The following is a 47148-nucleotide window of genomic DNA, read 5'->3' as shown; positions in this document are numbered from 1 at the left end:
GCAGGGCCGACACTTCCACGCCATTGCCGGCCGAGCGCACGCCCACGCCGGCGCCAAGCGAGGACAACAGCACGCCCTGGCGGGTATAGCCCGCCGTTTGCAGGTTGGCGATGTTCTGGCTGGCCGCATTCAGTGCGGCCTGGGCGGCGATGCTGCCTGACAATGCATTGCTGATGATGCTCATTGGGCAATTTTCTTTCGTGAAGAGTGTGGCGCGTGCGGGTGGGCAGGCAGTGAATCGTTGTTACCTGGTACAGGCGACGTTTCAGACGGATTTATTAAGCGGCGCCGCAATATTGTCGGTCTTGACAGCGCTTTTGCCAGTGACATTGGCCGAAACGGGCGCGCTGGCCGCCGGCAGCAGCTGGCGCAGGATGGCGTCGGCGATGCCGAAGGCGCGCTGGCCGGCCATCTTGTCGGCCACCAGGTTGTCGGCCATTTCCAGCATGTCGCTGTTGATGGGGTCCTTGAAGACGCTGTCCTCGCCCGCCATCTCGCGCGTGCCCGAACGCATCTGGCGCAGCATGTGCGAGATGAAGAAGGCTTCGAACTTGACGGCCGCCTCGGTGGCCTTGGCCGCGTAGCGGGGATCGGCCGGCGTGGCCGCGGCGGGAGTCTTGTCATCGAGCGCCGAGGGCAGGGCGCTGCTGCTGTCGTTTACATTAAGCATCAAATCACCACCAGTTCGCCTTCGATGGCGCCAGCCTGGTCGAGCGCCTGTAAAATTGCCATGATGTCATCGGGCGAGGCGCCCAGGCTGTTGACCACGTCGATGATGGACTGCAGCTTGGCGCCGGCCGGCCATTTGAACATATTGCCGTTGCCCTGGTCGACGGAGACCTTCGACTGCGGCGTGACGGTGGTCTGGCCGCGGCCGAACGGCGCCGGCTGGCTGACGTTGGAACTTTCGGAAATGACCACTTTCAGCGAGCCGTGCGTGACGGCGGCGGCCTTGACGCGCAAGCCTTCGGCGATGACCACCGTGCCGGTGCGCGAATTGAAGACCACTTTCGGCGTGTCGACGCCCACGTCGACGCTCAGCGCTTCCAGCTTGGCCATGAACGCCACGCGCTGGGTCGGGTTTTCCGGCGCCAGCACGTCCACGCTGGTGGCGTCGCGCGTGGTGGCGACGGCGCCGAAGCGGCGGTTCACGGCTTCGACGATATTGATGGCCGTCTCGAAATGCGGGTGGCGCAAGTTCAAGGTGACGGAAGGCTTGGTGGAAAAGTCGCTGATAATCTCGCGCTCGATGTTGGCGCCGTTGGGAATGCGGCCCGAGGTGGGCGTGTTGACGGTGACGGACGAGCCGCTCTTGCCGGTGGCGTTCAAGCCGCCGACGACCACGTTGCCTTGCGCCAGCGCATACGTTTCATTGTCGGCCGCGCGCAGTTGCGTCAGCAGCAAGGTGCCGCCGCGCAAGCTTTTCGCATCGCCCAGGGACGAGACGGTGACGTCGATGGCCTGGCCACGGCGGTATCCTGGTGGAAATACGGCGCTGACCATGACGGTGGCGACGTTCTTGCTTTTCGCTTCGGCGCCGTCCGGCATCTTCACGCCGAACTGCTTGAGCATGTTGACCACGGACTGGCTGGAAAACTTCACCTGGGTGGTGTCGCCGCTGCCGTTCAGGCCGACGACGAGGCCGTAGCCGATCAGCGGGTTGTCGCGCACGCCCTCGATGCTGACCAGGTTGCGCAGTACTTGCGCGGCGCTGGCGGGCAGGGCAAGGCCGGAGAGCACGGCGAGCATGGCTGCCAGGGGCAGGGCGGAACAAAATTTCATGAGGTCACCTTAAAACGGCATCCATGGGCCGACGAAGAAGCGCGTCAGCCAGCCCGGTGTATTGGCTTCGGCCAGGGTGCCCTGGCCGGAATAGGCGATCTGTGCATTGGCGATGCGCAAGGACGAGACCTGGTTGTTCGAATCGATGTCGGCCGCGCGCAGGTAGCCGCGCAGGCGCACGAATTCCTCGCCCTGGTTCAGGGTCAGCGTTTTCTCGCCCTGCACGCGCAGCAAGCCGTTCGGCAGCACTTCCTGCACGATCACGGTGATGGCGCCGGACAAGGCATTTTGCTGCGTGCTGGTCGAGTCGCCGGCGAAGTTGCGGTCGGCGGAGAGATCAAGGCCCGTCTTCGGCAGGGTCTTGCCGAGGATGCTGGCCGCCTTCACGCCGACGGACGAGCCCTTGTTGAACGAGGTGCCCGCCTTCTTGCTGGCCTGCGTGGTTTCCTGCAGGGCCACCGTGACGACGTCGCCCACGCGGAAGGCGCGGCTGTCCGAGATCAGGTCCAGTCCCGCATCGGGATTGAACACGCCGCCGCCCACGCCGCCGCGTACCGCGCTGCGCGGCGCCACGGGCAACGGCGTATCGGAAAAGCTGGGCGCCACCGGCGCCGCCGGCTGGCTGGCGCAACCGGCCATCAACACCAGCAGCAGGGCCGCCGTGGCTTTCATGGCGACTGTCATCAGCGTGCCGCTTGCGCCAGGTATTGCAGCATATTGTCGGCGGCCGACAGCACCTTGGTGTTCATTTCATAGGTGCGCTGGGCAGCGATCATGTCGACCATCTCTTCGACCACCTGCACGTTCGAGCCTTCCAGCGCAAACTGCTTCAGCTTGCCCAGGGCGCCTTCGCCGGGACGGCCTTCCGTCGGCGTGCCGCTCGATGCCGTTTCCTGGAACAGGTTTTCACCGAGTGCCAGCAGGCCCGTCGGGTTGATGAAGCTGGTCAGGTTCAGCTGGCCCAGCTGGGTACCGTTGACATTGCCCGGCACGGTGGCCGTGACCATGCCGTTTTCACCGATGGTGATCGCCGTAGCATTGTTCGGCACGGTGATCTGCGGCACCAGCGGCAAGCCCTGGGCGTTGACCATCACGCCGTTTTCATTGATGCCCAGCTGGCCGGCGCGCGTGTAGGCCGCTTCGCCGTTCGGGCGCAGTACTTGCAAAAAGCCGTTGCCGGTGATGGCGACGTCGAATTCGCGGCTCGTCGTTTGCAGGCTGCCGGTGGTAAACACCTTTTGCGTGCCCACCATGTGGGTACCGTTACCCAGCTGTACGCCCGATGGCGAGAGGGTATTGTCGGCGCGCTGCGTGCCCGGCTGCTGCTCGACCTGATAAAACAGGTCTTCGAAGACGACGCGGTCGCGCTTGAAACCGACCGTATTGACGTTGGCCAGGTTGTTCGCGATAGCTTGCAGTTTGGCATCTTGTGCCTGCACGCCGGTCTTGCTGATCCACATTGCTGGATTCATATATTGCTCCTTGAATATTTCGTCGCGTTGGGCCGGGTACGCTTAGGTACTGAGCAGGCGGTTGCCCGATTCCGTCATGGAATCGCTGGCCTTGAATACTTTCATTTGCATCTCGAAGCTGCGGTTCAGGCTCATGGTGGCGACCATTTCCTCGACGGCCGAGACGTTGCTGCCTTCCAGGTGGCGGTCGCGCAGGCGCACCGTCGGATCGGCTTGCAAGTCTTCGCCGCTGCGCGCCACGATCAGGCCCGCCTCGTTCTTCGTCAGCTCGCCCGCTTCGGCATTGACCAGCTTGAGCTTGTCGACGGTCTGCATCTGCGCCGTACCCGGCACCTGGATGGAGATCGTGCCATCGGCGCCGATCGACAGGCTGGTGTGCTCGGGAATCGTGATGGGGCCGCCTTCGCCCAGCACGGGCCGGCCGTTCAGGGTCAGCGCGCCCGTTTCATCGAGATCCATGGCGCCGGCGCGCGTGTAGGCTTCGCCGTTTTGCCACTGTACCGCGAGAAAACCGTTGCCCGTGATGGCCACATCGAGATCGCGTCCCGTTTCCTTGATGGCGCCCGTACGAGTGCCGACGGCGCTCGACTGCGTCTGCGTCATGTGGCGGTCGTCGTAGCCATAGCCGTTTTGCAGCGGCTGGGCAGTGGACACTTCCAGGTTGGCGCGAAAGCCGCCCGTCTCGATATTGGCCAGGTTGTTGGCGTGTACCTGCTGTGCCCGCAGGGCACGATCGGCCCCGCTCATGGCGGTATAAATCAGCGCATCCATTGCTTTTTACCTTTGCGTATCGTGGATTACAGCGCTTGCATCAGCGATTGCAGCATGGCGTTCTCGGTCGAGATGACCTTCGAGTTCGCCTGGTAATTGCGCTGCGACGTCATCAGACCCACCAGTTCGGAGGTGATGTCGACGTTCGACTGTTCCAGCGAGCTCGTCACCAGTTTGCCGACCATGCCGACGCCCGGACGGTCATACATGGCGGTGCCGGACGTGGTCGAGGCAACCCAGCTGGTATCGTTGACGGCCGTCAATGCGCCTTCGTCGGGGAAGGTGGCCAGGGCGATCACGCCGATGCTTTGCTTCTGGCCGTTCGTGTATTTCGCCACGACGGAGCCGTCAGTGGCCAGTTCCACGCCCGTGTAGGTGCCCGAGGCATAGCCGTCGGCGCGGTCGGTCGAGGTCGTCGATTCGCCGGCAAACTGGGTCGTGCCCGTGTAGTCGATGGCGACCGACATCGGCGCCGCGCCAGGCGGCGTCGGCAGGACCGGCGTGGCAGACGTGCCCGTCACCAGCTTGCCGGAAGTGTCGAAGGTCATGTTCGTCACCGGCAACACATCGGCGTTATCGAATGTGTAATGTACATCCACGCCCGCCGCCGTCTTGACGAAGTACTGGCCCAGCGAGTGCTTGGCGCCCAGCGAATCGTAGATGATCGAGGACTTGCCGCTGTTGTAGCTCAGCTCGCTAGTCTTGCTGAAGGGCACGGTCTTGATGGTCCATTCGGACGACATGTTGGCGGCATACGCCAGCTTGGTCGATGCCACGGCGGGAATCTGGCCCGTTGGAATCAGCATGTCGCCCATGGTGCCCAGAGCGGTGCTGTCCTTGACGGCGGCATAGCCTTGTACCAGGCGGCCGTTCGCATCGATCAGCTTGCCTTCATTGCTGGCCGAAAAGATGCCGACGCGGCTGTAGCTCATGGTGTTTTGCGCATCGCGCGAAACGAAATAGCCGCGGCCATCGATGGCCGCGTCGAGCGCGCGGCCCGTGTTCAGCACGCCGCCATTGAGCGACATGCTTTGCGTGAGCGAACCGATTTCCGTGCCCGTGGCGCGCGAACCGGCATACATGGCCGAAAAGTTGGCGCGGCTGCTCTTGAAACCGTAGGTGCCGGCATTGGCGATATTGTTACTGGTGCTGTTCAACTGTTGGTTGATGGACTGGATACCGGACAGGGCGATGTCGAAACTCATGTTGACTTCCTTTAGTGAAGGAGGAGATTAGTGTTCAGGAAACGAAGGGGAGAGCGGATCAGGCCGTCTTACCGTTAAAGCCGGTGATCGCGCCAGGGTTGACTTCGCCCAGGTTCGACACGTTCAGAATCATGCTGCCGCCGGACGACAGGCGCACGCTGTTGAGCTTGCCTGCGATGTCGACCGATGGCTTTTCGGTGCCGTTGGTGGTGACTGCCATGGTATAGGTACCAGCAGGCAAGCCCAGCGCGACGGGGTCGATGGTGAAGGGAACCGTACCGGCACCCTTGGCACCCAGTTCGATCTTGTATTCCTTGTCGTCCGCGCCTTTCAGGGTCACGGTGGTCTTGGTGGTGCCGGCGGCCAGCGCGATGCTGCCGCTGACCTTGCTCGTGTCGAGCTGCACCGTTTCGCTGTTGACCATCACTTCGGAACCCACTTGCGCACCCAGGGCCAGCACTTGCATCGATTGCAGCACGCTGGCATTGGCGCTGGTCAGCGCCGACAGGTTCTGCATCGCTTCCGTTTGCGCCTGCTGCGTCAATTGATTGACGAACTGGCTCGGATCGGTGGGCGCGAGGGGATCCTGGTTCTTGATCTGCGCGACCAGCAATTTGGTGAACATATCCTGGGTGGCATTGCTCTGCGACTTGACGGCATTGCTGCCGTTGTTGCTGGCGCCACTGTTGTTGTTTGTAAAGAGATTGGTTTCCATGGATTATGCTTCACCTAATTTGAGGAGCGATTGCTGCATCGACTTGATGCGGCCCAGAACTTCGACATTGGTTTCAAACGCGCGCGAAGCCGACATCATGTCGGTCATCTCGGCGACCTGATTGACGTTGGGGTAGAACACCATGCCATCGGCATTGGCCATCGGGTGGCCCGGTTCATACACCTTGCGCAGCGGCTCATCGCTTTGCACCACGTCGAGCACTTGAACGCGTCCGCCCGCGCCGCTGGCACCGGGGCCATCCATCACGGCGGCAAACACGGGCTTGCGTGCGCGGTAGGTTTCACCTTCGGAGCCGGCAACGGAATCGGCATTGGCCAGGTTGCTGGCGATGGTATTGAGGCGCACGGTCTGCGCCGCCATCGCCGAACCGGCGATCTTGGAAATATCCTGGAAGCTCATGCTGATCCTTATTGTCCGGAAATGGCCTTGGCCAGACCCTTCAGTTTCATGTTGACGAAAGTGAGGCTGGTCTGGAAGTCGGTGGCATTCTGCGAGAACGCCGCCTGCTCGACGCCGATTTCGACGGTATTGCCGTCTCGGCTGGGGTGGTAGGGCACGCGGTACAGGGCGCTGGCATCGTCATCGGTCGACAGCAGGCCTGCTTCGTTGTCCTGCAATTGTTGCAGGGCGCTGCCGAAATCCATGTCCATGGCCTGGAAGCCGGGCGTATTTTCATTGGCAATATTGGCCGCCAGCACGCGGGTACGGTCGGCACGTAGCGCGAGTGCATCGGCGTGCACGCCCAGCGCATCCTTGAAATTAATCCCCATGGTCTTCCTTTGTATTGAATTCGATCGTGCTTTTTGCGGTTCGGGCTAGAAAATAGGTGGTGCAGAGGTAAAATCCCAGCCTGGTCATGTTGACGCATGGTAAGGTCATGCCGCTTCAGTATCTTTGATTAAGGTTAGCAATGATTCATTTCAACAGCATTACGATGATCCGAAACAAGGTGCCACATCCTTACATACTGCTTCCCGGCCTATTTTTACTGACCAGCCTATATAGTAGTGCAGGTCGCGCAGAATTGCCAGCCGACAATATATTTTCGCGTGTGGAACAGTTGGCGCGAGAGCAATTAGCGCAGCAGGCAGCCACGGCAGGATTGCTGGAACCGCAGTTTCAAGTGGCCGTGGTGAAAAGCACGCGCCCCATGCCCGCTTGCGCGGCGCCTGTCACGCTGGAAACGGCGGACAGCCGTTCGGCGCAGCGCATGCGCTTTGTGGCAGTGTGTCCTGGAAGCAACGGTTGGCGTTATGAAATGTTGGCGCGCGGTAGCATCACGGCCCAGGTCGCCGTCACCAGCGCACCCGTCACGGCCAATATGCCGTTGCAATCGGCCGACGTGACGCTGGCGCGGCGTGATGTGACGATGGTGCCGGACAGTATTTCCTCCTTGCCCGGCGCCGTCGGCCTGTCGAGCCGGCGCAGCTTGCGTGCCGGCGAAGTGCTGCGCCAGGGGCAACTGGCGGCACCCATGCTGATCAAGCGGGGCAGCGCGGTCAATATCGTGGCGCGCAAGGAGCAGGTGGAAGTGAGCATGGCCGGCGAAGCGCTGGACCCGGGCGCGCTGGGAGCGGTGATCAGAGTGCGCAACGCCACCAGCGGCACGGTGATACGTGCCAGGGTGGTCGATGCGGGCGTGGTGGAACCGGCCGATATTCCCGGCCGTTAAGGAGGTCAGTCCGCGACGGGCGTGCGCTGCAAGCGCGTCGCCAGCTGCGTCAGCTTGGTGGCGTAGTTGGGGTCGGTGGCATAGCCGCCGCGCGCCAGGCCTTGCGCAAATGCGCCCGCGTTGGCACCCGTGTTCAGGGCGGCGCGGTAGCGTGGATTGTCGAGCAACACTTGCGCATAGTCGCGGAAGGCGCTGGCCTGGTCAGGATAGCTGCGGAAGCGCTCGGTTTTCTTCAGCGCCGTGCCGCTGCCGGCCTCGTATTCGGTGGTGACATTGCTGGCCACGTCGCCCTGCCATTTGCCGCCGGCCTTGATGCCGAACAGATTATTTGTGTCCGTGCCCGTGCCCTGGCGCAACGGACGCTGGCCCCAGCCCGATTCCAGCGCGGCGTGGGCGGCGACGATTTCCGGCGCCACGCCCAGGCGCGCGCCCGTTTCTTCGGTCCACGGCTTGATCGAGGCGAGGAACTGCTGCTGCACTTCGCCGATCTCGCCGCCCTGGTTGATGTTGCCCAGCACATTCACGGGCTGGCTCTGCTCCAGATAGGCGCGTCCTTGCGGGCTCAGACTGGTGGCGTTGCCGCCGCCCTGTTCGATGAAGCGGGCCACTTCGCCCTGCACTTGCCGGAACACGCTGCTGAAGTTGCCGCCGGAGCCGGTGGCGTCGGTGGCGCGCATATTGCTCTGCACGGCATTCGTCGCCGCCGTCGATGGCGTCGCCGCCGTGGCGCGGGTGGTCAGGAAATCAGCCTGGCGCATACGTATCTTCCTCGCCATGCAGCACGCGCTGCATGATGCTGTACTGCTCTGTTAATAAATCGCTGTTGCGGGCATTCAGGCGCTTGCATTCCAGCACCATCTGCTCCAGCGCGACCCAGTCGCGTTCGGCGGTGGCGCGCGCGTCTTCTTGCAACAACGCAAACAATTGCGGCATATCGCCTTGCGGGCCCAGCAGGGCAGTGACGAGGCTCACGCGCTGGCGGCGGCGCGCATCGAGGGGCTCGACGGCGGCGATGACCTGCTCGGCCAGCGTCGTCAGCCGGGTGCTCTGATGGTGCAAGGTGGCCTGAAATTGCTCTTCCAGCAAGGTTTGCAGGGCGGCGTAGCCGACGCTGTCGTCCGCCATGCCTTGCAGCACGCGACGTATCGCTTCCTGGCGTGTGATGCCCTTGCGCGGTGAGGTCACGATTCACCGCCGTGGAAACGCTGGATCAAGCCTGCCAGTTTTGCTGGATCGAATGGCAATTCGCCCTTGGCCAGCGCATCGCGCAGCATGGCCACGCGCTCATGGTCGATCTCGGGCATGGCGCGCAGGGCGGCCATGGCCGGTTGCAGCACGGCCGATTGCAATTCCGCCCCAGCCGACGAGCCACCCATGGCGCCGGCGGCGCCCGCGTTCTCGGCGATCGCCTCGGCCGGCGCGATGGCGCTGCTGCCTACGGCAGCGCCGGTATTGCCGGAGGAGATTTTCATACGTTGTCCCTTGCCCTTAATTTGCATGCTCATCGCGCTCCTTCTTTGCGGGCAGGCCCAGCTTGTCGCGCAGGCGCTGCAAGGTTCCCGAGTCCGGTTCACCCACTTGCAGCTCTTCGCCTTGCGCTTTTTGCCCGGCCATGCCAAACATGGCGGCGATGCTGTCAGCCTGGCCACGCGTCAATATTAACAGTTCGATGCGGCGGTTGATGCCGGCGCTGGCATTTTTCACGTCCAGCGGCGCGCGGTCGGCCATGCCCACCACTTGCAGCACGCTGTCCGGACTCATGCTGCCAATCAACAATTGCGCGCGCGCCGACATGGCGCGGTTGGCCGACAGGGTCCAGTTCGAATAGCCTTCATAACCGTTATTGGCGTACTGCATCGAGTCGGTGTGGCCGACGATCAGCATCTGGTTGTCCATCTGCGCGAAGACAGGGCCCATCTGGCGCAGCAGCTTGCGGAAACGGTCGGTCGGCACGGCGCTGCCACGCACGAACATGCCTTGCTTGTCCGTGTCGTGCAGCATGACGCGCAAGCCGTACGGCGTGATCACCGATTGCAGATTGCTCTTCAATCCCGCTTCATCGCTGAGCTTGTCGAGCGCGCGCGACAGCGACAGCAGGTCTTCCGGCGACTGGTAGCTGACCTTGGTCTGGTTTTGCGGCGCCGCGCCGGCCTTGCCGTCCTGCGTCTGCTTGCCTTCCGTGCGCGTGTCGCCCGTGCCCTTGCGGGGCATGGGGAAGCGCTCGATCAGGCTGCCGCGTGGGCCGCCTTTCTGTTCCGGCATGACGCCCTGGCCTTCGCCCTGGCGGCTGCCTGCCGACGCGTCCATCATGATTTCCTTCATCGCCTGCTGCTCGCGCGCGGCCATCAGCCACAGCACGAGGAAGAGCGACAGCAGGGCCAGGCAAAAGTCGGCGAACGCGACTTTCCAGGCGCCGCCATGGGCATCGTCGTCATGCTTGCGACCGGCACGCTTGATGATGGCCTGTTCATGTTTCTCATGCGGCTTTAGCACGGCGGCCTCCCCGGCCTTGGCCTTGCTCTTGTTCGGCGCCGCCATCTTCCAGCGCATTGATCCAGCTTTCCAGCTGGGCGAAGCTCGGCTTGATGTTCAGTTGCACCAGGCGGCGGCCGGCATCGATGGCCAGCAGCGGCGGCTTGCCCGCCACGTGCGTGACCAGCACGACCTTCACGCATTCCATCGTCGAGCCTTCCTCGCCCACCAATTGCTTCATCATGTTGCACATCGGATCGAGCACGCCGTAGCAAAAGAAGATGCCGATGAAGGTACCGACCATGGCGGCGCCCACTTTTTCCGAAATTTCCGCCGCATCGGCGCCGTCGGCCACGGAATTCATGGCCATCACGATACCCAGAACGGCGGCCAGAATGCCGAAGCCCGGCATGGCTTCGGCGATCTTGTGCAAGGACTTCGACGGTTGCAGCAGCTCGTCGTGGATGGCTTCGAGTTCCTGTTCCAGCACGCCTTCGAGCTCATGCGCGTTGATCTTGCCCATCGCCATCAAACGGAAGTTGTCGACGATGAAGGCCAGCAGCTTCGGCTCTTCCAGCACCAGCGGATAGCGCTGGAACAGGGCGCTTTCGCGCGGCGCCTCGACGTGCGCGTCGAGTGCCTTCAGGCCACCGGCGGCCGTTTGCAGCAGTTCATACATCAGCAGCAGCAACTGGCGCTGGAATTCCGAGCCTTGCTTCTTGTGCGTGACGATCTTGCGCATCTGGTGCAGCATTTCCCCGAGTACATGCTTGGGGTTGCCCAGCACCAGGGCGCCGACGGCGGCGCCGATGATGATGATCAACTCGACCGGTTGCCAGATCGCGTGGACGGTGCCGCCCATCAGGGCGAAGCCTCCGAATACACACCCCATCACGATTAAGATACCGATAATTACCATGTCAACTGCCTTTCTGCGTCATTGTGCTGCGTCAATTTGATGGATAGTGCTGAAACTTATGCGTCTTGCAGCATGGCTTTCATCTTGCCCAGTGCCGTCTTGTTCAGCTGGCAGACGCGGGCGTCGCTCAGGTCCAGCACAGCGGCAATTTCTTTATAGCTCAGTTCGAATTCGTAGTACATCTGGATCACGCGCTGCTCGCGCTCGTCGAGCGTACGCAACGCCTGTTCCAGGCTGCGCCGCACCATCAATTGCTCTTCCGGACTCGGTGCGCTGTCAGCCTGCCCCAGGCCTTCCTGCAGCACTTCGTCGAAACTGACGATCAGCTCGGCGTTTTCCGCCAGCTGGTATTCCTGGAAGGCTTCCGGCGTCAGCTTCAGGGCGGCCATGATTTCCGCGTCCAGCGGCTCGCGCCCCAGGCGCCGGGTCAGGGCGCGCACGCTGTCGCGCAATCGATGGCTTTCCTGGCGCACGGCGCGCGGGCGCCAGTCCTGGCGCCGCAGCTCATCGAGGATGGCGCCGCGGATGCGCAGGCTGGCATAGCTGCCGAAAGACTGGTCCGGCACGCCGTAGCGGCGCAGCGCCTCCAGCAAACCCATCAGGCCGATCTGTTCCATGTCGTCGCGGTCGATGGCGCCCGACACCTGCGAATTGAGCTGGCGCACGATGCGTTTCACCAAAGGGGCGTACGCCACCAGATGTTGTTGCTCTTCAGCAACGCTGAGCACGGCCGCGCAAGCGCTGGCGGCGGCATATTCGCCGGCGCCATACGCTTCCTGGTATTGCTCTACATAGGCCACGGGGTCTCCCACTAGGTCGGCTGGCGTGTTGGCTTATTCAATGATCAGCTTGCCGACCATGACTTCGGTGTAGGGTTTTTCCATCTGCTCGCGTTCATAGCTGACATTGAAGGCCTTGTTGATCTGTTCGGCAAATTGCTCCACCGTCATGGTCTGCGCCTTGTCCATCGGAAAGCTCGACAAGGTACTGACGGCGATCGAGCGCATCAGTGGCAAGTGGTCCTTGGTCAGCTTTTCCTTTTCCTCGGTGGTGGCGATCACCAGGTCGGCCGACAGGTAATGCGTTTCGCTGTCGCCGGGGCCGCGGCGCAGCATCACGATGACCTTGTCCAGGGTGATGAACTTGCGCGCCTTCTTGCCCGTGGCCGGTGGCGGCGGGGCTTTCGCTTCGGCAGTTTCGGCATGGCCGGCGACCGGCTTGGCCAGGTACCACATGGCGCCACCGGCGGCGCCGGCGGCCAGCACGGCCACGGCGATGAAGCCGGCTATCAATTTCATTTTCGTATTCATCAGGCGGTATCTCGCTCATGCATGGCGTAAGTGGTAGCGGCAGTGCTGCCGTCGGACAGGGCGCGCCCCGGTTCGGCGTCGTCGTTCTGGCGGCCCGGCTGACGCTGGCCGCGCGCATCGCCTTCGGCAAACGCCTGGGCGGCAGGGCTGCGCGGCGTGGCGCTGATATTCACGGCCACGTCGGTGTACTGGCGCTGTGCCAGGTCGCTGCGCATGTTTTCGCCGATGCCTTGCAACTGGCGCAACACTTCCGAGTTCGACGCCGTGACGTTCACCTGCAGCGCGCCGGCCGTGTGACGGATGGAAATTTCAATGCGGCCCAGCATGGGCGGATCGAGGCGGATCGTCGCGTGTTCGCTGTTGCGGCCGATCTGTGTCTGCAGGCGTTCGCCCAGCGCTTCGCGCAACGGTTCCTGCCATTGCTGGGCAGGGCCATTGAGTTTGATCGTGTCGGCGCCCGGCGTTGCCGGGGCGCCACTGTTCACCCCGCCAACCGGGCCCGGGCTGACGGGCGTGGCAGCAACGCGCTCGCCATCGCGCGTGGCGGCGGGCGCCGCTGCCGCGGGCGCGGCCGTCACGGCCGGCGCCGCATCGAAGCCGGCGGGCGGCAGCGCGGTTTTGCTGCTGGTCGCAGAGGCTGGTGTTGGCTGGGCTGCCGCCACCGGTTCGCCCAGATCGCGTGCTGGCGCCATCCTGGCGGTCTGCACATTGAAAGCAAGGGCATCGGGATGCAGGCGGCTGTTCAGGCCCAGGGTCTGCTGTGCATTGCCTTGTTGCGTATCGGCTACGCCATCGTTTCCCTTGGCTGCTACAGCTACAGCTGCAGCGTCGGCTTGAGGCGAGACGGGCAGCATGGGCGCCATCAGCGGCGGCGTCATGGCGGGCAGGCCCGCGTCCTGCTTTGCCGCAGCCTCGGTGATGTCGGCAGCTGCGTCGGTGGCGGGGACGCCATCCTCCGGCAGGTCCGCGGCAAGGTCTGGCGCCAAGACGGCGTCGTTGGCGACCGTTCCCTGGGCTGGCGCGGGCAGTGAGAACAGGAGGTTGCGCGGGGTGCCAGCATCGGGCGCGCCCTTGCTCACGGGCGCGTTAACGCCCGCATCGGCGCTCCTTGATGGCGTGGTCGCGGTGTTCGGTGTGGTGTTGAAGCTCATTTTCATGCTGGATTCTCATCTTGATACATGGCATTTTCAATCGCATACGCGACCCAGCCTTCTTGTTTCGAATGTATCTCGCCCAACTGCATGCCCAGGCGATGTTTTTCGTCGGAACACGCCTGGTATGCCTGCGCATGCGCCTTGCGCAAGGCGAGCAGGGCGGCTTTTTCACGTTCGCTCAATATGCCCAGGCTGGCAAGGTGCTGCGCCAGTTTTCTGTCGAGTAGTTCCAGCGCGTCCCAGTTCTGGCTGGCGGTGGCTGCCAGCACTTCGCGGGTCAGCTGGAGCGACAAGGGGCTGCTATCCATTCTTGGCCTGGACGCCGAGCCAGCCTTGCTTGATCGTCGTCAACAGCGTGGTCACCTCGTCGATCAGGGTCGGATCGAGCGTGATGCCGGCCGAATACAGGCGGCCGGTGCAGTACTCGTACAGACGGCCCAGATTGGCGACGACTTCGCCGCCATTCTCGAAATCGAGCGAGCTCGACAGTCCGTTGATGATTTCCGTACATTTGTTCAGGCTGATGGCCTTTTGTTCATAGCGCTTGCCGACGATGTGTCCGCGCGCGCGCGCCAGTTCTTCCAGCAAGCCGTCGGTGAGCAGCAAGACCAGTTCGACTGGCGTGGCGCGCGACGTCTGCGCATCCAGGTTGACGGCGTGGTAGTTACTGTATGCATCGTGATTCATCATTTTTTCTCACTCTAAAAGCTTGGTGTTGCTGGCAGGCAGTCGCCGTCCGCGGACGGCGACTGCCTCTATTTACTCTTGTCGCTGCTGAACAGGGCATCGAACATATCGGTCGTTTGCGCCATGCGTGCCTGCAAGGATTGCAGTTGGGTGAACTGCGCCTTGTAGCGGTTGTACATCGCCGTGTAGTCGGCCTCGAACTTGGTCTGGCGTTCGCCCAGCGATTTTTGCAGCTTGGCCACCGATGTCTCGCGCTGCGACAGCTGGCCATTGGCCGAGGTCCAGGTTTCGATGAACTTATCGAGCTTGCCGGCGATGCCGCTAGGCGCGCTGGCGGAATTGTTGCCGATTGCCTTGTCCAGGCCGCCCGGATTCGTCTTCAGCGCTGCCGTCAGCTTGGTGGCATCGAGGGCCAGTGTGCCGTTGCGCTGAGCGGTGATGCCGAAATTGGCAAGGGCGCCCGTCGCCGTTTCGCGCAAGGTACGCACCAGCTGGTCACGCAGCACGCGCACGCCGCTGTCGGTGGAAAATACACCGGCAGCCTTGGCCGATGCCGGATCTCCCGGGTCGGTCAAGCCGTCAAGCACGGCCTTGAGTTTGTTGTAGGCAGTAACAAAGCTTTGCGCATTGGTCGTCGTGGCGGACGAATCGAGCGCCACGGTCAGGGTCATCGGCGCGTCGCCGCTCGCCTGCGCTTTGGTAAAGGTCATCTTCACACCATCGATATTGCTGAAGGTATTCGACGATTGCTCGATGCGGTTGCCATTATCGACCCCATCTGCTGGCTTGCCGCCGACCCAGATGACGGCATTCTGGGCATCGACTACCTGCTTGGGCGTGGCAGCGAGCGCATCTTTCAAGGCGCCGGGCGCCATCGCGCCCGTATCGAGCGACAGCGCGCCTTCCGTGCCGCTGACATTCGACGTCAGCACCAACTGGGCGATACCGCCGATGGTGATGACGGACGCCGTCACGCGCGAATTGTTCTTCGGTTCCGCATTGATGGCGGCGGCGATATCCTTGGCTGACAGGGTCGCGCTGTCGCCATCCGCATTCGCCTTGCTCAAGTCCACCGTGAAATCGGTATTGTTGGCCAGTTTGATTTTCAGCGTGCCGTTGCCTGCGGCCGGCATGGCCATGTTGCTCAGCCCGCCCAGCGACACCTGGTTGTTCGTGGCAACCTTTTCCACGAATAACGAATACGTGCCGGCGGCAGCCGATTCCGACGCCGTGGCGCTGCCCAGCGCTGTATTGCTGAAGGTGGCACCTTGCACCAGCATGGTCTTGCCACTCGTCAGGCCCAGCAAGCTGGAGCTGAAGGAGGTCAGGGCCATCTTCAGGTTCACCAGGCCACCCGAAGTGGCCGTGGCGGCCTTGGTCTGGGCGGTGATGCGCGCCTGCAGATCGGCCGTGTATTTGTCGGTCAATGCCTGGGCCGACGCCGTCGGGTCGTAGGTATTCGAAGCGGAAGTGGAAAAGGCCATGTCAAACTCCTAAAATTAGCATGCAGGATATACCCAATGACAAGGCGACCAAATATTCACTTTTCTGAAATTATTTCTGTAAAACATTATTTTACCTGCCCGCGGAACCAGAACTGCGTCGCCAGCTCGTCTTGCCGCTTGGCATCGACACGTTGTTGCTCATTCGCAACATGTTTTTGTTTTTGCGTCAACACCTGGTCCAGTACCTCGCGTTTCGCCCAGGCCGTATTCAGGGCGCGCTGCGAGACAGCCATGTTGGCCTCGTGCAGGTGCAAATCGGTACGGTGCTGGTCGGCCATCTGCATGACGGCTTGCTTGAAGTTGCCGCAATTGACAGACAGGGCCAGGGGCAGGGCGCCGCTGGGGCCGCTATCCGTGTACAGGCCCGTCAGGCGCTCCAGATTTTTCTGGTAGCGCTCGCGCACGGCCGTCTGCGCCGCCATTTCGCCTTGCAGGCGTTCCACTTCCGTGCTGCGCAGGCCGACCAGGGTGGTCAGATTGCGGATGGTATGCGCGTCGCTCACATATGCTCCTAGGCCATGATCTGTTCAAGTTGGGCTATGCACGGCCCCATCGGCGCCTCTTCCTTGGTGCCCTGGCACAGGAAGGCTTCGATGGGCGCGTGCAGCTGGACGGCGCGGTCCGTGATCGGATCGGCGCCCGGCACGTAGGCGCCCAGCGGGATCAGGTCGCGCACGCGCGCATGGCGCGCCATCGACGCTTTCAGCGCGCGCGCCGCCTGCATGTGCTCGGGCGTGATCACCTGCGCCATGCAGCGGCTGATCGAGGCGGCGATGTCGATGGCGGGGTAGTGGCCCCGCTCGGCCAGTTCGCGCGTGAGCACGATGTGGCCGTCGAGAATCGCGCGCGCCGTGTCGACCACCGGGTCTTGCTGGTCGTCGCCTTCGGCCAGCACCGTGTAGATGGCGCTCATGCTGCCGTCAGGGTGGGCGCCGTTGCCGGCGCTTTCCACCAGTTGCGGCAGGTTCGAAAAGACGGACGGCGGATAGCCGCGCGTGGCGGGCGGCTCGCCCAGGGCCAGCGCCACTTCGCGCAAGGCCATGGCGTAGCGCGTCAGCGAGTCGACCAGCAGCAGCACGTGCTTGCCCTGGTCGCGGTAATGCGCGGCGATCGAGTGGCACAGCTCAGTGGCCATGATGCGCATCAACGGCGATTCGTCGGCCGGCGCGATCACCAGCACGGCTTTCTTCAAGCCTTCGGCGCCGAGCGACTTTTCGACGAATTCGCGCACTTCGCGGCCCCGTTCGCCGATCAGGCCGACGACGACGACATCGGCCACCGTCTGGCGCGTGATCAGGCCCAGCAGCACGCTCTTGCCGACGCCGGAACCGGCCATCAGGCCCACGCGCTGTCCCTTGCCCAGGGTCAGCATGCTGTTAATCGCCCGCACGCCCACATCCAGCGGTTCGATGACGGGCTGTTTCTTCAGGGGGTTGATTTTCGGCGGCGTCACTTCCAGGATGTGTTCGCCACCGAGGCGGCCCAGGTCATCGATCGGCTCGCCCAGGCCATTCACCATGCGGCCCAGCCATGAGGGGCCGATCTGCAGGCTGGCCTTGTCGGGCAGGGGCAGGACCCTGGCGCCCGTGGTCAGGCCTGTCGCCTTCTTGAACGGCATCAGGTAGGACAGCTTTTCGCGGAAACCGACGACTTGCGCATCGAGCCACTCGCCGCTCACAGTTTCAATTTGACAACGCTGGCCCGTGTGCAGGCGGCAGCCGGCGCTTTCCAGCAGCAGGCCGGACGCGCCGACCAGGCGGCCGGTGGGCGTCGCGACCGGGATATCGCCGATCTCGAAGCTGCGCAGCGTGTCGGCGATCATGCAGGCGCGCCCTGGTCCGCGTGCTCGGCGGCCAGCGCCAGATGGCTGCTGACCTGTTCCATGCAGGCCGACAGGCGCTGGTGACAGCCGGCGTCGACTTCATTGTCGCCGGCCTTGATGCGGCATTCACCCGCGTCGAGGCGGGCGTCGGCGATCAGGTTCCAGCGCTTGGCGCGCTTCGGATCGAGTTCGCTGATGCGTTTGAGTTCTTCCGGATTGAGGAAGACATCGATTTCCTCGCGCGTCGGCGGCATCGAGGCCAGGGTCTCGTCGACCAGGGCCAGCAATTGCACCGGCTGCAGCGCCAGTTCCGCGCGGATCACCTGGCGCGCCACCTTGGCCACCAGGTCGACCACTTCCTTGCGCTGCGCTTCGCGGTAATCGGCGCGCACTTTTTTCAGGTCGCGCAAGATGGCGTCGACGGGGCGCGCCAGGCGGTCCAGCGCCACCAGGGTTTCATTGCGGCCTTCTTCGCGGCCCTGCGCCATGCCGTCGTTGCGTCCGGTGTCGTAGCCGTCCTGCTGGCCTTGCACCAGGCCCACTTCGTAGCCGTCGCGCTGGCCCTGCTCGAAGCCTTCCGAGACGGATGCCTGCCACTGGCCATCCGTATCCTCGTTGGAGGCACGCTGGCCGGCGGCGATGAATTGCGACAGGGGCGGGAAACGATACGAGCGGAAGTGTTTCATTCGATCACCGCTTCAGCAAACAGTTGCACTTCGATCTCGCCCGCATCGGCGAGGCCCTTGACGGTGGCCATGATTTCCTGGCGCGTCTGTTCGATACGCGACAGTGGCACGGGGCCGGAACGGCGCATCATGTCTTCGAAGCTCTGTGCCTGGCGGCGCGGCATGGTTTTCAGCACGGCGTCGCGGATCGACGGTTCCGCGCCCTTCAGGGCGATGGCCCACTGTTCCATCGGCACGTCTTCCAGGATGCGCGTGAGCGTGACATCGCTTTGCGTGGACAGGATCAGGAAGTCGTACATGCTCAGTTCGATTTCCGAGACCACGTCCGGATCGTGCGCGCGCAGCAGTTCTACCAGCGCGGCGCGGTTGCCCGGCATGCGGTTGAGGATTTCGGCGGCTTGGCGGATGCCTTCGACGCTGGTGCTTTGGGTGTCGAGCGTGCCCAGGCAGCGGCCCACCAGTTCGTCGAGCTCGACCAGCAGGTCGCGGTCGATCTCGTCCAGGCGCGCCAGATTCAGCAAGACCAGGTCGCGGCCTTCGACGGGGAGGGCGTCGAGGATCTGGCCGGCCAGCGCGGGCGGCAAAAAGGCCAGGAACACGGCTTGCATCTGCACGTGTTCGTTGACGATGTATTCGGCCAGCCATTTTGGCGAGGCCCACTGCAGGCGCGCCATTTTTGGACGGATGGCGTCGCCGTAAATGTTGTTCAGCACGCTATTTGCGATATCGCTGCCCAGCGCCAGGTCCAGCGAGCGCTTCAGGTAGCTGCGCGAGGCGCCGTGCACGCCGCTTTGCTGGCGGTAGTCGTCGAAGAAGGTCTGCATGGCCGTTTTCACGGATTCGACCTTGATGCCGCTCATGCGCGACATCACTTGCGTGACTTCCAGCAATTCTTCGCGCGACAGGCAGCGCAGCACGTTGGCAGCTTGTTCCTCGCCTATGCTCAGCAGCACGATGGCGGCCTGCTCCACGGGATTCAGGCTGACGCTTTCGTACTCGACGCCGTCGGAGGGATTATTGTTGTTGTTGAGTTCGGCCATTTTTCTGCATCCATTGTTTGACGACTTCGGCGACACGCTCGGGTTCTTTTTCAGCCAGCACTTTCAGGTGATCGACCATCACGTCGACCGCCGAGCCTGGTGGCGGCAAATCATAGTTTTCCAGCAGCGGCACGACCGGCATGTTGCCAGCGCTGGCCTCGCTTTCGAGCGCCAGCGGGCTGCCATTCACGCCCAGGGCTGGCGCGCCAGCGGCCGCCACGCCATTCGTGCCGGCGGCGCTGCCGCCGCCCAGCGCCAGGGCGGGATCGAGCTGTTTCAGTGCCGGCGGCGCCAGGCGCGTGGTCAGCAAGCGCATCAGCGGACGCAGGATCAGGAAGTAGCCGAGCACGGCGCCCAGGGCGTACAGCAACCAGCTGCTGAAATCGACGACGGTATCGCGCTCTTCCCACCACTGCGCCACGGGGGGCTTGGCAGGGAAGGCCAGCGCAGTCAGGCTCAGGCTGTCGCCGCGCTGGGCGTTGATGCCCAGGCCGCTGTTGAGCATTTTTTCAATATTGCCCAGTTCGGCAGGGGTCCAGCCGGTTTTCGGATTCGGTGCGGCGGCGCTGTTGAGTACGACGGCCACGCTGAGTTTTTCCAGGCGGCCACGGCTGCGCTTGATCTGCGTGATGCTGCGGTCATACGCGTACTGGCGCGTGGTGGCGTTCTTGCGCGCAGTGCCGTCGTCGGACGCTTTCGGTGCGCCATCGGCCGGCGCGGCGCCGGCGCCGGCCGGTGCCGGCACGGCCGCCGCTGGCGGACGGTTCGACAGGCTGCCGGGAACGCCGGCCACGGTACGGTTGCGCTCCTGCTCTTCGCGCATCGCTTCGCTGGTCACTTTCGGCGCTTCGCCGTATTTTTCCAGCGTTTCGTCCACACGGTCGTTGTTCACGGCGGCCGTCACGCTGAGCTTGAAGTTGTCTTCGCCGATCACGGGACCGAGCAGGCCTGTGACGTTGCGGCGGATGTCATCCTGGAAGCGCTTCGCGCCTTCATTGCCAGCGGCCGAGGCGTCGAAGCCGTCCGTCAGGTCGACGTGCGAGGACAGCAGGTTGCCGCCCTGGTCGACCAGGCTCACGCGCGTAGGCGCCAGGCTGGCGACGCTGCCGGCCACCATGTTGATGACGGCGGCGATCTGTTCCGGCGCCAGGGTGCGGCCCGGTTTCAGCGCCACCACCACGGAGGCCGACGATTTGTCGCCGTCGCTGGCGACAAACGAGGTCGACTTGGCAATCGACAGATGGACGCGCGCCGAAGCGATCGCGTCCATCGTCATGATGCTTTGCGCCAATTCGCCTTCCAGGCCGCGGCGGAAGCGCACGTCCTGCACGAATTGCGATACGCCCAGCGGGTCATTCTTGTCCATCAGCTCCAGCCCGGCCGGCAGCTGCGCCGTCACGCCCTTCGAGGCGAGCAGCATGCGCACCTTGCCCAGCATGGCATCGGGCACCAGCACCTGGCCGCTGTCCGGATGCAGGCGGTAGGGGATGTGCTCGGCGTCCAGGGTGGCCATCATGTCCGTCACGGCCACTTTTTCGCGCGCGCCAAACACCGGCTTGTAGTTGGCCTGGTCGCGCCAGGCATACATGGTCACCATGGCGGTGATGCCGATGGCCAGCACGACGATGGGAACCAGGTTTTTCAGCAGGGCGGGCGGGATGGCGGGCTGGGCACCAAGGCGCCAGCGCGCAAATGCGGACTTCATGGGGGTAATCACTTGGGGTAACTTTCGCTGGGAGGCTGGGCGTGGATCAGGGCGTGAAGATTACAGAGGCAGTTTGATGAGTTCGTCGACGGCGCCCATGACCTTGTTGCGCACCTGCATCAACATGGAGAAGGACAGGCTCGCTTCCTGGCTGGCCAGCATGGCGCCGACCATGTCGTCACTCTTGCCGCTGTCGACGTCGCTCATTTTCTGCGCCGCCATGCGGTCGTCGCCATTCACCTTGCCGATGGCGTCTTGCATGCTTTGCGCGAAGGAGAAGCCGGATTGTTCCGGCGTGCCGAACTGGGCGGCGGGCGCGATGCTGGCGCCAAGCGCGTGCGCGTCATTGCTCAGTGCTGCCAGATCGGCCTTGATCAGACCTGCGAGTTCGTTGCTCATCTTGCCCTCTACTTTCAATATGCGGTGACGTATCAATCAGAATTACTGGTGTTGCCAATCCGGCAGAAGTGCACGTGAATGCCATCCTGCCCGGCCCGATCCGCAAGGCCCATCAGTTTTATCAGTTGCCACACCATCCGCTCAAGCAGACTCAAACAAACTCAGCAAACCCACGCCGACATGATTTACATGGCCATGACAACTAGTAATTATCTGATAAAAGTTTCTTCTGGTGGCAATAAGAGGAACTGAACACTGCCATAAAAACCGGAATCAGGTAAGCGGAATGGCGCACTGCAAATCTATATTTTGTCGCTATAAGCTTACCTCGCGGCAACTATAAAGTAAAGAGAGGATTGGCTCAAGGAATATTGATACATGGCAATATTCGGCTTTTTCATGTATTGTTCAGCACCGTAGTCATCTAGCATGCGATACGATGCGCAATCGTTGGCTTGCGCACCTGTCGGCAAAGCCAAGATGATGCTGTATTTAATTTCGGGCGATCCGTATAATTTGTTCTGCCACCGCAATACCGACATGACTACTACATGACAATCATTACCAAGACAGATCAAACTGTGCGCCATCAAGTCCTCGATTCCTGTCTGCTTGGACGTCCTGTCCATTTGCTGCATGTATTCGGCGCTCAGCTGCGCGACGACCTGGCCGCGGCCCTGCGCCAGCCGATGAGCCGTCGCTACTGGGGTAATTTCCAGATCGACGCCGTGACGTTGTCGCGCGCGGAAAACGAGGACAGCGTGAATCGCTGGCTGAGTTTTTCCACGCCGGCCGGTCAGACGGGCTTTACGCTCGAACGGCAGATACTCTTGAGCGTGCTGAACTATCGCTACGGTAGTGCCGGCGCCAAGGGCGTGCTGCCCGATCCGGCGCAGGTGCGCGTGACGGCCACCGAGGAGCGCCTCGCTGTGGTGCTGGGACAACAGTTGGTGAACAGCTTGTTCGCCCGCATCCACAAGAACCTGCAAACCGTGGGCAAAAGCAGCGACATCGACACCAGTGCCGAGGTCGCCGTGCAGTCGGGCGTGCATCCGGCGCGCGGCAGCTGGATCGTCAGCGTGGCGCTCAGCGACGTCGCGGCGGGGCAGAGTGGCCATTTCTGGTTCTCGCTGGACAAGCGCCTGATGGCCGACGTGCTGCGCGGCCTGCTGCCCGAGCGCGCGCAAGCGAAGAAAGCCCTGCGCGGCAGCGTGCGCCCGCTCGCTTCGCGTTTGCAAGTGACCCTGGAAGGGCGGCTCGTCAGCAAGCAGGTGCAGTTGGGCGCCTTGTTCGACCTGCGCGTGGGCGACGTGATTCCCGTCAGCCTGAGCCGCACCGACGTCATGCTCGACGATTCCCGTTTATTTACAGCGGCTGTTTCCGAACACAAGGGCAAGCTCTGTTTAACCTCATTTGAAGATGTCGAATAATATGAATATCACCGATACCAACCAGAGCGAAACCCTGCTGGAAGACCTGGGCGATGACATGATCATCGATCAGGGCGACATGTCCGACGTGGCCAGCACCCGCGCGCGGCGCGACATTCCGCAGATGATGCGCAAGATTCCCGTCACCCTGACCCTGGAAGTGGGCTCGGCCCGCATTTCGCTGGAAGAACTGATGGCCATCGGCCCGGAAAGCGTGATCGAACTCGACATGCTGGCCGGCGAACCGCTGGTGATCAAGGTCAACGGCACGCCGATCGGCCGTGCCGAAGTGGTGGTGGCCGGCGAGAACTATGGCCTGAAAGTCATCGACCTCGACGGCCTCAATCTCGACCTGATGACAGCATGAAGCTGGCGGTACCCGGTTTGAGCCGGCGCCGCGGCGCGCTGGCTGCCGCGCTGGCTGTCCCCGTTCTGATGCTGTGCTGCAGCGCCGCCGGCGCGCAGGACCTGCTGTCCGGCGTGGTGCCGGGCGCGAAGACCGACCTGTCGGTGAAGATGCAGATCCTCGTCGTCATGACCCTGCTCGGGCTGCTGCCCGTGATGGTCATGATGATGACCAGCTTTACCCGCTTCGTCATCGTGCTGTCCCTGTTGCGCCAGGCCCTGGGCCTGCAGCAGGGTTTGCCCAACCGTATCGTCACGGGCATCGCCCTGATTCTCACCTTGCTGGTCATGCGCCCCATCGGCGACCAGGTGTGGAAGGAGGCGTTCGTGCCCTACGACCGCGACCAGATCGGCATGCAGGAAGCGCTGAAGATCGCCGAAGTGCCGATTTCGCGCTTCATGCTGGCGCAGACGAGCAAGGCCGCGCTGGCGCAGATCGCCCACCTGGCCGGCGAGCCATCGACGATGCGCCCGCAAGACCACAGTTTCACGGTCAAGCTGGCGGCGTTTGTCTTGTCCGAACTTAAGACGGCGTTTCAGATCGGCTGCATGCTGTTCATACCGTTCCTCATCATCGATCTGGTGGTGGCGTCCGTGCTGATGGCGATGGGCATGATGATGCTCTCGCCACTGGTCATTTCGCTGCCGTTCAAGCTGCTGCTGTTCGTGCTGGTCGACGGCTGGACCCTGACCGTCAACACCCTCGTTACCAGCATACAGGGCTATTGAGCGATGTTTACCCCTGAAGTCGCCGTCGACCTGATCATCGAAGCGTTGCATGTCGTCATGCTGCTGGTGGTGATCCTGGTCGTGCCCGGTTTGCTCATGGGCTTGCTGGTCGCGCTGGTGCAGGCGGCCACCTCGATCAATGAACAGACCATGAGTTTCCTGCCGCGCCTGCTGGTCACCCTGTTGGCGCTGATCCTGGCCGGACGCTGGATGGCCGGTTACCTGATGGATTATTGCGTGTCCATTTTTCAGCGCGCGGCCACCCTGGTCGGATAGCGCCGCGCGCCCATGGATCAGATTTTCAATCAGGTGCTACCGTTTCTGCTGGCCGTGTGGTGGCCGTTCTGCCGCATCCTGGCCATGCTCAGCGCCTCGCCCGTGATCGGCGACGGTGTCGTGCCCGTCACCGTGCGCATCCTGCTGTCGCTGGTGCTGGCGATCCTCATGCTGCCCGTGATGCAGGCCTCGGGCATCTCGCAGGACTTGTTGAAAATCGATCCGTTTTCCCTGTACGCCATCGTCGCCACCCTGGAGCAGGCCGTCATCGGCTTCGTCCTCGGCCTGGCCTTCCACTTCGCCATGTCGGTGATGTCGGTGCTCGGCTACCTGGTGTCGAGCCAGGTGGGCTTTTCCATGGCCGTCATGAACGATCCACTGAACGGCACCTCGTCGGACGTCATCACGGGGATGCTCACCATCATGTGCATGATCGTGTTTTTCGCCATCGACGGCCATCTGGTGCTGACGGGCGTGATCGGCGCCAGTTTCAAGGCCTGGCCCGTGGGGCAGGGCTATGCCCCGCTGCTGCTGCAGACGGTGGCCTACAACGTGGCGTGGATCTTCGCCGCCGCCATGCTGCTGGCCTTGCCCATCGTCTTTTCCACCATGGTGGTGCAGCTGGGCTTCGGCTTCCTGAACCGCGTGGCGCCGTCGCTGAACCTGTTTTCGCTGGGCTTTTCCATGATCACCGTGTTCGGCCTGCTGATGCTGGGGCAGATCGTGCGTTTTATTCCCGAGCACTACATCGCCATGACGAATCGCGTGCTCGATATGATCGCCGAACAGATGCGGGTGGCGCATGGCTGAGAATAGCACGGGCGACAAGACCGAAAAGGCGTCACAGCAAAAGCTGAAGAAGTCGCGCCAGGAAGGGCAGGTGGTGCGCTCGCGCGACCTGTCGACGGCGCTGGGCATCCTGATCAGCATGAAGCTGTTCGTGTTTCTGCTGCCTTCTTATCTGGACACCTTCCGCGGACTGTTCGCCATGGCGTTCATGCCGCTCGACAGCAAGGGCGCGCTCGACAATGCCATGTCGATGGCGTTCGTCACCTCGGTGGGCTTGCTGATCAAGATGATCGTGCCGCTGTTCTGCGTGCCGTTGTTCGTCGTGCTCGGTTCCCTGATCCCCGGCGGCTGGGTCATCAGCACGAAGAACTGGATGCCGAAGATGGAGCGCCTGAGCCCGGCCAAGAACCTGGGCCGCCTGGTGTCGCCCAAGCATGGCTTTGAATTCGGCCTGTCCATCGCCAAGGCCGGCGTGCTGGGCATGGTGATCGTGCATGTGAGCCGCTCCAGCCTGGTGCAATACGTGGATTTGCAGCACCGGCCCCTGCAGCAAGCCATGCTCGATGGCTCGGCCCTGATGCTCGACGGCCTGATGGCCCTCATTTCCGTCTTCATCCTGTTCGCCATTATCGACGTGCCGGCGCAGGCCTTCTTTTTTGCCCGCGGCCAGCGCATGAGCAAGCAGGACGTCAAGGAAGAGCATAAAAGCAGCGAAGGCCGGCCCGAAGTGCGCCAGCGCATCCGCCAGTTGCAGCAGCAGATCGGCCGGCGCAGCGTGCGCAAGACCGTGCCCGACGCCGACGTGGTGATCGTCAACCCCGAGCATTACGCCGTTGCACTGAAGTATGACCAGGACCGCGCCGAGGCGCCGTTTGTCGTTGCCAAGGGCGTCGACGAGATGGCGCTGTATATCCGGCAAGTGGCGAAGGAACACGATATTGAAACGCTGGAGTTGCCGCCGCTGGCGCGCGCCATCTACAACACCAGCCAGGTGCAGCAGCAGATTCCCGTGCAGCTGTACCAGGCCGTGTCGCAGGTGCTCAACTACATACTGCAACTGAAAGCATTCCGTACTGGGCAGCGTGCCGCCCAGCCCCCATTTCCCACCGAGGTGGTCGTGCCATCTCATTTGAGCGAGGTAGTACCTTCATGAATTTCCTGAACAGAGTGGTTGCCGAAATGCGCCGCCACAAGTTCGCCACGCCGCTGTTCCTGCTGGTGATCCTGGCGATGATCATCCTGCCGCTGCCGCCGGTGCTGCTCGATATCTTGTTCACTTTCAATATCGTGCTGGCACTGATCGTCATCCTGGTCAGCGTGTCGGCCAAGCGGCCGCTCGATTTCTCCGTCTTCCCGACGGTGATCCTGGCCACCACCATGCTCAGGCTGACCTTGAACGTGGCGTCCACGCGCGTGGTGCTGCTGCACGGCCATACGGGCGCGGACGCGGCCGGTAAGGTGATCGAGGCGTTCGGTAACGTGGTCATCGGCGGCAACTTCGTCGTCGGTATCGTGGTCTTCGTGATCTTGATGATCATCAACTTCGCCGTCGTCACCAAGGGTGCCGAGCGTATTTCCGAAGTGTCGGCGCGCTTTACCCTCGATGCCTTGCCGGGCAAGCAGATGGCCATCGATGCCGACCTGAACGCCGGCCTGATCAACCAGGAAAAAGCCCAGATCCGCCGCAAGGACGTAGCCGCTGAAGCGGATTTCTATGGCGCCATGGACGGCGCGTCGAAGTTCGTGCGCGGCGATGCCGTCGCCAGTATCCTGATCCTGATCATCAACATGGTCGGCGGCGTGGCCATCGGCTCGCTGATGCACGATCTGTCGTTCGGCGATGCTTTCCGTCAATACGCACTGCTGACCATCGGTGATGGCCTGGTGGCGCAGATCCCGGCGCTGCTGCTGTCGGCCGCGGCCGCCATCCTGGTGACCCGTATCAGCGATTCGGGCGACTTCGAACAGCAAGTGGCGGGTCAGGTGCTGACGTCGCCAACGGTGATCTTCAGCGCGTCCGGCATGATGGTGGCGCTGGCCTTGATCCCGGGCATGCCGTGGTTCATGTTCATGACCTTTGCCGGCGTGCTGGCCTTCGTCGCCTGGCGCCTGACCAAGCGCGTGAAGGGGCCCGATACGGCCGGCATGGCGGCCATCGAGGCGGCCTTGCGCGAGGACAAGCCTGCCGAGATGGAGTGGCAGCAACTGCCTGCCGTGCAACCGCTGATGGTGATGCTCGGCTATAAACTGGTGGGCATGGTGGATAAGACACAAGGCGAACCCTTGACCAAGCGCGTCAAGGGCGTGCGCCAGAGCCTGTCCGAATCGATGGGCTTGCTGCTGCCGAACATCGGCGTGCGCGACGACCTGGCCCTGAAGCCGTCGCAGTATGCCATCGTGCTGTCGGGCACCGTGGTGGCGCAGGCGGAAGTGCAGGCCGACCGCCTGATGGCGATCCCGTCGCCGAACGTGTATGGCCAGCTCGATGGCATTCCCGGCATCGAACCGGCCTACGGCATGCCCGTCACCTGGATCGAGCCCGGTGAAAAGGCGCATGCGCTGGGCCTGGGCTACCAGGTCATCGAGGCGCCCAGCGTGATCGCCACGCACTTGTCGAAGATGGTGCGTGAATACTTGCCGGAACTGTTCCGCCACGAAGACGTCTCGAACATGATGGAGCGCCTGACGGCCCTGTCGCCCAAGCTGGCCGGCGCGCTGGACAAGGCCCTCACGCACACGCAGATGCTGCGCGTGTTCCGCGTCTTGCTGGCGGAAAACGTGTCACTGAAGGATATCGTGCCCATCGCCACTACCTTGCTCGACAGTTCGGAAACCACCAAGGATCCGATCCTGCTGGCGGCCGAAGTGCGCTGCGCGCTGCGGCGCCAGATCGTCAGCGGGCTGTTTGGCCAGAAGATGGAAATGCAGGCGTTTAACCTCGGTGGCGAGCTGGAAAACATGCTGCTCGGTTCGCTGAACCAGGCGCGCCAGTCGGGCAAGGTGACCCTGGATAATTACCCGATCGACCCGCACCTGCTGTCGCAACTGCAGGTGAACATGCCGGTGGCGCGCGAGCAGATGAAGCAGCAAGCCACGCCGCCACTGCTGCTGGTGCTGCCGCAGATCCGTCCGCTGCTGGCCCGCTATGCGCGCCTGTTCGCGCCGGGCCTGCATGTGCTGTCGTATAACGAAATCCCGGAAAACCGCGAAGTGAGCATCATCGGCACGGTGGGATAAAATGAAAAACGGCGCTGCGGGCGCCGTTTTTTTCTGCTGCATCAATCCTGCTCGTCGATCGGCGGCAGCAGCTCGTGCTCCTGGCCGTCGGCCAGCAGCAGCACGGTGCGGCCTTGCGCCGTTTCTTCCGCATCGCCATAGTCGTAACCGAGCGGCGCCGCCACTTCCTTCGAGACGATGATGGGCTCCTCTTCGGCTTCGGCGGCGTGTGCCGTGGGCGCTTCGGGATCGGCCGCCACTTCCGCTGCCGGCTGCGTCAGCAGCAGCGCCACTTCGGCCATGGCGCGGAACAGGGACAGCGACAGCGAGGCGGCGCCCGCCTGCATCGGGTAATTGCCATGCACGCGCTGCGCGTGCAACTGGCGGTTCAGGCGGCAGCGCACCACGCGCAAGCCCGCGCGCCGCACGGCGTCGGCAATCTCGGGCAGGGCCAGGCGCAAGTGGCGCAGCGCGGCTTCCTCGTCGGCCGCCAGTTCCAGCAGCACGCCGTCGCCGGACGGCTCCATCTGGATCACCACCCGGCCGATGCCGGCAATCAGCAGTTCGACGCGCAGCGCCACCTTGCCGCGCCGCCTGGGCTGCGCATCCTCGTCCTCGTCGCTGGCCAGCACGCGCAGCAGCAGGCGTTGGCCGCCCCAGCCATACACGGCAAAGCGCCACGCTTCGCTGTCGACCGTCAACGGTGGACGGGCACCTTCGCGCAGCAGGGCCGGCTGCTGCTCGGCCATGAACAGATTGCCCGGCACGTGCTGGCCGCGCGCCTGTTCCTGCAGGGCGGCGTATTGCTCGCCATACGTCTTGACCATCACGCGCCACGAGGCGGCCAGCTGCGCCGCGTCGGGCGGCTGCCAGACCAGCTGGCGCGTAAAAAACAGTTGATTGACCTGCATGGCGCTGCTGTCGCGCGGCATGGCGCCACCCGTACCATCGGCATTCGGCTTGATCAGCGACGCCAGGCTGTCCTGGCCTTTTTGCGCCAGCTGCGCGGGCAGGGTGCCGGCATCGGGCGCGGGCGCCATGTAGGGCCCGACGGGCACCAGCGGCTGTACCACGCCCGGTGTCATCGGCGTAGCAGGGCTGACGTCGAAGCGCTGGGTAATCAGTGGCAGGGGATTGCCTGCGGACACACGCTCTATCGCCATTGCTGCTCCTCCCGCATGGGATGAATAAAAAAAAGCCAACTGCTTGCGCAGTTGGCTCTGGTCGGCCTGACCTGAGCCAGGTCAGGACGCGCTTACTATTATTGCAGCAGGGACATGACCATCGAGGACATGCTGTTGCTTTGTTTCAGCATCGCGGTACCAGCTTGCAGCAGCATTTGCGAAGCGGTCATGTTCGAGCTTTCGGTCGCGAAGTCGGTGTCCATGATGCGGCCCGTTGCGCCGGCGGTGTTGGTGCTGACGTTGGCCAGGTTGGTGGCAACGTGGTCCAGGCGGTTACCAGCGGCGCCCAGTGCCGAACGTACGGAACCGACTGCATCGATGGCCGCTTGCAGTTTGTCGATGGTGCTCGATGCGCTGCCTGCAGTCGTCAATTCCGCACCACCGCCAGCGATAGGCGCGCCGAAGGAATTGTATTCCGCCGTTGCGCTGCTCAGTGCCGAGTGCATCGTGACCAGTTGACCGGACAGATCCAGACCCATGGTTTCGGTGGTCGAAGCACCAATTTGGAAGCTCAGGCCAGCACCGAATTTGCCATCGACCGACGAAGCGGCTGCCGCTGCGGAGTACGATGCGGTGGTGGTTACCGCCAATTTTGCCGCTGCATCGTCCGCTTTGGCTGTATCCAGAGCCGTTTGCGCCAAGGCCAGTGCCGAGACGGTCGCTGGGGTTGAGGTCGTATTGGCGGCTACTGCGGCGGTGTAGGCGGCGTTAGCGGTGCTCAAGGCGGTTGCCTTGGTGGCAGCTGTGGCGACGGCTGCGCCTGCCACGGTGACGGCGGTGCTTTGTTCTGTACCGGTAGCTTTTTTCGTCATCAGCTTGGCGCCACCGAAGGAAGTATTGCCTACGATGTTGCTCAGTTCGGCCGTCAAGGTGTCGAATTCAGCTTGCATTGCTGTTTTATCTTTGTCTGTCGCCGAACCATCAGCCGCTTGCGTGGACAGGTCTTTCATGCGGACCAGGATGTTGACGGTTTCGCCCAGGGCGCCGTCGGCGGTCTGGATCATCGAGGTGGCGTTTTGCGTGTTGCGCATGGCCATGGCCATACCGCTGGTTTGTGCTTTCAAGCGGGTTGCAATTTGCAGGCCGGCAGCATCATCCATTGCCGAGTTGATGCGGTAGCCGGTGCTCAGGCGCGTCATCGAAGTCGACAGCGATTGTTGGGTTTTGGAGATCGAATTTTGTGCGGACAGGGCCGCGGAATTGGTGTGAAGGCTCAGCATGAAGATGCTCCAGTTAAGTGGTTACGGTGCGGAGCAGCAGTATTTGCGCTCTCCCTAGTACAAGACGACCATTACTTCAGGAACATTAAATTCTTTTGAGAAATTTCTTAATTAAATTCTCAATTTCAAAAATGACATTTTTCAATGCCTGATGCGGGCCGTGGATCAGTCGGGGCAGGCCTGCGGCACGGTCTCACTGCTAGCGTCCGTTATTGCGCCGCCAGGAACTGGTCACGGCTGGTCCGCAGCATCGCGATGAGGGGCAGGACATCGTGATCCGCCGCAGTCATATCCTGCAAAAAATACTCGTTGTTGTCGCGCACCCAGCTTAACGGCATTTCCCACCAGGCGAGATCGAGCAGGGCGGCACGGACTTTCTCCGAGAAACGATAACGTATCAGGCGCGCCGGCGACCCGACGTAGACGCCATATGGTTCCGAGCGAAAATTGGGCGGTAGCACGGAGCGCGCACCGATGATGCAACCATTTTCGATGATGCCGCCGCCCAGCATCATGACTTCGTCACCTATCCAGACATCGTTCTTGATCACCGAATCGGCATATTGCGGCGGGGGCGCGCTGCGTAAACCCATCCCCTGAGCGCATAACATATAGCTGGAAATGGTACGTGTTTCAAGCTGGTCATTGAGCAGGAAGCGCAGACGCAAGCCACCTGCGACATATCTTCCCACGCATAGACTTTGTAGATCGGAGTCATATTTCACCAGCGATCCAACGCCAAAACCGGAACAGCGGCCTATGTAAAATGAACCGGATTGCGCTTCCTCGTCCAGCCCGTCACGGAAAAACCGATGCGGAATCGTGGTCAGCGCACCGTCCTCATATTCCAGCACGAGAAATTGCTTTGCAAGGGGGTGAGTCTCGGCCAGGCCGACAAAATCGTCTTCAGTGGAAATGTTCACTTTAGGTAGCTTATCGAAATTTGTCGTAGCGGTGCTGGCATCCCGGTCATCTGCGAATGTGGCACCGTCAGTTGAAACCAGGGGTGGGGTGCGATCTTGTTGGAGTGTCTCCAGATGGTCTTCGGCCTGATCGTCATCGGGGGACGCAGTGGCAGGCTGTTGTGTTTCCCCCTGTGTTGGCATACCAGCCGCAATGATGGCTGCATGGACGCGTTGCAGCATGGCTTGCAATTCGGCATTGTCCAAGCCGCTTGCAATCGCACGCTCGATGATTTCCAGTCCATGTTCCACCTGTCCTGCCAGCAGCAAGGAATTGACATACGTGAGATAGAACTGGCTTTCATGGGGGGCTGCCGACAGCGCAGTGCGCAAATATGGCAGGGCGTCATCGTGGAATCCCAGTTGCCCTGCCAGCAAACCCATATTATGGTTGGCGATCGCATGATCTGCTTGCCTATGGATAATGGCAAGATAGAGCGTTTCCGCCTCCACAAAGCGGCCCGCCTGATGATGCTCGATAGCGAGGGGTAATGCCGCTTCGATGTTTACTGCATGGAGCGCTTTCATGCTGGTCGCACGTTGGCTCAGGGCGCTTTGCGCCGGGTCCGCTTCGAACGAGATGGGCGCCAGTCCTGCACACCAGCGTTGCCACATGGTGCGCAGCGCATTCTCCAGTCCGGCGGCGATCAGGGCTGGCTGCCCCATGGCCGAATTTTTCACCCGCGCGCGCAGGCCTGTGCGCAAGGTGGCGAGTTGGGCCATGTCCTTGGCAATCAATATGCCTTTTTGTAAAAAATCTGCCTCGTCCTCTGCGATGAACGCATCGAGTCCCACATGTTCGAGCAGCGTCGCGCCTACCCTGCCAGGCAAGTTCGAGCCCATCATCGTCAGAGTCGGCACGCCCATCCATAGGGCATGGAGGGTGGTGGTGCCGCCGGTATAGGGGAAGGTGTCGAGGCAGACATCGACCAGGCGGTGCAGGGCAAGATAGTCGCTGGTATTGGTGTGCGCATAAAAGCTCAGCCGTTCGCTGGCGATACCTTCTCTGTTGAACCAGACGCGTAATTTGTTGCCGATATCCTCGCTAGGCATGCCCCCGAGCACCATCCTCGCGTCGGGTACGGCGAGCAGCAATTTCGACCACCGTGCGATCACGCCGCGGCTCAATTTAGCGGGCCGGTTGAAGCTGCCGAATGTGATGTAGCCGTGCTTGCAGGCCGGCGCAGGGCTGACCGGCGGCGCGTCTGGCGAAGGGATGAAGGGAGCGGAAGCGGGCAGGAATACCAGTTTTTCAGTGAACTGTTCGTCAAGCAAGCCGGGCGGCGCCATATGGCGGTCCGTCAGATAATAATCCATGGCTTGCAAGCCTGTAGTGCCCGGATAGCCGATCCAGCTCGCCTGTAGCGGCGCGGGCTTGCGCGCAAAGGTCAGCAGGCGGTTGTTGCCGGTGTGGCCGGACAGGTCGATCAGTATGTCGATACCGTCGTCGTTGATCTGCTGTGCCAGTTCTTCATGTGACAGGTGCTCAACCTGATGCCATACGCTCACCAATCCGCGCAGGTGTTCGGTGACTTGATCGTTGTGTTTGCTGTTGGAATAGGCCAGTATTTCCAGGCCTGGCGCATGTAGCAAATTTTCCAGCACCGGCGTGATGAAGTTCGCCACCGCGTGGTTGTACAAATCGGCAGAGACAAAGCCGATGCGCAGGCGGCGCTCGGGATCGCGCGCATTGCCATGCTGTGGCAAGTTGGCACGCAGAGGCGCTTCGAATTGTTCAGCGAAACGTTGATGTTCGGCACGCAGCGCCGCCGCGTCCACCTGATGACTATGGCTCAGGGAAAACAGCAGGTCGCTGTGTAGCGTTTCCCATTCGGGATTAATCTTTAGTGCCAGGCGGCATCGGTTTATCTCCTCGTCGATGCGACCCAGTTTGCTCAAGACGGAGATCAGGTTATTGTGGGCCATGTGGGATTTCGGGTCGAATTCTATGGCATTTGAAAAGCTTTTTAGGGCTTCTTCGAAACGTTCCAAAATCAACAGGCTGTTGCCAAGGTTGAAATGGAAGGGGGCGAAGCGTGGTTCGATCTCGAGCGCGCGCAGATAGTTTTGCATCGCCGGCTCGATCAGCCCCTGGGTTTGCTGCACCGAGCCGATGTTGTTATAGGCGAGAGCACTGTCAGGCGTGAGCGCCAGCATCTGCTGGTATGCTGCGATGGCTTCATCCATTTTCCCGGTGGTCTGCAGCGCCATGCCCAGGTTGTTACAGGCAGTTGCATTCTTAGGATCGAGCAGTAATGCGGCCTGGTAAATGACGATGGCTTGATCGTCGCGCTTCATTTCTCTCAGCAGGTCGCCATAACGGCACAAGGTCGGTGACGACGACGGGTCAAGTTCGATGGCGCGGCGGTAAGCGGCCTCGGCCTCGGTCAGCTGTTGCAATGATTGCAGGCTTTGCGCCAGGCCGTCGTAAGCTTGCGCATTATCCGGCGTCAGGTTCAACGTCAAATGGTGGCTGGCCGCCGCTGTGATCGTTTCTCGTGCCTGTTGCTTGCTAAGCGCTGGCTGTATGCCGGCGCCGAGTGGTAAGGGGGATGGAGCGGTAGCGTGCATAGAGCTGCGGGAGGGGAGGTGTTTGTCAACAGGAATTGTAACTGTTAAATGTGCCTAAGAGAAACTTTTTCATGTGAGCGATCTGCCGTATTCCTCGTCGCGCGGGGCATGCCATCACGGCTTGAAGGCCGTTCGCAGCGCTACTTGACCATGTCTGATAACAGCAAGTCGTAGAACTTCGCATCGTGCCAGACTTCATCTTTCATAAAAGCGTGCCGCTTTTCACCGATATAATGAAATTGCCACTGTTTGATGATGCGTTCGGAGTCGGCATTGCTCGAAAAATGCCCAACTTCCAGGCGATGCATGGCCAGTTCTGCGAAGGCGAACTCGATCACGCGCCGGCCGGCCTCGGACATGATGCGTTGGCCGCGATAGTCTACGCCGAGCCAATACGCCAGTTCGGCGCAATCGTAGGTGAGGGCGCGATGTTGGCGCTGGATATTAATCAGCGAAATAATTCCGCAAAAATGCCCGTCCTTGAAAATGGCCCAGGTGATCCCGCGTCCGGCTTGGCGATTCTGCTCCAGGGTATCCAGGAAGGCCGCGGTTTCTTCCTTGTCTTGATGGGCATGCCAAGACATGAGCCGGCTGATGCGCGGATCGGCTACGTGTGGCCAAACCAGGTCGAGGTCCTCGCTGGTGGTCGGCCGCAGCATCAGACGCTCGGTATGTAGTGTGAGATTTTCAGCTTGCAATTTTACCTCGGTGTTTGCGGAATAGACTGGGTTGCCAAGCGCGTACAGATGGTGCGCAGCACTATTTCACGATGTAGGCAGATGGCATCCAGCCATGTGGGAAGGTGCGTATCGAGGCGTTGGGTAGCAGTTCCCGCACAGCTTTGGTCTCGCCTGGAGCAATATCAAAATTGAACTGATCGAGCACCAGGTAGCCGCCCGTGTTCAGGCGACTCCAGAAATGCGGCAATGCCGCCTTTACCACTTCATACATGCCGGCATCAAGGAAAACCAGTTTGAATTGGAGGTGGCTGTGCTTGTCGAAAAACGCATCGAGTTCGCGTGTCACATCCAACTGATGGATATGCACCACGTGCTGCAAATTTTGTGCTTCCACCAGTGCCGATACCCGTTCATAGGTTTCGACGTCGGCGCCGGGGACGATGCCCGGCTCGTCTGCCGAGGGTTGATTTCCCTGGAACCAGTCGAAACCGTGCACCTGTGTCAGGCTGTTGGGCTCGAACAATTCCACCATCTTGGCAAAAAACAGCGTGGAAGCACCTTTATAGACGCCAATTTCAGCGATATGGCCAGCCAATCCCAGCGTCGCTTTGTAAGCTTCATACAGACTGAAAAAACGGCCCAGTGTCATGTGCCCGACGAAGGCCGGAAAGTGATGAATGAAATCTTCGGTCGTGTAGCCTAACGATTTGATTTTTTCCAGTCCCTGATAGTAACTCTCCCTGCGGTGACTGAACTTTACCGATTCAAGTTCGCCGGGAATATAATCGTGCGGTTTAATCATTATTTACTCGTTAAGTGATCAAGTTCGGCATAAGCGACACCAAAACCGCCGGCGCCAAATCCGTTGCCATTATAAAACATCAAAAGCCGCGAACCGACCCGCAGCAATGCCGGATATGCCTGAGCTCTTGCATCCCATTGCGGTTCTGATTGTGCCGCAAAGTCGCCGCTGCCAGGCCCATCGGCGCCAAGCTGCCGCCAGTCCTTCAGGTCGGCAGAGGTGGCCGCCGCAATGCGATATGCCCCCGCGCCGTCGCGAAAGTCGCTGGCGTTGCGGTGACAATAATATAAATGCCAGTTCGCGCCCAGTTGCACTACCCAAGGTCGTGTCAGCGCCTGTTCGTTGGCCGTGGCCGGCAAGCTGACCTTGCCGCTCGGTCGCCAGAAAATCCCGTCGTCGGAGTGAGCCTCCTTGATGTCGTAGACATGTTCGTACTTGCCGTCGACCAGGGGCCAGTCCGTTCCGGAGCAATACCACATGCGCCAGGCGCCGTCGTGCTGCATGACAAACGGCGACGTGGCGGAGTAAGGGTCACCCAGCGATTTGGCCAGCACCGGACCATCTCCGGCCCGTCGGAAAGTGCGGCCACCATCTTCACTGATGGCCAGACCAGTTGAATTCGTGTATGGCACGGTCGTGGCCCGGCTCCAACCGCTGTAATAGAGATAAACCAGATTTGCATGTCGTACCGCGCAGCTTGGCATAATGCCATGCTCATCGAAACTGCCTGGCTTGCCCAATGCCAGCAACTGGCTCTGGTTTATATCTAGTATGCGCAGCGGGTCGTTCGCATCCAGGTCAACATAACTCATCATGCTGACGCCATTTTCCGGACGCGAGGAAAAATAGACGCGTATCAAGCCGGCGGCCTCGTCGAGCAAGGGCGTAGGTACCTGGGCATGGGTTTTCATCCATGATGGCCCCATCTCTGGACCAAATACTTTGCCCAGCTTGTGCCAATGCAGGCCTGATTGTGATGGCATCATTTCAGATCGTCGGCGGCCGCTTTGCGTACCGCCTCTTCCAGCCAGGCATGCATGCTCATGCCGCGCTTGCCGCGCGCCTTGTGCGCCAGTTCCTTTGCTTCCGGCGTGACGCCTTCAAGCTGGCCCAGATAGCGGCTACGCAGCGTACCACCGCGCGGGCCTGGAATCGGATAGTCGAAATTACCTTCAGGAGCGCCGTTGCCTACACGGAAGTCAATCAGGTAAAACACGCCACCGATGATCCAGCGTACACATACCTGGCGCGCCTCGACCGGCATCTGTTCGAGCGGCAACGGTGCCATGAACTGAGGATTGGTGGTGCTGAGGATCTTGGCAAATTCGGTATTGCGCAGCCATACCGGGATGCTTTCGTCGCCAACGACGATTTTCCCACCGGGTTTGCAGACGCGTACCATTTCGGCCAAGGCGCTGCGGATGTCCGGGAATTCACCCAGGCCGCCAAAACTGTAGACGCAATCGACACTATTGTCAGCATAGGGCAGGGCGCAGGCGTCGGCCAGGGCGTAGGAAACCGGAATAGTACAACCCTGCAGCCGTTCACGCGCCTTGTTCAGCATGCCGCTTGAGATGTCTTGCAGAAACAGTTTTCCCTTGGCGCCAAGGCGGCCGGCGATGATTTCCGAATCGCGTCCGCTGCCGGCAGCCACTTCCAGCACCGTTGAGTCAGGATTGAGTTCAAGCAAGTCGATCAGGCCATTGCGTACCTTGTTTTCATCCTCGCCATGCGTATGAAAGGTGAGGTGCAGGTATTGATCGTAGGTTTCCGAGCGATCATCGTAAAACGCGACCACTGACTTGGTTTTATCCGATAAATTATGGGTCGGCACGAAATTCGGGAAACCGTCGATGACTGGAAACTCGGCTTGGCCAGCGTTCAGCACGCCTTGCTGAATATCGCCACTGGCGCTGCTTGAACCCTTATATTGAAGAGCTTGCTGGTCCAGCGGTGAGACAAAAAATGGTAATTCCCAGAGATTCATGATGTGGACAGTCGAAAATGAGGCGTTATAGGTCGTCGAAACGGGACATGCGGAGAAATTGCCGGCTATTGAGGCGGAATGCCTTGCTGCTTTCCTGCAAAAACACTTGCTCATTCTGGGTGCTTTTGGTGACCAGGGTATTGGCGCCTATGAAGCAGGAGGCGCCGAGCTGAATACTATTTCCGACAGTGCTATTAATGCCAAAAAAACAATTTTCCCCGACCTTGACATTGCCGGAAATATTGGTAGAGGAGGTCAGCCAGCAATTGTTGGCTATGCTGCTGTGATGGCCGATCAGGGCGCCGCTCCAGATGAACACATTATCGCCCAGTGTGACACAGGGATGCACCTGAACCTGATTCATGATGAAGCAATTGTCGCCATATCGACAATCCAGCGGCAAGCCTGAATCCGGGTGCACATATGAGGCCAGGGTGTAACCCAGTTGCCGCGCCTGCGCGCATTTTTTCGCGCGCAAGGCATTCATGTCCTGATAACCGAGGGCGATGAACATGTCGTGGGTCTCAGGCGGATAGAGAGTGTCTATTTCATCGAAGGCTGCCACGGGCATATCTTGCCAGTGGGTGCCCGGCATGTACTCGCGGTCGACGCAGCAGGCGACCACTTGGCGCTGGCTGTGATGGCGTAAAAAATAAAGAATCACTTCCGCGATTTTTCCGGTGCCGAAAAGGATGACTGGTTTCATTGAGGTTCAGATTAGATGGCAGGAATTTGAAGTGCAATACGGTCGATTTTGCCATTGGCGTTTTTTGGCAGCTTCTCCAGGATAGTCATGTGACGGGGCTGCATATATGCGGGCAGAAGGGAGGTAAGTGCCTCCTGCAATTGTTCTGCCGACAGCGCTGCATGGACAACGGCAAAGGCAAGGATCTCTCCTGTCGCGTTACCCATTTTCTGGTACACCACAGCGCATTCCATGACACCGCTCACGCTGCCCAGGGCGGCTTCAATTTCTTCGAGTTCGATGCGGTAACCCATGTGCTTGATTTGAAAATCCACCCGGCCCTTGAAATGCAGCCAGCCGCGGGAGTCGCGCTGCACAATATCGCCGGTGAGGTAGCCGATGTCGGCATACAGGTTATGCCGTGGATTCTGGATGAAAGCAGCAGCCCGACGTTGCGGATCGTTGTAATAGCCGAGGCCGACCTGTGGTCCGCGCAAAAACAGCTGGCCTCGTTCTGGTCTTGCCGAATCCGCAGCAAGGATCTCAAAATCGAAATTCTGTGCCAGAAGGCCAAGCGGCGCCAGACTCTGCATATCATCGAAATCCTGTACGGTGATAGTGTGGGCGGAGCAGATGCAAGTGCATTCCGTTGGGCCGTAGACGTTTTCCAGCTCGGCGCGCTGACCAAACAGTTCATATAATTGACGCAGCCGAGTTTTCGGGAAACCTTCACCGCCAAATACAATCTTGCGTAGCGACGGCCAGTCGGTGGGCGACAACGCGCGTGTGGTAAGCAGGTAGACCAGCAATGACGGCACGGAAAACCACAGCGTACAGGCAGCCTGGTTGATCAGCCGCACCAGCAGTCGAGTATCACGCACCTGCTCGGCGTTGATAGGAAGCAGGGTCGCGCCGCACAGGATGGACGAATAGAAGTCGAACACCGAGTTATCGAAATACATCGGATTGACGTTGGAAATGACATCATCAGGGACGATCGCAAAACGTTCCCTGGTCCAGGCAGCAAACCAGAGCAGGTTGGCATGGGACATGACCGCACCTTTGGGCATGCCGGTGGAGCCGGAGGTAAACATGATATAGGCTGGGGCACCGCCATCTGGGGCGATGATCGGTGGCAACGGCATGTCGGCAGGATTTGCCGTTGCCAAATCAAGGGCTTGCTGCAAGACCAGGGTCTCGGGTAATCCGTCGGCAGTCAGTTCGGCATGGAAGGGACGGTCCGCAAAACCGCTTGCAATGAGAGCCGGTTGGCAAGTTTGCAATATCTTGCGGATACGCTCCCATGGGCTGCCTGGGTCCAGATTAGTATAGATCAGGCCTAGGCGCAGGCATGCCAGCATGGCGGCAAATGCGGCCGGCGATTTATCGTGAAACAGCGCTACCACCTGACCTTGACGCAGTCCTTTTGCGTGGAATACGGCAGTCAGGCGTTCGACCAGGCGGTTTAGTTGTGCGTAGCTGACGCGTTCGCCGCTAGCAGGGTAGTACAGTGCGCAATGCTCGGCACGGCGGTGCGCGATATCGTCAAAGGCCAGCCCCAGATTGGTGAAGGAAGTCATGATAACGTCATCTTAAAGTACCAGGCCGCCGTCAATTTCCAGTACGCTACCCGTCAGATAGTCATTTTCGACGATGTGGCGTGCCGCCTGAAAGACCGATTGCATGTCGCCCAGGCGGCGCAACGGGATTTGCTGCTGGAGTTTCGCCAGTGTCGCTTCGCTCAACGCCGCGCGGGTCGATGGCGTATCGATGAAGCCGGGCGCGATCGCGGCGAAGCGCAGCCCCATGCCACCCAATTCCTTGGCCCAGGTATGGGTCAGCGCATTGACGCCGGCCTTGGCCGCCGAGTAGGCGGACTGACCGGGATTGCCATTGGCCGAAATCGAGCTGATTGAAATCACCACGCCTTTTTTGCGCTTGGCGAGCATCCGTTCTGCGACCCTGCTGGTAACGAAAAAAACCGCATCCAGATTGGTCGAGATTACTTGTCGCCAATTGTCGCGAGAATGCACACGCTCGGTGCGCGACAATAGATTGACCAGCGGTTCGCTGTGAATGATACCCGCGTTATTGATCAGAACATCGATTTCGAAACCGGAATCGATGATCGTTTGCAGTGTGGCGTCGACCGCCGTCGGATCAGTGACATCGCAGACCCAGGCTTGGATACGGCCTTCGCTTTCCTGACGTAACTGCTCACACAACGCAGGATCTTTCTCAAGGACGCCGACGTGCGCCGACGCGGAGCTGAACTGTTCGGCCAGATAGCGGCCGATGCCGCGGCCTGCTCCGGTGATCAGAATGCAGGTTCCTTCGATTTTCACAATGCCGCACCGTGCCCACGTAGCGCGCTGCGCGCTTCACCGACCGAAGTCATGTCGGCGATGTCATCGCCGGTGAACTCAATCCGGTAGACCTCTTCGAGTCGGGTGATGAGCATCATATGCGCCAGCGAATCCCAGCTTGCGATTTCCTTCAGCTTCATGGAGTCGATCACCGTATGTTCTGGTATCGTAAAAACTTCAGCGAAAATTTTTTCAAAAGACATATTGTTTTTCTGTGTTGAGGCAGTAGTGATATGATGGAATCATCTACTCACTGCTTAAACCAGATCCTTTTCTATAAGAAATTGCCGTACGACTGGCAGGGGATTGTACATCAGCACATCGACTATCGACAGGCCGGAAATAGGTGCCTTCTTGCCTTGGGAATAGTTGACTGGACGGGATTGTAAAAAATGTAGCGCAATGTCCTGTTGCAGGAATGCCTCACGCTGATATAGTGCCGTGCCGCCTATGGGATTGATATAACGGGTGGCGTGCTCTTTGAGGCAAATATCCAGTATCCGCTCCTGTCCAACTAGACTGGCATTGTCATATACGCGTGACGTCCTGACCAGTTCAGTTTCCAGTGACAGGTAGCCCATAATCTCACGCAAGCTGTTGAATAAAAAATCGTCCAGTCGCAAAGTCGGGTGGCCTATCACGCGCTCCAGCCGTTCGGCCACGACGCGGTAGTATGGCGCGCGGCCATATGCTTGGCGTAAAGTGCGCAATAACTTGTCGCGCCAGGCCGGCTCTTCCAATAATGCGATATCGCAGATCAGCCGGTTCTGGCTGGCGCCGCGTAGCGGTATGGTAAAGAGATGCGGTGCGCCGTTCATCAACAGGCGATTGCGATTGATCCAGCCGCGTTGTATGTAATTGACGTCATCGAGCAGAACGAACTTGTCCACCGCCGCGATCAGTTGAAAATAACCGAGGTAGGGAAAAAAATACGGCTGCATGATGGCGAGGGTAGTCATCGCGCAAGAGGAGCGGTGATCAGACTCAGGATGAAATTCACTTGTTCGTGGCTCAAGGTAGGGTAGATCGGCAGGCAAATCACTTCCTTGGCCGTTTTTTGCGCGACAGGAAGATTCGCGGGCACAGCGGATGGCATGCCGCGATACATCGGGAAATCGCTGATGAGAGGATAAAAATAGCGTCGCGCATAGATTTCATGTTCGCTCAGTTTTTGATACAACTCGTCGCGTCCCAGGGGATAGCTGTCTTGCACCAGAATGGGGAAGTAGGCGTAGTTTGCCGTTTCGCCTGGCATTTCTGGCAAACAGTGTATGCTTGGTATCCCGGCCAGGCCGGCGCGATATTGCGCATCGAGCGCTTTGCGTTTGGCTAAGGCCGCATCTATATTCTTGAGTTGCAGTAGGCCAAAGGCCGCATTGATTTCACTCATCTTGCCGTTGATCCCGGGCGCGACGACGGTAACTTCATCGACAAATCCAAAATTTTTCAAATGGTCGATGCGTTGCTTGATCTTGGCGTCAGGACAAACGATGGCGCCACCTTCAAACGTATTGAAGACCTTGGTCGCGTGAAAACTCAGTACCGATAAATCGCCGTGATTGAGAACGCTGAGCCCCTGTTTTTTTACTCCGAACGCATGGGCTGCGTCATAAATTACCTTTAGTCCGTAATTATCTGCAATTCTCTCGATGCGATCCACATCGCATGGATGACCATAGCAATGCACTGGCAAAATAGCGGTGGTATGCGGCGTTATGGCAGCTTCTATTTTTTGTGGATCCAGATTGAAAGTCAATGGATCGATATCGACAAAGACCGGCTTGATGCCATTCCATAACAGGGAGTGAGCCGTGGCGACAAACGAGTATGGCGTGGTAATGACTTCGCCGGTCACGCGCAGCGCCTGCAGGGCAGTCATCAACGCCAGGGTGCCATTAGTGAAGAGTGATATATATTTGACATCCAGATACTCGCAGAGTGCCTGCTCCAATTGGCGATGGAACGGGCCGCCATTGGTCAGAATTTTATTCTCCCAGATACTTTCCAGATAGGGAATGAATTCTTCCAGCGGAGGCAAGAGCGGTTGGGTCACATAGATGGGCCCCTTTTTATTGTCGTCCATCATAGGCCCACATCTTCTGTTTTCTTACTCACGGGAGCGAACTCGGCCTCAAAGGATGCTGGCGGCAGGCCGGCGCACCAGCGTTGCCACATGGTACGCAGCGCATTTTCCAGTCCGGCGGCAATCAGTGCCGGTTGACCCATGGCCGAATTTTTCACCCGTGCGCGCAGGCCTGCGCGCAAGGCGGCAAGTTGGGCAATGTCGGTGGCAATCAACCTACCCTTTTGTACAAAATCTGCGTCGTCCTGCGCGATGAACGCATTTAGTCCTACATGTTCGAGTATCGTCGCGCTTACCAGGCTGGGCAAGATTGAACCCTTCATGGTCAGGGTCGGTACGCCCATCCATAAGGCATGAAGGGTGGTAGTACCGCCAGTGTAGGGGAGGGTGTCGAGGCAGACATCGACCAGACGGTGCAGGGCCAGGTAGTCGCTGGTATTGGTGTGCGCATAAAAGCTGAGCCGCTCGGCGGCGATGCCTTCCTTGGCAAACCAGGCACGCAACTTGTTGCTGCTATCCTCGCTAGGCATGCCAGCGAGCACCATCCTGGCGTTGGGTACGGCGAGCAGCAACGCCGACCAGCGTGCGATCACGCTGCGGCTTAACTTATTGGCCCGGTTGAAGCTGCCGAAGGTAATATGGCCGTGCTCACAGGCCGGTGCAGGGCTGACCGGTGGCGCGTCGGGCGACGGGATGAAGGGGGCGGAAGCGGGCAGGAATACCAGTTTTTCAGTGAACTGCTTGTCGAGCAAACCTGGCGGCGCCATATGACGGTCCGTCAGATAGTAATCCATGGCCTGCAAGCCGGTCGTCAGCGGGTAGCCGATCCAGCTCGCCTGTAGCGGCGCGGGTTTGCGCGCAAAGGTGAGCAAGCGGCTGTAGCCAGTATGGCCAGACAGGTCGATCAGGATGTCGATGGCATCGCTGGTAATCTGTTGCGCCAGTTCTTCATGTGACAATAATTCAACCTGGCGCCAGACGCTCACCAGCCCCTGCAAATGCCGTGTGACCGCATCGTCGTGCTTGCTGTTGGCATAAACCACTATTTCCAGTCGCGGCGCATGGGCCAGTTGCTGCAATACCGGCGTAATGAAATTAGCCACGGCATGGTTGTACAGATCCGCCGAGACCAAGCCGATGCGCAGGCGGCGTTCGGGGTCGCGCGTATTTTCATGCGGTGGCCAGGCGGCGCGCAGCGGTGCTTCGAATCGCTCGCCAAAACGCAGGTGTTCGGCAAACAGCGCGGCGGCATCCACATGCTCGCTATGGCTCAGGTAGAACAGCAGGTTGCTATGCAGCTCATCCCAATCGGGATTGCTCTTCAGTACTTGGCGGCAGTGAGCGATGGCTTCGTTGATACGGCCAAGTCTGTTCAGGGTGCCATTGAGATTGAGATGTGATTGATATGCTTGCGGGTCGAGTTTGATGGATGTCGCGTAGCTTTTGGCTGCCTCATCCATCTGACCTGATTCCATCTGGCAAGTGCCCAGGTTGAAGTGGATGGCGGCGTGCCTGGGGTTCATTTCCAGGGCGCGTCGGTAACTTTGCATGGCGATGCTCCTTTGCCCCAGGGCTTGCATGACCACGCCAATATTGCAATGGGCGATAGGGTTATTGGGCATCAGTGCCAGCAACTGCTGGAAAGCCGCGAGGGCCTGGTCGAGCTTGCCGTTTTCCTGCAAAGCCACGCCCAGGTTGTGCAGGGCGTCCGTATTCTTGGGTTCCAGCAAGAAAACCGCCTGGTAGATGACGATAGCCTGTTCTGTGCGTCGGGTTTCCCGCAGCAGGTCTGCGTAGTGCAGCAATGGCGCTACGACTGAGGGCGCGAGTTCGATGGCGCGCCGGTAGGCCGCCTCGGCATCGGCCGCCTGGCCGATGGCATGCAAGCTGCGCCCCCACCCGTGGTAGTGCGCCGCGACGTGCGGGAGATATTGCACGGCCGCGCCGTAGCGGGCAGCTGCTTGCTGGTAGCGGCCCAGCTTGTACAGCACGTCGGCCAACCCGCCATGCGCCAGGGCGCAGTCGGGATCGCTTGCCAGCGCCCGCTCATAGCTGAGGATTGCCTGCTCATGCTGCCCCATCGCAAGCTGTACATCGCCAATTGCGCGATGAATTTCAGCGGCGCCCGGAGCAAGCGTCAGCGCATGACGATAGCTGGTTTCGGCGGCCTTGAATTGCCGCTGCAGCTGCAGTATGTCGCCCAAGCCCATGTGCGCCACGGCATGGGCGGGATCCATTTTCAGCACCTCGCGATAGCAGTCGGCCGCTTCCGGGAGATGGCCTTGTGCCTGTAAGGCATCGCCCAGGCGGCTGAACGCTTCTGTAAAGGCAGGCTGGATTTCCAATGCCCGGACATACGATCCGACGGCCAGGTCCAGTTGGCCGATCGCCAGTTGGGCATTGCCAAGGTGCAGATGCGCTTCGGCGTCGTCCGGCGCCAGGTCCACCGTCTTGTGCAATGCCGGCAGCGCATCTTTTCCCTGCAGCTGCAAGGCCATGCTCAGCACGCTCCAGGCAAAGGCCGATGCCGGATAGCGTTCGAGCAAGGCACGGGTTGCGCTTTCCATTTGCGCATGTTCGCCGTTTTCATACAACTGGGTGACATGATCGATTTCCAGTTGCATCGGCTGCTGCGCGGCATTTTGGGGCGATGCTGTGTTATCGGTAGCGTGCATGGGAGCGATATGGTAAGTGCCAGACTGAATTGTAACGGTTAGAAGTGCATTAGAGAAACTTCTTCGCATGGCGCGAATCAAAAACAGCGTGGAAACCATCAGGTGTCCACGCTGTTTTATAGGCATAAATGATGCCGGGGTCTTACATATTTGGATAATTCGGTCCGCCGCCGCCTTCCGGCGTGACCCACACGATGTTCTGCGTCGGGTCCTTGATGTCGCAGGTCTTGCAGTGCACGCAGTTCTGCGCATTGATCTGCAGGCGTTCGGCGCCGTCGTCGTTCTTCACGAACTCGTACACGCCGGCGGGACAGTAGCGCGCTTCCGGACCCGCATACATGGCCAGGTTGACGTCGACGGGCACGCTGGCGTTCTTCAAGGTCAGATGGATGGGCTGGTCTTCCGCGTGGTTGGTGTTCGAGATGAAGACGGACGACATCTTGTCGAAGGTCAGCTTGCCATCGGGTTTCGGATACACGATCTTTTTCGACTGGGCTGCCGGCTTCAGGCATTCGTGGTCGCCATGCGTGTGGTGCAGCGTCCAGGGCGCCTTGCCGCGGAAGAGGATCTGGTCGATGCCCGTCATCAGGCTGCCCAGGTACAGGCCCTTCGACAGCCAAGGCTTGACGTTGCGTGCCACGTGCAGCTCTTCATGCAGCCAGGATTGTTCAAACGCGACAGGGTAGCTGGACAGTTCGTCGTGCTGGCGCTGTTCGCCCAGCGCGCCGAAGGCCGCGTCCGCCGCCAGCATGCCGCTCTTGATGGCCGCGTGGCTGCCCTTGATGCGGCTCATGTTCAAAAAGCCCGCATCGCAGCCGATCAGCGCGCCGCCGGCGAACACGAGCTTTGGCAACGATTGCAGGCCGCCGGCCGTGATCGCGCGCGCGCCGTACGAAATGCGCTTGCCGCCTTCGAAGAACTTGCGGATTTCCGGATGGGTTTTATAACGCTGGAATTCCTCGTACGGCGACAGGTACGGGTTTTCGTAGTTCAGGCCCACCACATAACCGACCATGACCTGATTGTTTTCCAGGTGGTACAGGAAGGAGCCGCCATAGGTCTTCGCGTCCAATGGCCAGCCCGTCGAGTGGATCACCAGGCCCGGCTGGTGCTGTGCCGGGTCGATTTCCCACAATTCCTTGATGCCGATGCCGTACGATTGCGGATCCTTGCCGGCGTTCAAGTCGTACTTGGCCATCAATTGCTTGCCCAGGTGGCCGCGCGCGCCTTCGGCGAACAGGGTGTACTTGGCGTGCAATTCCATGCCCAGCTGGAAGTCGGGACCCGGTTCGCCGTCGCGCTTGACGCCCATATTGCCGGTCGCCACGCCTTTCACGGAGCCGTCGTCGTTGTAGAGGATTTCCGCGGCAGGAAAGCCCGGGAAGATTTCCACGCCCAGGTTTTCCGCCTGCTGGCCCATCCAGCGCACCACATTGCCCAGCGAGACGATGTAGTTGCCATGGTTTTCAAAGCAGGCCGGCACGGCGAAGTTCGGCGTTTTATACGCTTTGGTTTCCGTCAGGAACAGGATGCGGTCTTCCGTCACTGCCGTGTTCAGGGGTGCGCCCAGTTCTTTCCAGTTCGGTATCAGTTCGCTCAAAGCTTTCGGGTCCATGATGGCCCCGGACAGGATATGCGCGCCCAGTTCGCCGCCTTTTTCCAGCACGCAGACGGACACTTCCTGGCTCTTTTCAGCGGCCAGCTGCTTCAGGCGGATGGCCGCCGCCAAGCCTGCGGGGCCGCCGCCGACG

Annotated in this window: 50 protein-coding genes; 8 read left to right on the top strand and 42 right to left on the bottom strand. The window is 60.6% G+C overall.

The window, feature by feature from the left end:
* The 10 genes from K0F86_RS27615 to flgB all read right to left on the bottom strand — a co-directional run.
* Positions 1–184 (bottom strand): flagellar basal body protein (locus tag K0F86_RS27615; protein WP_257572206.1); only part of this gene is annotated, 184 nt, incomplete at its 3' end.
* A gap of 81 nt (positions 185–265) precedes the next feature.
* A complete protein-coding gene (locus tag K0F86_RS17250; RefSeq protein ID WP_219135541.1) occupies positions 266–670 on the bottom strand; it encodes a rod-binding protein in 405 nt (134 codons plus the stop codon).
* Positions 670–1782, bottom strand: coding sequence for a flagellar basal body P-ring protein FlgI (locus K0F86_RS17245; RefSeq protein ID WP_219135540.1), 1113 nt, complete (start codon positions 1780–1782; stop codon positions 670–672). The genes K0F86_RS17250 and K0F86_RS17245 overlap by 1 nt, the downstream gene beginning before the upstream one ends.
* Positions 1783–1791: 9 nt before the next feature.
* A complete protein-coding gene (flgH, locus tag K0F86_RS17240) occupies positions 1792–2466 on the bottom strand; it encodes a flagellar basal body L-ring protein FlgH (RefSeq protein ID WP_257572205.1) in 675 nt (224 codons plus the stop codon).
* The gene (gene flgG, locus K0F86_RS17235) at positions 2466–3254 is read right to left on the bottom strand and encodes a flagellar basal-body rod protein FlgG (RefSeq protein ID WP_180338421.1); all 789 of its coding nucleotides are present in this window, start codon (positions 3252–3254) and stop codon (positions 2466–2468) included. The genes flgH and flgG overlap by 1 nt, the downstream gene beginning before the upstream one ends.
* Positions 3255–3296: 42 nt before the next feature.
* Positions 3297–4025 carry a flagellar basal-body rod protein FlgF gene (flgF, locus tag K0F86_RS17230; RefSeq protein ID WP_219135539.1) on the bottom strand — a complete coding sequence of 243 codons (729 nt, stop codon included), beginning with the start codon at positions 4023–4025 and terminating at the stop codon, positions 3297–3299.
* 26 nt (positions 4026–4051) lie between these two features.
* On the bottom strand, positions 4052–5230 hold the full coding sequence (locus K0F86_RS17225; protein WP_219135538.1) for a flagellar hook protein FlgE: 1179 nt from the start codon (positions 5228–5230) through the stop codon (positions 4052–4054).
* A gap of 58 nt (positions 5231–5288) precedes the next feature.
* Positions 5289–5945: a flagellar hook capping FlgD N-terminal domain-containing protein gene (locus K0F86_RS17220; RefSeq protein WP_219135537.1), complete on the bottom strand. Its 657-nt coding sequence runs from the start codon at positions 5943–5945 to the stop codon at positions 5289–5291.
* 3 nt (positions 5946–5948) lie between these two features.
* Complete coding sequence (gene flgC / locus K0F86_RS17215) at positions 5949–6365, bottom strand: flagellar basal body rod protein FlgC (RefSeq protein ID WP_034757795.1); 417 nt, start codon at positions 6363–6365, stop codon at positions 5949–5951.
* Between the two features lie 8 nt (positions 6366–6373).
* Positions 6374–6736 (bottom strand): flagellar basal body rod protein FlgB, encoded by a 363-nt coding sequence (gene flgB, locus K0F86_RS17210; RefSeq protein ID WP_219135536.1) that lies wholly within the window; start codon positions 6734–6736, stop codon positions 6374–6376.
* Positions 6737–7224: 488 nt separating this feature from the next.
* Between flgB and flgA the strand changes: the two genes are divergently transcribed.
* Positions 7225–7638 (top strand): flagellar basal body P-ring formation chaperone FlgA, encoded by a 414-nt coding sequence (gene flgA, locus K0F86_RS27610; protein ID WP_257572204.1) that lies wholly within the window; start codon positions 7225–7227, stop codon positions 7636–7638.
* Between the two features lie 5 nt (positions 7639–7643).
* On the opposite strand, the gene K0F86_RS17200 is transcribed toward flgA, so the two are convergent.
* From K0F86_RS17200 to K0F86_RS17120, 17 genes are all read right to left on the bottom strand, one after another.
* The gene (locus K0F86_RS17200; RefSeq protein ID WP_219135534.1) at positions 7644–8396 is read right to left on the bottom strand and encodes a glycoside hydrolase family 73 protein; all 753 of its coding nucleotides are present in this window, start codon (positions 8394–8396) and stop codon (positions 7644–7646) included.
* Positions 8383–8823 carry a flagellar export chaperone FlgN gene (flgN, locus tag K0F86_RS17195; RefSeq protein WP_219135533.1) on the bottom strand — a complete coding sequence of 147 codons (441 nt, stop codon included), beginning with the start codon at positions 8821–8823 and terminating at the stop codon, positions 8383–8385. Before flgN ends, K0F86_RS17200 begins: the two co-directional genes overlap by 14 nt.
* Positions 8820–9110 carry a flagellar biosynthesis anti-sigma factor FlgM gene (flgM, locus tag K0F86_RS17190; protein ID WP_219135532.1) on the bottom strand — a complete coding sequence of 97 codons (291 nt, stop codon included), beginning with the start codon at positions 9108–9110 and terminating at the stop codon, positions 8820–8822. The genes flgN and flgM overlap by 4 nt, the downstream gene beginning before the upstream one ends.
* 16 nt (positions 9111–9126) lie before the next feature.
* A complete protein-coding gene (locus K0F86_RS17185; RefSeq protein WP_219135531.1) occupies positions 9127–10188 on the bottom strand; it encodes a flagellar motor protein MotB in 1062 nt (353 codons plus the stop codon).
* The gene (gene motA / locus K0F86_RS17180) at positions 10115–11029 is read right to left on the bottom strand and encodes a flagellar motor stator protein MotA (protein WP_034757817.1); all 915 of its coding nucleotides are present in this window, start codon (positions 11027–11029) and stop codon (positions 10115–10117) included. Before motA ends, K0F86_RS17185 begins: the two co-directional genes overlap by 74 nt.
* A gap of 56 nt (positions 11030–11085) precedes the next feature.
* Positions 11086–11829, bottom strand: coding sequence for a FliA/WhiG family RNA polymerase sigma factor (locus tag K0F86_RS17175; RefSeq protein ID WP_219135530.1), 744 nt, complete (start codon positions 11827–11829; stop codon positions 11086–11088).
* A 33-nt stretch (positions 11830–11862) separates the two neighbouring features.
* Positions 11863–12327: a flagellar basal body-associated FliL family protein gene (locus tag K0F86_RS17170; RefSeq protein ID WP_257572203.1), complete on the bottom strand. Its 465-nt coding sequence runs from the start codon at positions 12325–12327 to the stop codon at positions 11863–11865.
* 11 nt (positions 12328–12338) lie between these two features.
* Entirely contained in the window at positions 12339–13496 is a 1158-nt protein-coding gene (locus K0F86_RS17165; RefSeq protein ID WP_219135528.1) for a flagellar hook-length control protein FliK, read from the bottom strand.
* A complete protein-coding gene (locus tag K0F86_RS17160; RefSeq protein ID WP_096235037.1) occupies positions 13493–13801 on the bottom strand; it encodes a hypothetical protein in 309 nt (102 codons plus the stop codon). Before K0F86_RS17160 ends, K0F86_RS17165 begins: the two co-directional genes overlap by 4 nt.
* Positions 13794–14183, bottom strand: coding sequence for a flagellar export chaperone FliS (gene fliS / locus K0F86_RS17155; protein ID WP_139174544.1), 390 nt, complete (start codon positions 14181–14183; stop codon positions 13794–13796). Before fliS ends, K0F86_RS17160 begins: the two co-directional genes overlap by 8 nt.
* Positions 14184–14248: 65 nt before the next feature.
* A complete protein-coding gene (fliD, locus tag K0F86_RS17150) occupies positions 14249–15664 on the bottom strand; it encodes a flagellar filament capping protein FliD (protein ID WP_219135527.1) in 1416 nt (471 codons plus the stop codon).
* An 86-nt stretch (positions 15665–15750) separates the two neighbouring features.
* A complete protein-coding gene (locus tag K0F86_RS17145) occupies positions 15751–16188 on the bottom strand; it encodes a flagellar export protein FliJ (protein WP_070289072.1) in 438 nt (145 codons plus the stop codon).
* Between the two features lie 8 nt (positions 16189–16196).
* Entirely contained in the window at positions 16197–17507 is a 1311-nt protein-coding gene (gene fliI / locus K0F86_RS17140; RefSeq protein ID WP_219135526.1) for a flagellar protein export ATPase FliI, read from the bottom strand.
* On the bottom strand, positions 17504–18193 hold the full coding sequence (gene fliH, locus K0F86_RS17135; RefSeq protein ID WP_034787861.1) for a flagellar assembly protein FliH: 690 nt from the start codon (positions 18191–18193) through the stop codon (positions 17504–17506). The genes fliI and fliH overlap by 4 nt, the downstream gene beginning before the upstream one ends.
* Complete coding sequence (locus K0F86_RS17130; RefSeq protein WP_219135525.1) at positions 18190–19233, bottom strand: flagellar motor switch protein FliG; 1044 nt, start codon at positions 19231–19233, stop codon at positions 18190–18192. The genes fliH and K0F86_RS17130 overlap by 4 nt, the downstream gene beginning before the upstream one ends.
* Positions 19208–20938 (bottom strand): flagellar basal-body MS-ring/collar protein FliF, encoded by a 1731-nt coding sequence (fliF, locus tag K0F86_RS17125; RefSeq protein WP_219135524.1) that lies wholly within the window; start codon positions 20936–20938, stop codon positions 19208–19210. The genes K0F86_RS17130 and fliF overlap by 26 nt, the downstream gene beginning before the upstream one ends.
* Positions 20939–20998: 60 nt before the next feature.
* Positions 20999–21337, bottom strand: a complete 339-nt coding sequence (locus tag K0F86_RS17120) for a flagellar hook-basal body complex protein FliE (RefSeq protein ID WP_219135523.1) — start codon at positions 21335–21337, stop codon at positions 20999–21001.
* Between the two features lie 551 nt (positions 21338–21888).
* Here K0F86_RS17120 and K0F86_RS17115 point away from each other — a divergent pair.
* Genes K0F86_RS17115 through K0F86_RS17085 form a run of 7 tightly spaced genes read left to right on the top strand, consistent with a single transcriptional unit; the run spans position 21889 to position 28203 of the window.
* The gene (locus K0F86_RS17115) at positions 21889–22767 is read left to right on the top strand and encodes a FliM/FliN family flagellar motor switch protein (protein ID WP_257572202.1); all 879 of its coding nucleotides are present in this window, start codon (positions 21889–21891) and stop codon (positions 22765–22767) included.
* 1 nt (position 22768) lies between these two features.
* The gene (locus K0F86_RS17110; protein ID WP_071077826.1) at positions 22769–23134 is read left to right on the top strand and encodes a FliM/FliN family flagellar motor switch protein; all 366 of its coding nucleotides are present in this window, start codon (positions 22769–22771) and stop codon (positions 23132–23134) included.
* Positions 23131–23901: a flagellar type III secretion system pore protein FliP gene (fliP, locus tag K0F86_RS17105; protein ID WP_092715676.1), complete on the top strand. Its 771-nt coding sequence runs from the start codon at positions 23131–23133 to the stop codon at positions 23899–23901. The genes K0F86_RS17110 and fliP overlap by 4 nt, the downstream gene beginning before the upstream one ends.
* Before the next feature lie 3 nt (positions 23902–23904).
* A complete protein-coding gene (locus K0F86_RS17100; RefSeq protein WP_034757874.1) occupies positions 23905–24177 on the top strand; it encodes a flagellar biosynthetic protein FliQ in 273 nt (90 codons plus the stop codon).
* Between the two features lie 12 nt (positions 24178–24189).
* Entirely contained in the window at positions 24190–24987 is a 798-nt protein-coding gene (locus K0F86_RS17095) for a flagellar biosynthetic protein FliR (RefSeq protein ID WP_219135522.1), read from the top strand.
* Positions 24980–26119: a flagellar biosynthesis protein FlhB gene (locus K0F86_RS17090; protein ID WP_219135521.1), complete on the top strand. Its 1140-nt coding sequence runs from the start codon at positions 24980–24982 to the stop codon at positions 26117–26119. The genes K0F86_RS17095 and K0F86_RS17090 overlap by 8 nt, the downstream gene beginning before the upstream one ends.
* On the top strand, positions 26116–28203 hold the full coding sequence (locus K0F86_RS17085) for a flagellar biosynthesis protein FlhA (RefSeq protein ID WP_219135520.1): 2088 nt from the start codon (positions 26116–26118) through the stop codon (positions 28201–28203). The genes K0F86_RS17090 and K0F86_RS17085 overlap by 4 nt, the downstream gene beginning before the upstream one ends.
* A gap of 41 nt (positions 28204–28244) precedes the next feature.
* Here the strand turns inward: K0F86_RS17085 and K0F86_RS17080 are convergent, their stop codons facing one another.
* From K0F86_RS17080 to K0F86_RS17010, 15 genes are all read right to left on the bottom strand, one after another.
* Entirely contained in the window at positions 28245–29345 is a 1101-nt protein-coding gene (locus K0F86_RS17080) for a hypothetical protein (RefSeq protein ID WP_219135519.1), read from the bottom strand.
* Between the two features lie 98 nt (positions 29346–29443).
* Complete coding sequence (locus K0F86_RS17075) at positions 29444–30586, bottom strand: flagellin (protein ID WP_219135518.1); 1143 nt, start codon at positions 30584–30586, stop codon at positions 29444–29446.
* Between the two features lie 209 nt (positions 30587–30795).
* A complete protein-coding gene (locus tag K0F86_RS17070) occupies positions 30796–34119 on the bottom strand; it encodes a tetratricopeptide repeat protein (protein WP_219135517.1) in 3324 nt (1107 codons plus the stop codon).
* Between the two features lie 140 nt (positions 34120–34259).
* Positions 34260–34778: a GNAT family N-acetyltransferase gene (locus K0F86_RS17065; protein ID WP_219135516.1), complete on the bottom strand. Its 519-nt coding sequence runs from the start codon at positions 34776–34778 to the stop codon at positions 34260–34262.
* A gap of 100 nt (positions 34779–34878) precedes the next feature.
* A complete protein-coding gene (locus tag K0F86_RS17060) occupies positions 34879–35601 on the bottom strand; it encodes a class I SAM-dependent methyltransferase (RefSeq protein WP_219135515.1) in 723 nt (240 codons plus the stop codon).
* The gene (locus K0F86_RS17055; protein WP_219135514.1) at positions 35601–36587 is read right to left on the bottom strand and encodes a hypothetical protein; all 987 of its coding nucleotides are present in this window, start codon (positions 36585–36587) and stop codon (positions 35601–35603) included. The genes K0F86_RS17060 and K0F86_RS17055 overlap by 1 nt, the downstream gene beginning before the upstream one ends.
* Positions 36584–37588 carry a class I SAM-dependent methyltransferase gene (locus K0F86_RS17050; RefSeq protein WP_219135513.1) on the bottom strand — a complete coding sequence of 335 codons (1005 nt, stop codon included), beginning with the start codon at positions 37586–37588 and terminating at the stop codon, positions 36584–36586. Before K0F86_RS17050 ends, K0F86_RS17055 begins: the two co-directional genes overlap by 4 nt.
* Before the next feature lie 25 nt (positions 37589–37613).
* Entirely contained in the window at positions 37614–38294 is a 681-nt protein-coding gene (locus tag K0F86_RS17045) for an acetyltransferase (RefSeq protein WP_219135512.1), read from the bottom strand.
* Positions 38295–38305: 11 nt separating this feature from the next.
* Complete coding sequence (locus K0F86_RS17040; protein ID WP_219135511.1) at positions 38306–39853, bottom strand: AMP-binding protein; 1548 nt, start codon at positions 39851–39853, stop codon at positions 38306–38308.
* Positions 39854–39865: 12 nt separating this feature from the next.
* Positions 39866–40618: an SDR family NAD(P)-dependent oxidoreductase gene (locus K0F86_RS17035; RefSeq protein WP_219135510.1), complete on the bottom strand. Its 753-nt coding sequence runs from the start codon at positions 40616–40618 to the stop codon at positions 39866–39868.
* Positions 40615–40842 carry an acyl carrier protein gene (locus tag K0F86_RS17030; RefSeq protein WP_219135509.1) on the bottom strand — a complete coding sequence of 76 codons (228 nt, stop codon included), beginning with the start codon at positions 40840–40842 and terminating at the stop codon, positions 40615–40617. Before K0F86_RS17030 ends, K0F86_RS17035 begins: the two co-directional genes overlap by 4 nt.
* 54 nt (positions 40843–40896) lie before the next feature.
* Positions 40897–41598: a WbqC family protein gene (locus K0F86_RS17025; RefSeq protein WP_219135508.1), complete on the bottom strand. Its 702-nt coding sequence runs from the start codon at positions 41596–41598 to the stop codon at positions 40897–40899.
* Positions 41595–42725, bottom strand: coding sequence for a dTDP-4-amino-4,6-dideoxy-D-glucose aminotransferase VioA (gene vioA / locus K0F86_RS17020; RefSeq protein WP_306823208.1), 1131 nt, complete (start codon positions 42723–42725; stop codon positions 41595–41597). The genes K0F86_RS17025 and vioA overlap by 4 nt, the downstream gene beginning before the upstream one ends.
* Positions 42722–45397, bottom strand: a complete 2676-nt coding sequence (locus K0F86_RS17015) for a tetratricopeptide repeat protein (RefSeq protein ID WP_219135507.1) — start codon at positions 45395–45397, stop codon at positions 42722–42724. The genes vioA and K0F86_RS17015 overlap by 4 nt, the downstream gene beginning before the upstream one ends.
* 142 nt (positions 45398–45539) lie before the next feature.
* Positions 45540–47148: electron transfer flavoprotein-ubiquinone oxidoreductase (locus K0F86_RS17010; protein ID WP_219135506.1), on the bottom strand; the 1609-nt coding region annotated here is incomplete at its 5' end.

Origin of the sequence: Janthinobacterium sp. UMAB-60 (genome assembly GCF_900095235.1) — a bacterium.
Taxonomy (GTDB): domain Bacteria; phylum Pseudomonadota; class Gammaproteobacteria; order Burkholderiales; family Burkholderiaceae_D; genus Janthinobacterium.
The sequence above is the reverse complement of the archived record's forward strand: the minus strand, read 5'-3'. Positions and strand labels throughout refer to the sequence as shown.

Coding starts and splice junctions, on each gene's coding strand:
- K0F86_RS17115 (WP_257572202.1), top strand. CDS start 21,889: ATGACAATCATTACCAAGACAGATCAAACTGTGCGCCATCAAGTCCTC.
- K0F86_RS17045 (WP_219135512.1), bottom strand. CDS start 38,294: ATGAAACCAGTCATCCTTTTCGGCACCGGAAAAATCGCGGAAGTGATT.
- flgH (WP_257572205.1), bottom strand. CDS start 2,466: ATGACAGTCGCCATGAAAGCCACGGCGGCCCTGCTGCTGGTGTTGATG.
- flgB (WP_219135536.1), bottom strand. CDS start 6,736: ATGGGGATTAATTTCAAGGATGCGCTGGGCGTGCACGCCGATGCACTC.
- K0F86_RS17120 (WP_219135523.1), bottom strand. CDS start 21,337: ATGAGCAACGAACTCGCAGGTCTGATCAAGGCCGATCTGGCAGCACTG.
- K0F86_RS17090 (WP_219135521.1), top strand. CDS start 24,980: ATGGCTGAGAATAGCACGGGCGACAAGACCGAAAAGGCGTCACAGCAA.
- fliF (WP_219135524.1), bottom strand. CDS start 20,938: ATGAAGTCCGCATTTGCGCGCTGGCGCCTTGGTGCCCAGCCCGCCATC.
- K0F86_RS17025 (WP_219135508.1), bottom strand. CDS start 41,598: ATGACTACCCTCGCCATCATGCAGCCGTATTTTTTTCCCTACCTCGGT.
- K0F86_RS17130 (WP_219135525.1), bottom strand. CDS start 19,233: ATGGCCGAACTCAACAACAACAATAATCCCTCCGACGGCGTCGAGTAC.
- fliP (WP_092715676.1), top strand. CDS start 23,131: ATGAAGCTGGCGGTACCCGGTTTGAGCCGGCGCCGCGGCGCGCTGGCT.
- flgM (WP_219135532.1), bottom strand. CDS start 9,110: ATGAAAATCTCCTCCGGCAATACCGGCGCTGCCGTAGGCAGCAGCGCC.
- K0F86_RS17225 (WP_219135538.1), bottom strand. CDS start 5,230: ATGAGTTTCGACATCGCCCTGTCCGGTATCCAGTCCATCAACCAACAG.
- flgC (WP_034757795.1), bottom strand. CDS start 6,365: ATGAGCTTCCAGGATATTTCCAAGATCGCCGGTTCGGCGATGGCGGCG.
- vioA (WP_306823208.1), bottom strand. CDS start 42,725: ATGATGGACGACAATAAAAAGGGGCCCATCTATGTGACCCAACCGCTC.
- K0F86_RS17040 (WP_219135511.1), bottom strand. CDS start 39,853: ATGACTTCCTTCACCAATCTGGGGCTGGCCTTTGACGATATCGCGCAC.
- K0F86_RS17160 (WP_096235037.1), bottom strand. CDS start 13,801: ATGGATAGCAGCCCCTTGTCGCTCCAGCTGACCCGCGAAGTGCTGGCA.
- K0F86_RS17055 (WP_219135514.1), bottom strand. CDS start 36,587: ATGATGCCATCACAATCAGGCCTGCATTGGCACAAGCTGGGCAAAGTA.
- K0F86_RS17070 (WP_219135517.1), bottom strand. CDS start 34,119: ATGCACGCTACCGCTCCATCCCCCTTACCACTCGGCGCCGGCATACAG.
- flgA (WP_257572204.1), top strand. CDS start 7,225: ATGTTGGCGCGCGGTAGCATCACGGCCCAGGTCGCCGTCACCAGCGCA.
- fliI (WP_219135526.1), bottom strand. CDS start 17,507: ATGATCGCCGACACGCTGCGCAGCTTCGAGATCGGCGATATCCCGGTC.
- flgG (WP_180338421.1), bottom strand. CDS start 3,254: ATGAATCCAGCAATGTGGATCAGCAAGACCGGCGTGCAGGCACAAGAT.
- K0F86_RS17015 (WP_219135507.1), bottom strand. CDS start 45,397: ATGCACGCTACCGATAACACAGCATCGCCCCAAAATGCCGCGCAGCAG.
- fliS (WP_139174544.1), bottom strand. CDS start 14,183: ATGATGAATCACGATGCATACAGTAACTACCACGCCGTCAACCTGGAT.
- fliH (WP_034787861.1), bottom strand. CDS start 18,193: ATGAAACACTTCCGCTCGTATCGTTTCCCGCCCCTGTCGCAATTCATC.
- K0F86_RS17085 (WP_219135520.1), top strand. CDS start 26,116: ATGAATTTCCTGAACAGAGTGGTTGCCGAAATGCGCCGCCACAAGTTC.
- K0F86_RS17250 (WP_219135541.1), bottom strand. CDS start 670: ATGCTTAATGTAAACGACAGCAGCAGCGCCCTGCCCTCGGCGCTCGAT.
- K0F86_RS17050 (WP_219135513.1), bottom strand. CDS start 37,588: ATGAATCTCTGGGAATTACCATTTTTTGTCTCACCGCTGGACCAGCAA.
- K0F86_RS17080 (WP_219135519.1), bottom strand. CDS start 29,345: ATGGCGATAGAGCGTGTGTCCGCAGGCAATCCCCTGCCACTGATTACC.
- K0F86_RS17170 (WP_257572203.1), bottom strand. CDS start 12,327: ATGAAATTGATAGCCGGCTTCATCGCCGTGGCCGTGCTGGCCGCCGGC.
- motA (WP_034757817.1), bottom strand. CDS start 11,029: ATGGTAATTATCGGTATCTTAATCGTGATGGGGTGTGTATTCGGAGGC.
- K0F86_RS17100 (WP_034757874.1), top strand. CDS start 23,905: ATGTTTACCCCTGAAGTCGCCGTCGACCTGATCATCGAAGCGTTGCAT.
- K0F86_RS17200 (WP_219135534.1), bottom strand. CDS start 8,396: ATGCGCCAGGCTGATTTCCTGACCACCCGCGCCACGGCGGCGACGCCA.
- K0F86_RS17110 (WP_071077826.1), top strand. CDS start 22,769: ATGAATATCACCGATACCAACCAGAGCGAAACCCTGCTGGAAGACCTG.
- K0F86_RS17060 (WP_219135515.1), bottom strand. CDS start 35,601: ATGATTAAACCGCACGATTATATTCCCGGCGAACTTGAATCGGTAAAG.
- fliD (WP_219135527.1), bottom strand. CDS start 15,664: ATGGCCTTTTCCACTTCCGCTTCGAATACCTACGACCCGACGGCGTCG.
- flgF (WP_219135539.1), bottom strand. CDS start 4,025: ATGGATGCGCTGATTTATACCGCCATGAGCGGGGCCGATCGTGCCCTG.
- K0F86_RS17185 (WP_219135531.1), bottom strand. CDS start 10,188: ATGCGCTGGAAGATGGCGGCGCCGAACAAGAGCAAGGCCAAGGCCGGG.
- K0F86_RS17165 (WP_219135528.1), bottom strand. CDS start 13,496: ATGAAAATGAGCTTCAACACCACACCGAACACCGCGACCACGCCATCA.
- K0F86_RS17065 (WP_219135516.1), bottom strand. CDS start 34,778: ATGCTGCGGCCGACCACCAGCGAGGACCTCGACCTGGTTTGGCCACAC.
- K0F86_RS17075 (WP_219135518.1), bottom strand. CDS start 30,586: ATGCTGAGCCTTCACACCAATTCCGCGGCCCTGTCCGCACAAAATTCG.
- K0F86_RS17030 (WP_219135509.1), bottom strand. CDS start 40,842: ATGTCTTTTGAAAAAATTTTCGCTGAAGTTTTTACGATACCAGAACAT.
- K0F86_RS17245 (WP_219135540.1), bottom strand. CDS start 1,782: ATGAAATTTTGTTCCGCCCTGCCCCTGGCAGCCATGCTCGCCGTGCTC.
- K0F86_RS17220 (WP_219135537.1), bottom strand. CDS start 5,945: ATGGAAACCAATCTCTTTACAAACAACAACAGTGGCGCCAGCAACAAC.
- K0F86_RS17095 (WP_219135522.1), top strand. CDS start 24,190: ATGGATCAGATTTTCAATCAGGTGCTACCGTTTCTGCTGGCCGTGTGG.